The sequence below is a fragment of the Paeniglutamicibacter sp. MACA_103 genome, from assembly GCF_045798555.1.
Classification (GTDB): Bacteria; Actinomycetota; Actinomycetes; order Actinomycetales; family Micrococcaceae; genus Paeniglutamicibacter.
Genome location: NZ_JBIXLN010000009.1, coordinates 1 through 57,671 on the forward strand (window position 1 = coordinate 1; position 57,671 = coordinate 57,671).

Consider the following 57,671-nt stretch of genomic DNA (forward strand, 5'->3'; position numbering starts at 1 on the left):
GGCTGCGTTGTAGTGCTGAGAGAGCCATCGGAAGAACCCGTGCCCAGCCACGTTGTCGTACTTGATGTCCAGCCGTTTTCGCTGATCGTGGAGGGGTGCTTCGATCTTCATGTTGCTTACCGACGCATCGAGGACCGCCGTCAAGATCGAAGCGACTGCACGGTGGTAGGAGGTGGCACCCGCTTTGCCTGGAAGGATGGCCTCGAGTGGTCCGGTTAGCTCGTCGAAGTCGACTGGAGGTGTTCCTGTTCGCTCTTCAAAATCCGGATTGGTGTAGGGCGGGTAGGAGGCACTAGTTACGGCTGCTCGCAGGTTCTCCAGCGCCTGAGGTCGCTTCTGAGTTTCACGTTCAGCGTCTGGCTTGGTTTTGCCGTACTTTGCCTCGAGGTCTTTCTTGTAGATCTTTTTTCTCTTGTCCTTGAGAATGTGAACAAGGCCCGAATTCGCTTTCAGCTCTTCGTCTTCGAGGATTGGACGAAGGAAGTCCCGGTAGTAGGTACTGAAATTGGTGATCAACTGAGATCGAACAATTGATTTGGGCACCAGGAGAAGCTTGCCCTCCGGTCCACGCGGAAGCAGCACTTGCTGTTCGGCCCAGTCCAACACATCGGGATCCCACATTGGTCCCGACCATTGTAGATGCATCGCCACGCCGTGTAGATGACACATGTCCTGGGTGTAGCGGATGAGGGGATGACGGATGATGCTCGTCGTCATGTCACTCACGAAGTCACGGTCAATGCCGCGGATGAAAAGTGCTGTCTCTTCGAGATCTTGCAGCAATCCGGTTTTGGCGGCCTCGCTGTTGGCCAACGCTGCCACTATTTCCGCGCGCTTGGCCGTCCCGAGCCCTCGGCCTCGTGCAGGCCCGCGGCTTTGTCCCAGGTGCGTCTCGTTAGGCTCTGTTCCAAGGGAACGGACAAGAGCTGAGATGCGTGCAGTGTCGCCGGCCGCGATGGCTGTGAGAACTTCATGGAAGTAGGACTGGAGCAGCGCCTGGCACTCCTCAGAGAAGCCGCCTCGCTGGTTCCGGATCGCTCGAGGGTCGATGTAGACCCGAACATCGTCCGTCGTGTCTATGTCGACGAAGTCGAGAAGTCCTTGTCCTACTTCAAGCCCGAATTCTTCCGAAAAGCGCATGTATCCCCCATCTTGGCGTTTTCGCAATCATCGCAGCCGGAGAGCGATAGCACCAAATACCATGCACCAATGTGGTCCTGCAGGATTATTCCCAGCGTGGAGATTTTCACACCTCCCATGCACGCTGGAACTCAATCCAAGAGCAACATTATTGTTGGGCACATATTTATCGTCATCTCCTACCGTTATGGAGGATTCGGAGGCGACACCATATTAACATGCAACGAACCCAAAAAGTTGTCCATTAACTCCGGATCCTACAGACGCTGGTGAAAACCCAGACGCCGAGATGCCGGCCGCCAAGGAGCTCTCGGCGATGCGGGACGAATACTTTGAACAGTTGAACGAAACCCACCTCAAAACCCATTTGCAAACGGACGTGAGTGCTGGGAAACGCGGGCAGTGCCAAATAGCGTCTGATAGTACCGGTGTTCCAGCGACCAGTGTGTAAAGAGTCATGCTCTCGGGGTAAACCGGCCGGTACCTATCCTGCCAGCCAGTCCCAGACCAGCTACTGACAAGTCTCACAGTGTGTATTCTCGCGACATCGTGGACACTGAATCTCAGCACTTCGTGGACACCCGGTCTCATGTCTTCGTGTACAACTACCACAAGCCATCCGGGACCTGCCGGATGGCTTGTGGGTTGCCCGTGATCTGGTTCAAGGCTGTGTGAAGATTTCGGGCATCTGCGTTTCCCGTAGCGCGTATTCCTTCCGGTAGTTCTCAGCCTTGCGTGTATAGACGCGGCTCTCGGTAGCGAGTGTGGGTCCAAGCGGTAGCGCCTACGTGCGTAACGGAAAGCGCCTGGACTGGTCCTAGCCGATGGCCGCTGGCGGCTCCGTGGCCGGGAACCACTTCAGGCGGCGGCGACCGGAGGGGTCGACCGGGTGCTTGGCGCCAGGCTGTGCTCGGTGACTGCCGGGGACTCCCACAAACGGCGGAGGCACGGAGCACCCGGGATGCCTGCCGCTACGACCACAGCAGGCAACAGTCCGGCAATTGCTAGCCGTCAGCGCATGTGCCGACTGCGTCCCGCACGAAGCCGCACGAAGCGCCAACGCTCCCACCAGGCAGCCCGGCGGCAGCGTCCCCGGGCACGGTCCGAGGTGGCGTCCGGATTGCCCGGCAATGTTGCTGCAGCACGGGTGGCCGTGGACGAGGCAACGGAGCACGGGCTTCCCCGGAGTGCTCGGTGCAGGCCACCGGCCCATCGGAGCTCGCGAAGGTGCTATCCGATGCACCCACGGGTGCTACCGATTCGCCCCACACCCGCTATCCGAAGCTTCGATTTAACACCTTGCGTTCCCAGTGCACCGTCGCGTTCATCATGTGGATTCCCCGAATCAAGTACGAGGCGATTAACTTGCCGTTCTCGTGCATGGCCATCATCGGCAACGGGAACGACATGATCACTTCGTCGGTGTCGGGATCCGAAAGCAGGAATTCTTCATCGGTGACGGTACGGCAATACTGGCGGCCCGCCAATGTTGAGTGCACGGAAATGTGCTGGCCCTTGTAGAGGACCTTTCGTTGGTCTCTCATGTCTTCAATCAAGATCTCATTCGCTGCCAGGCCGGTGGCGGGCTACCTGGGCTTTTGGCCCGTAACATACCATCCTGAACTCCGCGGAATCCTGACCCCTCGACTCGCATGCATCTTGCGCAACGAAACGTCTGCAGGACTTGTGGTCTAAAATCTGAAACCAGACCCCCATGTTGGGTGCAATCAGTTTACGGCGTGCGTCGGCTCAACCGCCGATATTGGCACGTATGACATTAGAAATCGACCTGTTGATGATTTTGGAAACCATAGAACGTGCGCGTCGCCGCGGCCAACGATTACTTGGCGGCTGACAGATAACCCCTCAAGTATTCACGAAGCGGTCTATCGCACACGTACACGTACGTGCCGAGAATGCCTCTGGTCATGAGCACTGCGTATACGTTCGTGATGTAGCGCAAGAGATCATTATCGGAGTATGTAATCCCCAGCTTCGGGTTGTTCTCTTTCCCCTTTTTGTCGAAGTAACTTGCCCGATGGATATACAGGCGCTGTTCAACCGGATCAAATCTGAGATCTGGCCCAATAATTACGCCCGCGTAGTTGAGATCGTATCCTTGCACCGTGTGAATGGAACCAACTTCGTTGATTGATCCAGCCGTATTGATCCAGTCCTTCTGTGTCTGGTTCCAGCGAAACTCGGATCCATCGATTTCAATGTCAAACGCTGCCGCGTCATTCCGAGATTTCCACTCCCATGCATAACCCGCAACGAGACGTGCGAGTTGGGTCTCCGATTCCCGCACTGAAATCTCGTCGGCCATGATTCGGATGTCATCAAAGAACCGAAGATCGTAGTCCCCAAAACGAGTAGGCTTCGGCGGCGCAGGCGAAAGCACCGCACGAATATAATCGACATAGTCGTTCCCTCCCCTAACTCGCATCTGGGAAAACAACCGGTAGTAACGCCCACCAAGCTGAGAGTCTTCGATGAGGGATCTCAGCACGGCCTCCGGCAGATCGGCAGGACGGACGCTTTGGGCGGAATCAACTAGCAGAATCTGGTGGGTGCTTTTCTCTTGTATCCAATCAAGCTGCGTGTGTGAGAGGTGATCGGAACCGAAGAGCTTTTCGTTGATTTCTCGAAATTTTTTGTTTTGCGGTCCGGACGGCTGATTGGCTCTTTGATTAAGTCGATGTGATTCGTCAACGATGAGCAGATCGTATTTGCCCTCGATCGCTCCCAAATCAAAAGGGCTAAGAACCATTGCTGGATCAAGTAGCGGCGTCTTCTTGAAGACCTTACGGATGGAATCACGTAGCGACTGTTGAGGGACAACAAGTCCGATGCGGAACCCTTGCAGGAGCTCGCGATGTCCCTCAAGGAAGAAATCCGAAAATAGTGAATCGCTGTCGTAGTCTTCAGCTGGGTCAGAATCTTGGATATCCCGCAGTAGCTTCATCATGTAGATTGCGACAATGGTCTTGCCCGTTCCAGGGTCACCTTGAACGACGATGGTTCCCGATGATCCGCTCTCGATGTCGCTGAATAGGCCCTCAAGAATATCTTCCACCGCGGCCGCTTGATCGTGGTTAAGCGCCTTAAACGGTGAGAACTTGAATAGATCGCTATTTTCAATTTGCGGTATCGTCCGCTGGAACAGTCCTTCGGATCGAAGGTGGTCAAAAACATCCTGAAACGTCTTCCGATATTCATCGCGATCATAGTAATCCCGATCAGTGACGCCTTCATTGCGATTCAGTACTTGGTAACGGCCTTCACCGGCAAACAACCGAATCAGGAACGACTCAAGATCAAGGCAAGCAGACTTGTTAAACGTCTCGTTAACAACGACTCGCAAGGAAGTTAGATCGGCCTTTTCGGTAGAAGTCTGATGTTGGTTCATGCGGGCCGTGGCGTTGAGCGTCTCACCGACGTAAATCTTCGTCGCATTGTTAAGCGTGTAAACAACCGGCCAATTGGTGAATTTATCACCAAGGGTCTTCATCTCACGGACCGCTGTCGATGAAAAGCGGAGGTGCTCGACCTTAAAGTCGGTCATATTTAGTGCTCCGGCCCCGAGCCTTCTCGACTGGGTATTTGGTTCGAGTCTCTTGAAGCTTCTCCAAGATTATTTCGTTCGGGTCTACGCCAATTCGGTCGGCAAGCAAATATGCATAGGTTAAGACGTCCGCTAGCTCTGCCTTTACGCGTTCAACATGGGCTTCGTCGTTCCATTGAAAACACTCGAGAAGTTCGCCCGATTCTATCGAGATAGACTTTGCCAGATTTGCGGCACTATGGAACTGGCCCCAATCGCGTTCGATGACGAATTCTCGAAGTGTGGGCATGACGGATTCACTGGACATAGTTTCACCGTAGCATGTTCCAAAGTCAGCTTCTGGTCTGGGTTTATACGGTCTCAAATGCCGCTGTTACCACCGGAATCTTATCGAATCAATCGGGCGCAGTTTGCTGCGGTTCTTGGCCCACGTTGGTCTCTTCCGTGTTTGGAACCGCGTGGACAGGCACGGCGGTTCCGCTTCCGTTGCCGACGTGGATCCTCTCCCGCGGCACCCGCACATTCGGCCGCTTCGAACTGGTCGCCGTCGCCATCAAGGTCATCCTGATCCTGTTCATCATCGGCCTGGGCATCTTCTACATCAACACCCAGAACTACAACCCGTTCATGCCCAGCGGGTTCGGCCCAGTCGTGGCGGGTGCCGCAACGGTGTTCTTCGCGGTCTTCGGCTACGACGCCACGAGCACCGCGGCCGAGGAATCCACCGACGGCAAGAAGCACATGCCCAAGGCCATCATCCTCTCCCTCGTCATCGCCATGCTGCTCTACGTGGCCGCCACCCTGGTGCTCACCGGCATGCAGAACTACAAGGATCTCGACCCAACCGCCGGATTCGCCTCCGCCTTCAACGGCGTCGGGCTTCCGGCCATCGCCACCATCATCTCCGTGTTCGCGGTCCTGTCCATCCTCACCGTGATGCTCACCTTCCTGCTGGGAGTGACCCGCGTCTGGTTCTCCATGAGCCGCGACCGGCGGAATCGGCCCCACGTCAACGGCGTATTCCGAGTTCCTGAATATGTCGAGAAGCAGATGACTGCTCCACTTGGGGCTATTTCCTGACGGACGAAGGGGCCTTCCTTGCCGACGACGAACCATATGCCCGCCAGGACAACGCCGGCAATGGCAAAGACCACGAAGGCTGAGACCCTGCCGAATTTCCCAATTGACCAACCGAGCACCGGGGCGAAGATGGCGGGGCCCACCATAGCGCCGACCGATGCGACGGCACCGGGAGCAGCACGCTTCTTCTCGGGGAACCACTTGTAGATCCTGTGGAGCATAACGGGCGAACTAGGTCCTTCCTCTGCGCCGAGAAATAGCCTCTCAATCCAGAGAGAGGGTACGGCGGTCAGGAAAATAATCGGTAGCTGCGAAAGGGTCCACACCAAGCACAGCGCGAAGTGGAACCATTTGGTGGGGATTCGATCCACGAAAGGGGCGGCGCATATCTGCGCTAGAACGAAAGTCAAGAACATTGCACTGCTGACAAGACCGAATGTTTCAGGGCCAGCCAATATTAAGGTCCTGCATGATCGGCACTGCAGCAACGCCGAGGACGGCTTTATATGCCCAGTTAAGCATCGGCACAACGGAAGAGCACCCGCATTTGCCATCAAGGCAACGGTCGGTTCCGCTCCCCCGGAACCAGCTGTTATCGGCTACGGCGCGGGATCGACCTTGTCTTTCCCCGGCCGGTAGCCGGCGATTGCGGCACGGACGTCGCCTTCCTCGTGGTGCCCGCCCTTCTTCTTGCAGAACGGCAGCACCTTGAGCAGCGGGTGCAGGATGGCCATGACCACACTGCCCCAGATGATTCCGAGGACGGCCGAGCAAAGGGTGTTCACGAGCCAGGCCAGGAAGCCGCCCACTGCGGGGATCCCGGCGACAGGTGTCTCCAGTGCATGGACCAGGTCATAGGGAGCGTGCCACCCCAGATCGTGGGCTCCCTGCAGCATGATGTGGCCACCGACCCACAGCATGGCGATCGTCCCGACAAAGGTGATCGCGGCCAGCACGGCTGGCATGCCCTTGACCAGCAGCTCGCCAAAGCGCTTGGTCCCGGCGGAGTCCTTGGTGGCCAGGTGCAGGCCGATGTCGTCCATCTTCACAATGAGTCCGACGGCGCCGTACACGAGCACCGTGATCGCGAGCGCCACGACGACCAGGATGATGGCCCGCGACAGCAGGGACTCGGTGGCCACCTCGTTCATGGAGATGACCATGATCTCGCAGGACAGGATGAAGTCGGTGGTGATGGCGCCCTTGATGACCTTGGCCTCCGCCGCCGGGCCGCGTTCGACCGCCGGGGCCTTCTCGGCCTCGTGGTGGCCGCGGAGCTTGTGCCAGACCTTCTCGGCACCCTCGTAGCAGAGGTAGGTGCCGCCCAGCATGAGGATGAACGGAATGGCTCCCGGGACAAAGGCGCTGACCAACAGCAGCGCCGGTAGGATGATCAGCAGCTTGTTGCGCAGCGAGCCCCAAAAGATCCGCTTGATCATCGGCAGTTCGCGGGACGGGTCGGCCCCGGAGACGTACTGCGGGGTGACGGCGGCGTCGTCGATGACCACGCCGGCGGCCTTGGCCCCCGCCTTCGCGGCTCCGGCTGCGACGTCGTCCACCGAGGCGGCCGCGATGCGGGCGAGGGCCGCGACGTCGTCCAGCAGGGCGACGAGACCGCCGCTCACAGAGCGCCCCGGTGCTGCTCGAGGACGGAAGACGGAGCGTGGAAGCCTCTGTCAAGGCGCATAATTGGCATGCTCAAAGTATATGGTGGCGGGCAGCCAGCCACGGGCTTGCCACTACCTACTTAGAGATAATGGCACTTCTGCCATGCCGGCTAATTCTGGCCGTGTCAATTCCTCCAGGCCCTGACCCGGGCAGCATTCCGGTGGCTGGCAGGGGCTCCCATTCCGCAGAAGTTCCGGTAGGGCCCGAAGCCTTCCGGAGCCGAGACGGCGTATCGCTCGAGGCCGGGACGCTCGTGGCAAGGTGCGGTGCACTCGCTGATGCCGAGGCGAACACGCGCCATGGGCCGTCGCGATCAAGGTCGTCCTGATCCTGTTCATCATCGCCCCTGAGCATCTTCCACATCAACACCCAGAACTACAACCCGTTCATGCCCAGCGGATTCGGACCCGTCGTGGCCGGCGCCGCAACGGTGTACTTCGCGGGCTTCGGCTACGACGCCATGAGCACCGGTTTCCGAGTCCAACTCGGTGAACCGTTCCCCGAGGAATCGTGATCGGCGGGTTTCCGGTGCGTCAGGCCGATTGCCTGGGTTACGGCGTCTGCCAGTCGCCCGTTTAGTTCGTAGGCTTGCCGCTGCCGGTCGGCACCTGTTCCGTTGCCGAGGATCCTTTCCAGGGCTTCCTCGACGTAGTCCGCGTCCCCGGACTCGTTCAGGGCATCCCGGACATGGTCGTGGAGGGCGGAAATGACGTGTCGTGCGTTGTCCGGCCTGTGGGTTACGGGGTGGAGCAGCTCGCCGCCGATCCCCCACCGGCTGGCCATCCAGACCCCTTGGCGCAGGACGATGGCCGGAACCCTGTCGGGTTCCACTCCGGCCTCCCACTCTCGGGCAGCGGTCTCCACCAAGGCCCGAACCAGGGCTGCAATCAGGACGGTGTCGCGTGGATCAAGGCAGACATCGGACACCCGGATCTCCACGGTGGGGTGCCGGGCGGAGAGACGGGCGTCAAAGTCCGGATTGATGACCACCCCGGTGGCTGACAGTTCCGCCACCAGCGCGTGGTAGGCCCACGCCGACCCGAAGACCTCCATCGGACCGGCGGAGGACCATCGGTTCCAGGCCTGCGTGCGGTAGCTGGCGTAGCCGCTGTCCTGGCCGTTCCAGAACGGGGAATTCGAGCTCAACGCCATGAGCGAGGGCAGCCAGGACCGGATGCGATCCAGGACGGCCACGCCCTCCTCATCCGAACTCACGGACACGTGGACATGGAGGCCACAGGTCAGTTGCTCACGCGCCGTCAGGGCATACTTTTCCACCAGGGCGTCATAGCGTTCATTCCTGGTGGGATGGGGTGAGACCGGCTGCGGAGAGGTGGCCAGCGCGACGATCCTCGCACCCGCTTTGCGGGCGAGCGAGTCGGCGTAGGCGCGCCCTTCCAGTATCTCCGTGGCGAGACCGTCCAGGCTGCTGTGCGGGTGCGTGATGACCTCGAGCTGTTCCTGGTGCAGCTCTGCGGACAGCATCTGCCTGGACGAGGGCCCCGGCGCCCGCGAGCTTGCGTCGTGGAGGCCCATCACCTCCGCGGACAGGGGCAAAGGGACACCGCTGACGGGGTCCACGATCAGGAATTCTTCTTCAACACCAAAAGTACGCACCTGCTAAGTGTGGGGCACGAAAGCGACGGCTGAATCCACGCCTCAAGACAGCCCGTCGCAGGTCCAGTGCCTGGGCGATGAAATGCTCCATGTCCGACACAAGTAGTCCCCCGCCAAAACCGAGTACACCCGGGGGAAAAACAGGTAGAAGAAACCAAAAATCGAGTATGACCCACCCGCCCGATGGCCTTCTGCCGCACTTAGAGTCGACACTACAGATTCGGCCATGGGGGCCGCATTTTCAATGTCCTTGGGGGGACTCCATGCGCAAGCCATCACATCACTCTGTCTTCACCCGCCGGCTGGCCGCCGCCATCATCGCGCCCGGCATACTCACCAGCATGCTGCTGTTCGCTCCACAGGCAACAGCAGCCACCGGTTCCACCGGCGCGACCTCAGGGATCTGCACAGGGGTGGTGAACCAGTTGGCCCACCGCGGTACCGTGCAAGAGAACCTGCTCAAGGCGTCCGCCAAGAAGAACGCCGACATCATCACCCGGCTCCAGGGCGAGCGGACGCAGCTGCAGGCCAACGCCGACAGCCTGAAGGCCCAGATCGCCGAGGCGGAATCAGCCATTTCGGCGCTGGACGCCGCGGCGCTGGAGCTCGATGCCCAGCTTAAGACTGCCGGTGAGAACCTCACCGCGCTTCAGGCCGAGCAAGCCGACACCCACGACGCCATTCTCGCCGCGCAAGGCGAGCTCGCGGAGCTGCAGGCGCAGAAACTGGCCACCGAAAACCAGCTGGCACCGCTGCAGGAAGCAAAAACGCAGGCCACGGAGGCCGCCGCGCAGTTGCAGCAGAACGCCGAGGACGTCGAGGCCCGGATCGGTGCGAAAAAGGCCCAGATCAGCGCCGCGGAAGTCGAACGAGCAGCACTCGAGGCCGCCGCAACCGCGGCAGCGGAAGCGCTTGCCGGGAAAAACACCGAGATCGCCCAGGCGGGACGCGAGCTGACGGAACTCTCCGACACCGCAGTTGCTGCCGCAGCCTTCGTTGGCGACGCACAGAAGGCCGTCGGCGACGCCGAGGCCGAACTGCAGAACCTTGAGGGGGCAGGCACCGCCGCCCAGGCGGAAGTCGACGCCCAGCTGGCCAAGATCGAAGACGCAAAATCGACGCTGGCCGACGTTCAACGACGTGCAGCCGACGCCGCGGCTGCTGTCGATGCCAAAAACGCCGCGATCTCCGCGGCCGAGGCCGACCTGACCGCGCTGCAGGGCGCAGCGCAGGACGCCGCCGATGCACTCGCGGCCAAGAACTCGGAGATCGCCGCTGCGCAGGCGCAACTCGATACCTTACGGTCCGCTGCCGACGATGCTGCCGCAGCGGTCACGGCCAACAGCAATAAGCTCGCAACCGTGACGGCGGAAATCGCAGCACTGCAGCAGCAGGTCACCGCGAAGAACGCCGAAATCACGGCCAAGCAGGCCCAGCTTGCGACGGCGCAGAACGAGCTCGCAGCGCTGGCAGCCAGCAAGACAAAGCTGGAAGCCGAGATCACAGATCTCACCAAGCAGATCGCGGACACCAAAGGCGACAACACCGAGAAGGCTCGTCTGCAGGCACTGCGGAAGGCCAAGCAGGACGAGCTGGCCGCAGTAAACCTCCAGATCACCAGCAAGAACGCCACGATTGCCGGCTACCAGGGAGACCTGACGACCCTCCAAGACGCGGTCAACACGCTCAATTCCCAACTCCTGTCCAAGCAACAGGAGAGCAGCGCCCTGCAGCAGCAGGCGGCGCCGCTCCAGGCCTCCCTGACCGCCGCCAATAACGCCGTCTCGACAAAGCAAGCCGAGATCGCCGCCCTCAAGGACCAAGTCCCCGCCCTCCAGGCGGCCGTCACCGCAGCCAACGGTGCTGTCACTGACAAGCAGGGCGAGCTCGCGGAGCTGCAGGGCGGGCTGGGCACGCTTGAGGCCGCTGCTGCCGACGCCGCGGCTGCCGTCACGGCGCAGCAGCAGGTCCTGGCGGACCTCGAAGCAGCACTGCCGACGCTGACCGAGGGCCTGGCTGACAGCCAGGAGGCCATCGCCGCGCAGAAGCTTGTCATTGATGGGCTGAAAGACGATCTGGCCGGCGCCACCGCTGCCCACACTGCCGCGCAGTCAGCCGTCGACACAAAGGCCGCCGAACTCCAGGACCTGCAGGGCCAGTTGCCGGACCTCTCGAAGGCAGTATCCGACGCCAACGCCGCGGTGGCTGCCAAGCAAGGCGAGATCACGGCTCTCAATGGCGACATGGACAAGCTCGTGGCGGACCTCACCGGGCTCAACGGCCAGATCGCCACGAAGGAAGCCGAAATTCTCGAACTCCAGAAGAGGGTGGCTCCGCTGCTGGAGCAGCTGAACGGGCTCAACGGGGAAATCAGCGCCACCGAAAACCAGCTGAAAGACCTGCAGGCACAGCTGACCAAGCTCGACGCACAAGTTACGAACGCCCAGACGGAGCTCAACACCCTTCAGGCGAAGAAGGGTGCAAACAAGGACGCCATTGCAGCGCAAAAGAAAACCGTCATCGGTCTGCAGGATCAGCTCGGTACGGTCCAGAACCAGATCCGGGCCATCGACGGGCAGATAGCGCTTGGGGGCTGCGTCGCCTGATCGAGTGCCCGCCAGGTCCGTCTTGCCGGGCGACTCCGCCGAGTGAACGGTTCGGTGGGCAGGTAAGGGATCGGCCGCAAATGGCCGGTCCCTTCCTGCGTGCCAGGCACGGCTGACTACGACAGGTTTGGACGGCCCCGGTAGGACCGCTCTCCCGGAGTAGGACCTTCGCATCGCCGCCGCCGAAACCGAAGCGGGCGGCAGCTGTGCCACTCCCCCATGTGATCCCCGCGCTTTTGAGAATCCGCGAGCCAAAGGGAGTTCACGGTGGGATCCCTTCAGCGGCAGTAAGTTAGAGTGGCTCATTGCCAATTAATCCACCACAGGAACCAGCATCAGTGAGGCACGAAAGCTTGCGCGCATGGGAAACGACACGGACAGGGAACCTGCCCAGCAGGTCACTCCGAATCCGTCCAACACCCGGATTCAGGGACTCATGAAAGGTTTCCCGCCAGTCCGCAGCGAAGTCCCCGTTCTCCTCGGAACGCAATTGTTGTTCAACATTGGCTTCTACGCGGTGGTCCCCTTTCTGGCCCTGGTCCTCACCGAGGATTTCGGATTGGCCGGTGCGGCGGTCGGGCTCATCCTTGGAGTGCGCACCTTCGCCCAACAGGGACTATTCATCGTGGGAGGAACCCTCGCTGACCGGTTCGGCGCTCGGTCGATCATCCTTGTGGGTTGCGCCGTTCGGGCATTGGGGTTCTTCACGCTGGCAGCATCGCTCTTCACCGGTTCCCCCGTCCTCTGGCTGTTCATTGTGGGCACCCTGCTCACCGGTTTCGGCGGCGCGCTTTTTTCCCCTGGACTCAACGTTCTGGTGGCCGCGGCGGAAACCACGCGGCGGGGAGACAAACATTCGTCTCCGCAACGCCTCACGCTTTTTGCCTGGCTGAGCGTCACCGGTGAAATTGGCGCCGTCGTCGGCCCACTCGTCGGCGCGGCACTGTGGGGCTGGGGCTTTGCCACGGTCGCCGGGCTCGGAGCCGCCTTTTTCCTCGGCATTGGCGTGCTGCTCTGGCGAACACTCGGCGATCCTCCTCGCCCGGCGACATCCCACGCGGGAGCCACGGAAAGCTCCCGCCGGTCGTGGGGAAGCCTTCGGGATCGCCGCTTCATCGCGTTCGCCGGCCTTCACGCCGTGGACCTGCTGGCCTACAACCAGCTGTACCTGGCGATTCCCCTCGAACTCGGACGGGCCGAGGTCGCCACCCAATGGCTTGGTCTGGTCTTCGCGTGGGTCTCCGTCCTGACTCTCGCGTTGCAGTTGCCGATCTCGTGGCTTGCCGCACGCATGGGCGCACCAGCAGCCCTGCGCATGGGTTACGTTCTCGGTGCGCTGGGGTTTTGCGTACTCGGGGTTTCCGGCATGTTTTCACTGGATCACGAGACCGTCCCGGTCACCATCCTTGCAGCGGTGACGTTGCTCGCGATGGGACACATGACGGCTCATCCCACCGCTCTCGGACTCATCCCCAGGTTTGCCGGAGCGAAGCCGGTGGGTTCCTACTACGGCCTGCTTGCCACCTGCGGCGGCGTTGCCGTTCTCCTGGGCAACCTCCTGATCGGAGGGCTTCTGAACGAACCTTCGCCCCCAGGACCCGCCCGTCTCCTTCCGTGGCTGGTCCTCATCGTTCCGCTGCTGCTGGCTGCATTGCTTGCCCCCGGAGTTGCCCGAGGGCTGCTCGCAAGGTCCGAAAAATCCACGGCTCCCACGGTCACGGAGATCCAATCCCGGTGAGGCATCGCCGTACATGTGGCCCGGAGTCCTACGCATTCTCGTCCCGCTCCCCCATGCGTCGGTCCAACAGGGCCGGCCGCGGCAGCACCGTCGGTGTTGACCGAAAGGCATGCGTCCTGGCGTTGGTGTGAAGGTTCTTGGCCTCCGGCCTCTTGCCGATCCTTGTTGCGCAAGGCCCCAGACCGTCCACCAGCCAACGCAGGGCCATTCTCCATCAGATTGACCGGTTCCGGCCGATTTTCATTCCATCGCGAGAACCGGGGTTAGGGTATGCTTACCGAGGCTTTTTGCGATTAAGGGGCCGAATCATCACGTAATCTCAAAGGATCTTCATGAAATTGGGACGCCTCCACACCGCGACCGCGGCCGTCTTGCTCACTGCCGTATTGGCCTCATGCGGCGCCTCGAACCAGAACCCCGCCGCCGAGGCAGCGGTCGACTCCGAGGCCCGTCTGGTCGTCGCCAACTTCCGTGCCCCGGTGTCCAACTGGGCCATGGAGAGCGACGACGCCTACGTGCTGTCCATCGCGGGCTGCCTGGAGACGTTGGCCAGTTACGACCAGGTTGGCAAGAAGGTCGAGCCCATGCTCGCCGAGTCGTGGAAGCAGGCTTCCGCTACCGAGTGGGACTTCAACCTCCGCGATGGCGTGAAGTTCCAGGACGGCACCGAGTTTGATGCCCAGGCGGTCGAGAAGTCCCTGAACCACGTGCTGAAGGCAACCGCACCGGCCCGTGCGGTGAATCCCAAGACCATTGCCAAGGTCAAGGCCTTGGACGCAGACACCGTGCGCATCACGACCCCAGCAGCGGATCCGCTGTTGCCCTACCGCATGGCCAGCGTGAATGCCGGGGTGCTGTCCCCGGCCGCCTACACCGCCAAGGGAATCGACCCCTTCGGCCACTGCACCGGCCCGTTCGCCCCGGTTTCCGAAAAGGCCGGCCAGTCGCTGAGCATGGATCGGAACGCCGAGTACTGGGGCGGCGAGGTGAAGCTGGCCGGAGGCGAGATCCGCTACATCACCGATGGGACCACGCGCTCCACCCAGGTCCAGACCGGGGAATCCGACATCGCGATGTCCATCCCCGCCACCAACATCGCCACGCTGGAAGCCGATCCGTCCGTGGAACTGGCCAAGGCCGACTCTCCCCGCACCGCGACGCTCTACCTGAACAATTCGCGGGCGCCCTTCGAGGACCGTCAGCTGCGCCAGGCCGTCACCATGGCGCTTGACCTGCCGGCCATCGCCGCCAGCGTGTACGAGGGCATCGCCGAACCGGCCACCGGACCGTTTGCCCCGAGCGAGCCATGGGCCAACAGCGAATTGGGTGTCCCGTCGGTCAACCTGGACGAGGCCAAGGCCCTGGTCGAGAAGTCCGGTTATGCCCAGGACAAGCCGCTGGAAATCATCGCCATCGTCGAGCGCGCCGAGTTCGCTTCGGTCGGCGCGATCATCCAGGAGCAGCTCAAGCAGATCGGGTTGCAGGCCAACGTCGTGACCAAGGCCTACGGCGCGGTGGAACCGGACCTGCTCGAGGGCAACTACGACATGGTGCTCAGCCAGCGCAACCGGATGATCGACATTGCCGACCCCATCGGCTTCCTGCAGGCCGACTACACCTGCGCCGGCGGGTACAACCTGAGCCACTACTGCAACAAGGATTTTGACGCCCTGGTCGAACAGGCCGCCGGCGAGTCCGACGCAGACGCTCGCCACACCCTCTACCGCCAGGCCGGCGACATCCTGGCCAAGGATGCGGTCAACGTCTGGCTGGTCAACGAGCAGGCCATCGACGGCGTGGGCGCCTCGGTGCAGGGCTACGTGCAGGATCCCCTGACGCGCTACGTGTTCACCAAGGACCTGGCAAAGACCAAGTAGATTGCCTGTCCTGACGATACTGCTGCGCCGGCTCATCGGGCTCGGCGCAGCAGTCCTGCTCTCCTCCTTCGCCGTCTTCCTGGTGCCCTTCGTCGCCCCCGGGGACCCGGTGCGCAACCTGCTGCGTGCCCGGATGGACGCAGGCGTGGCGGATGAGCAGACGGTTCAGGCCTACGCCGAGCAATTCGGCCTCTACGACCCCCTGTGGGTGCAGTTCGGGCGCTGGCTGGCCCGCTTCTTCTCCGGCGACATGGGGATTTCCTATGTCAGCGGCACCCCCGTCGTCGAGACGGTGCTTCCGGCCGCCGGCGTCACGCTGCTGATCGCCGGGATCTCGATTCTCGTGGCCATGGCCGTCTCCATCGTGCTGGGAGTCGTTGCCGCGACCCGTGCCGGGCGCTGGCCCGACAAACTCATCACCTCGATCACCCATGCGCTGATCGCCATCCCCGAATACGCCATCGCGCCGCTGCTGGTTCTCCTGTTTGCCGTGAAGCTCGCGTGGCTGCCCTCCGCGGGCTTCCATTCGCCGGCATCCCTGGTGATCCCGGTCGGCGTCCTGTGCCTGCGCCCCATCAGCTTCTTCACGGTTGCCGTGCGCTCGGGAATCCTGCAGTCGCTGGGCTCCGAGCATGTGCTGGCCGCGCGGGCCCGCGGGCTGGGCCGCGCCCGCGCGCTGCTGCGCCATGTCATCCCGCACGGCCTGCTTCCGCTGTGGACCATGACCGGCGTCTGGTTCGCCGGGCTACTGGGCGGTTCGGTGATCATCGAGGTCATCTTCGCCATTCCCGGCATGGGCCGGCTGGTCTTCGATGCCATCGTCAATGCCGACATCCCGGTGGCCCAGGGCGGCGTGGTCCTCGTGGTGATCTGCGCGGTGCTGGTCACCAGCGCCGTGGACCTGGTGCAGCAGTTCAGCGACCCGAACGTACGTGTTGGAGCACGCCATGACTAAGAAATCCCTGTCCTTCGTGTGGCTCAGTCCCCCGGCACTCGTGCTCTACCTGGTGCTGGTGCTCACGGTGCTGGCACCCTGGGTCGCCCCCAGCGATCCAAATGCGCAGGATTTGGCGCAGCGTTTGCAGGGCCCGGGCTGGGGCCACCTGCTGGGCACCGATTCACTCGGCCGCGACACCCTGAGCCGGGTCCTGCACGGCGGACGCTTCTCCCTGTCCGTGGCGCTGCTGACCACCCTGTTCTCGCTGTCGCTGGGCACCGTGCTGGGATTGCTCAGCGCCCTGCGCGGCGGCTGGCTGGACGAGTTCTTCCTGCGCGCCAACGACCTGCTGCTGGCCCTGCCGGAAATCGTGGTCGCCCTGTTGGTGATCGCGATCCTGGGGCCCGGGTTCACCTCGATGGTGCTAGCGGTGGGTGTGGTGTCGTGGACCCCGACCGCCCGGCTGGTCCGCTCGCTGGCCGTCCAGGTGCTCTCCACCGGTTACGTGGAGGCCTCGCGCCACGTGGGCAGTTCGCGGTGGTTCATCCTCCGCCACCATGTACTTCCGTTTGTCGCCGGTCCGGTGCTGGCCCAAACGGCCCTGCGTTTCGGGCTGCTGCTGGTGCTCCTCGGCTCGCTGTCCTACCTGGGCATCGGTGTCCAGCCCCCGCAGTCGGACTGGGGCTCGATGCTCGCCGAGGCCCAGCCCCATGCGATCCGCTCTCCCTGGGGCCTGGTCGCCCCGGGTGCCGCAATCTTCATCGTCAGCTTCTGTGTGACCTTGCTGGGCAACCGCCTCACCCAGGCGTTCAACGGCCACGACGTGCTTGAGCCGGCCGGCCAGGGGGAAGCCCGTGGCTAGCCAACTTGAAATCAAGGACCTGTCGGTCCGGGCCGGAACGAACCTCCTGCTGGACGGAATCAGCTGTTCGGTTCGCTCCGGCGAATTGGTCGCGGTGGTCGGCCGATCCGGGTCCGGCAAGACCATGTTGACCAAGGCCATCATGGGCCTGCTTCCCTCCGGGCTGCAGGCCACGGGCCAGATCCTGCTCGACGGGCAGCGGCTGGACACCCTCGGCGAACGCCACAAGGACGCGGTGCGCGGCAGGAAGATCGGCATGCTCTTCCAGCAGCCCAAGCGGGTCATGAATCCGCGGATGACCGTCCGCGCCCACCTGCTCGAGGCCATGGGGGCCACTGGATTCCGCAAGCCAGGAAATGCCGAGAAGAACATCGAGTCCCTGCTGCAGGAAGTCGGCTTGTCCCCGGCCGCCGAGATTGCCCGGATGCGCCCGGACCAGTTGTCCGGCGGCATGGCCCAACGGGTCATGCTGGCCATCGCCCTGGCCGCGGATCCCGCATACATCCTGGCCGATGAACCCACCTCGTCCCTGGATTCCATCCTCAAGGCCGAGATCCTGGAATTGCTGCGACGCAGGCAACTCGAACGCGGGTTGGGAATCCTGCTCATCACCCACGACATCGCCAGCGTTCAGCATATTGCCGACCGGGTCATCGTGGTCAGCGACGGTGCCATCGTCGACCAGTGCCCGACCTCGGCGATGTTTTCCGCGCCCCGGCACGAGAAGACCCGCGAGCTCCTCTCGGCCACGGCTTCCGTCACCAGGGAACCGCAAGAGATCGCCACGCATTGTGTCCTGCGGGCCGACGCGGTGGGCAAGAACTACACCCGCCGCGCCAAGGGCGCTGCGGCGCTGAATCCCACGAGCATGAGCCTGCACGCCGGTGAAGTCCTCGGCGTCGTGGGCCGTTCCGGCTCGGGCAAGAGCACCTTCGCGCGGCTGCTCGCCGGCCTGGAACGGCCCACGCATGGAGAAATCACGGGACAGACGGAAGGGGCGCAATCGACCGGAGTGCAGATCATTCCGCAGGAACCCTTCGGTTCCTTCGACCCGGCCCTGGACCTGCGCACGAGCCTGATGGCAGCCGTCCACCGGCTCCCGGATTCCGAGGCCGCCCAGCTCATCGAGCGGGCCGTCGCCCGGGTGGGGCTGCCGGTCCGGCTCCTTGACCGCTTGCCGGCACAGTGCTCCGGCGGCCAGCTGCAGCGCATGGCCATTGCCCGGGCGCTATTGGTCCAGCCCGACGTGCTGATCTGCGACGAATCAACCTCCGCGCTGGATTCCGTGGCCCAGCGCCACATCCTCGATCTGCTGCTGCAACTGCGCGAGCGCATGGGCATCTCCCTGGTGGTGATATCCCACGACATGGACGTCATCCGGTATGTCAGCGACCGCGTTGCCGTGTTTTACGCGGGGAACCTCGTCGAGTTGGAGCCCTTGGCACAATTCCTTGCGGCGCCCGAACACCCACACAGCCAACAGCTGGTCCGGTCGGTGGACAAGGAAAACGGTTATTCAGGCCTCGCCCTCGACAAGACGCCAGCAGGATAGGTCGAACGTTCTGCGGTTGTGAACGGTTGCTGTCCCGGGTCCTTTCGTTGAGACCGACATGTTGTCCTGAGACCTAGTCTTCTTCACTTGGGCAGCAACAGCGCGCTTTCGGGAAGCTGCGTTCGCGCCCCATGGACCATTTCTTCACCTGGCCTTCCGGCATTCCAGGGCGGGCACCAAAGCATCCCCGGAGTCTGGCTGACACCGCCAGGGCACGGAAAAGCGGACCTTTCCTGTCGTTCCGAAGGAAGGGTCCGCTTGATTTTCCGGTGGAGGCTCTCCCCCGTTTCGCCAGGGCCTATGCGTCTTGCAGGCGCTTCTTTTCACTCTCCGCCCGGGCCTGCTTTGGGTCCAGTTGCAGGAAGCAGGCCGCAACAACAGCCAACAGCAGCAGGCCGATGGCGAACCACAGACCACCCAGCCCGCTGCCGGTGCTGGATTCCACCGCACCCATGATGGTCGGTCCGAAGAACCCGCCGGTGATGCCAATGGTGTTCATCAGGGCCAGTCCGGAGGCCAGGGTCACACCGTCCAGCCGGGTGCCGGGCACCGAGAACATGATCGGCTGGACCACGAACCAGAACAGGCCGGCCAACGCGAAGCCGACCAGGCTTAGCACGGAGCCGCCCAGCACACCGATGGTGGTTCCGGCACTCATCGCGATCAGACCAATGATCACGAAGTTCTTGCTCTTCTTCGGGGTGTTGGCACGCGGGGTGATGAATAGTGCGCCAAGGGCACCGAAAAGCCACGGGACCGCAGCCAGGGAACCCACAAGCCACGGTGCCATGTCATTGGACTTGGCGATGACGCTGGGCAGGAAGTAGGTGACGGAGTACAGGGAGACTTGGTGGGCGAGGTTGATGAAGATCGCCAGCATGACCGTGCGGTCCTTGAAGATCTGGAAGAACGAGTGCGTGCCGGAGGCCCCCAGCGACTCGGCCTGTTCTGCCGCGAGGCGGCTTTCCAGTTCGGAGGCTTGCTCGGCCGTGAGCCATTTGGCGTCGGTGGGTCGGTTCGGCAAGTGCTTCCAAACCACGAAGGCCAGCAGCACGGCTGGGATGCCTTCGATCATGAACATCCACTGCCAGCCGTGCCAGCCGCCGATACCATCCATTTCCAGTAGCAGGCCACCCAGCGGGGCGCCGGCAACGACGGCAATGCAGGCACCGATCAGGAAGTAGCCGTTGGCCTTCGCTCGTACATCGCGCCCGAACCAGTAGGTCAGGTAGAGCATCACGCCCGGAAATAGTCCCGCCTCGGCGGCGCCCAGCAGGATCCGCATCACGTAGAAGGAAATGTCATTGACCACAAACGCCATGCAGGCCGAAAGCACGCCCCAGGTAATCATGATGCGGGTGATCCAGAAGCGGGCGCCAACCTTGTGCATGATCAGGTTGCTGGGGATTTCCAATGCCGCGTAGGCCAGGAAAAAGAGCCCGGCACCGAGCCCGTAGGCTGCGGCGCTGATACCCAGGTCGATCTCCATGCGGTCCTTGGCCATGCCGATATTGGTTCGGTCCAGGAACGAGATGATGTATGCGAGTATCAACAACGGCATGAGTTTGCGGAAGTTGAGCTTGTTCATGGCTGCCACATAGGCCGGGTTGCCGGGCTTCAGCGAAGCGAGTGCTTTCATAGCTGTCCTTATGTCTGGTGCAGGGTGGCGACCATGCACACACGATTTTAGTGGGTAGGTGGGAGGGTGTGCGTTACAGCAGGATCGAGAGCGGATGTTCGATCCGCTCCTTGAACACGCCCATGAGCCGCGCGGCGACGGCGCCGTCGATGACGCGGTGGTCGGCCGACAGCGTGCACGTCATGACCGTGGCCACGGACAGCTCGCCGTCCGTCACCACGGGACGCGGTTCCGCAGCCCCGACGGCAAGGATCCCGGCCTGCGGCGGGTTCAGGATCGCGGAGAACTCCTTGGTGCCGAACATTCCGAGGTTCGAGACGGTGAAGGTTCCTCCGGCCAATTCCTCCGGTCGGATCTTGCCGGTTTGGGCGCGCAGCGCGTAGTCGGCGATCGTGGCAGAAAGTTCGGTGATCGAAGTGCTCTCAACGTGGCGTGCGATAGGCGTCAACAGCCCGGTCTCGGTCGCGATGGCCACCGAGATGTCGGCATGCCGGTGGCGAATGATCGCGTCCCCGTCCCAGGTGGCGTTCGCCTCGGGCACCTCGCTGAGGGCCAATGCCATCGCACGGACGACCAGGTCGTTGACCGTGATCTTGCGTGGTGCCCCTGCATTGATCTGCTTGCGAAGTCCCAGCAGCTCGTCCATGCGTACATCAACGGTGAGGTAGAAGTGCGGCACGGTGGTCTTGGATTCGGTCAGGCGCCGGGCAATGACCTGCCGCATACGGGTCAATTCGATGCGTTCGGTGCCCTCCGTCAGGGTATCGGGCTCCACTGCCGGCCGTTCGGGGGCCGGAAGCACCGTCTCGGGGGCGGTGCCCGCGGCGGCGGCTTCGACATCTTGGCGCAGGATGCGGCCGGACGGACCGGTTCCCACGAGCAGGCTAAGGTCCACTTCGAGCTCACGGGCCAGGCGGCGGGCCAACGGGGAGCTGAAAACCCGCCCGGCCGGTGCCCGATCCACGGGAATCGAGGGAGCCTGGGGAGCCGGGGCGGACGCAACAGGACCCGGTGCGCTGGCCGGGGCAGGCTCCGGCGCTGCGCCGGCGGCGGCCAACAACGCATCAATTGCCGCTTCGCCTTCACCTTCCGAGGCAATGACGGCGATCGGCGTGCCGACTTCGACGTTGATCCCGGGGTCGACCAGGAGGCGGGCCACTACACCGGCGGCATCGGCTTCCATTTCCACCGTGGCTTTTTCCGTCTCGACCTCGGCCAGTGGCTCGCCGATCCCTACTGTTTGGCCGACGGATTTGAGCCAGGCGGCGAGGAACGCCGAGTCGGCGTCGGCCACGATGGCCGGCATCTTCACAAGGGTTGCCATAAGAGCTGTTTCTCCAGTTCCGAGGGGGCCTAGCGGCCCAGGTTGGTGGCGGCGGTTGCCAGAGCTGCGTTGATTTCTTCGCGGCCGGTGAAGGCGGCGCGTTCCAGCACCTTGGAGATGCTCGGCGAGGACTCGGCACCTGTCACCCGCTGGACCGGGGAGTCGAGGTAGTCGAAGTAGCGGCGCTGGATCTCGTCGGAGAGCCAGTCCCCATAGGAGGTTCCCCGGGCGCCCTGTTCGACGATGAGCACGTTGTTGGTCTTCTTGATGCTCGTTCCGATGGTGTCCCAGTCGATGGATGCCCGGTCCAGCCAGCGCAGGTCGATGACCTCGGTGTCCAGCCGGGAGTCCTCGGCGGCAGCCAGCGCCGGAGCGACCATGGCCAGGTAGGTCAGCACGGTGATTTCGCTGCCTTCCCGGCGCACGGCGGCCCTGCCCAGTTCCAGCTGGTGGTCGAAGTCGGAGACCGGGGCCGTCCCAGTGGAGGAATAGAGGTCCACATGTTCGATGATGACCACCGGGTCGTTCAGGGCCAGCGCGGTGTTCATGGCCCCGACGTAGTCGAAGGGCGTTGAAGGGGCAACGATGAGCCACCCGGGCTGGGTCGCGAACACCCCGGCCGGATCCATCGAGTGCTGGGATCCGTACCCCGTGCCCATGGCCACCTTTGAGCGCAAGACCACCGGCATGGTTCCCTGGTCTCCGAACATGTGGCGGGACTTGCCGATCTGGTTGAACAGCTGATCTGCGGCAACCCACATGAAGTCGGCATACATGAACTCGATCACGGGCTTGTAACGCCCGTCCATGGCCATGCCGCCGGCAAGCCCGGTGAACGCATTCTCCGCGATGGGTGTTCCCAGCACCCGGTCCGGATGGGCGTCGAACAAACCCCGGGTGGCGCCGTTGGTGCCGCCCTTGAGCCGGTGCACGTCTTCGCCCAGGACCACGATAGATTCGTCTGCATCCATCCTCGCGCCCATGACGTCGGCGACCGCGTCGATGAAGCGGCGTTCGGCCAGCTCCCCGGTGAAGGTCTCTGCCTCGGCGGTGAGGGCGCCGGCCAATTCGCTTCCGTTGCCGCGGATTCCCACATCCACAAAGGATGGGTCGGGCCATAACTCGGGCCGGATACGTCGGCGTTCCCTTGCCGCGTCCGGGTCCCGTTCGGTCAATGCCGCCACGGCCTTGGCGCAGGCGGCGTCGATCACAGCGGTCATCGCGGAGATCGCTTCCTGGTCCATCAGTCCACGGCGCAGCAGTTCCCCGGCCACGCGCAAGATCGGGTCACGTTCACGCCACGCCTTTTCCTCCTCCTTTGACCGGTAGCCAAAGGCGCTTCCGGGGAACGGGCCGTTCTGGTGGAAGAAGCGGTAGACCTCGGCCTCGATAAGCGCCGGGCCATTGCCGGCGCGCATGTGCTCGGCGGCCTGTTTGGTGGCCAGATACACGGCCAGCGGATCCATGCCGTCCACACGCCAGGAGCGGATTCCAAAGCCCGGTCCGCGGCCGGAAAGCCGCGATTCACCGGTGACATCGGCGACGTGGGTGGAGACCGCGTAAAGATTGTTTTCAATGAAGAAAAGCAGTGGCAGTTTCCAGGCGGCGGCAAGATTCATGGTTTCCAGCGAAGAGCCGATATTCGTGGCCCCATCGCCGAAGTAGGTTGCCGTAAGGTCACTGGAGCCGGCCCCTGCGTCCGCGTGGCGCTGCGCCCAGGCGTTGCCCGCGGCCAGCGGGACTCCACCACCGACGATCGCGTTGGTTCCCAGGGCACCCGCTTCCAGCCACTGCAGGTGCATGGAACCGCCGCGGCCGCGACTGAAACCTTGCTCCAGTCCGAGGATTTCGGCCAACGTGCGCTGGAGCAGTTTCTGCAGTTCCGGAGAAACGGGCTTTTTCGGATCCATGCGGCCGCCGTCTTCGCGGGCCAGGTAGGCCATCGCCTTGGCCAGGAACTGGTGGTGTCCGCGGTGCGTGCCGTTGACCCCGTCGCCCGGGCGCATGTCGATGGCAGAGCCCACGGCCCCGCCTTCCTGGCCAATGCTCGAGTGGGCCGGTCCGTGGACCAGGCCGGCACCGGCGAGATCCAGCACCGCCTCTTCGAAGGACCTGATCACCTGCATCTGCACCAGCATGGTGCTCAGCAGCCCGGGATCGGCGGCGTCCCAGTCCGCCGCCGTGGTCGAAAGTTCAACCCAATCCACATTCGGGGTCAGTGGGCGTTCTTCTGGCATGGTGATTTCTCCGCTGGGTTTTGCCCGCCGGCACCGGCAGGTCTGATTCGTCAAGACGTGATGTCCGTCTCGGTGGTCCAATGTATCCACAGATTGGATCCAATGCAAGCCAAAAAGACATCGAACTCACATTTTTGTGTAAGAATAATTAGCGAATGGATCCAAACATTGAGTCAGGGTCCGCCATCCCATCCGCTTTTCGGCAGGAGTTAACAACCATGGCATCCCCTCCAGCAACCGCACCCGTAGCGGTGGTAACCGGCGGCGGCGCAGGCATCGGCCTGGCTTTCGCCGAACGTTGGATCGACGGTGGCGGACGCGTCGTGCTGCTCGATGTATCCCCCGTCCACCTTCGGTCCGCGGTCGACCGGCTCGGGCCGGAGCATGCGCGGGCCATCGAAGTCGATGTCACCAACGACCGGGAAGTCGTGGCCGCCTTCGGCTCAATCGCTGACACCGAAGGGTCGCTCGATGCCCTGGTGAACTCCGCCGGGCTCTCTCGCCCGGCGCCCAGCCACCAGGTCGACCCCGCATCGTTCAACCGGGTTCTGGACATCAATCTCACCGGCACCCTGCGCGCCTGCCAACAGGCATTCCCACTGCTCGCGGCCTCGCCGCACGGGGCCATAGTCAACCTTGCCTCGGTCGCCGCGCACTCGGGCATGCCCGGGCGGGCCAGCTACACCACTTCCAAGGCCGGTGTCGGCGGGCTGACCCGTACATTGGCCGTGGAATGGGCACCCCACGGCATCCGCGTCAACGCCGTGGGACCCGGCTACGTCCGCACGAACCTGACCGACACTCAAATCGAGTCGGGGCTGCTGGATTCGGCCCCCATCGAAAAGCGCACCCCGCTGGGCCGATTTGCCGAGCCACAAGAAATCGCCGAGGTCATCAACTTCCTCGCATCCCCTGCCGCCTCATACGTCACAGGTCATCTGATGATGGTCGACGGCGGCCTGACCATCGACGGGAACTGGTACGAATGAGCACCCCAACCTACGACTTCGCCAACAAGACGGTCCTGATCACCGGGGCGACCGGCGGCATCGGCCGTGAGATCTGCCGCCTGTTCGCCGATTCCGCGGCCAATCTGGTCTTGCTGGACCTGGCCCCGGGGCCACTGGCCGCGCTGGCAATGGAACTCGGCGCCCCGGAGCGCGTGGCAACACTGGCCGGAAACGCCTCCGAGCAATCGACCATCGATGAGGCCTTGTCCCTGGCAGCGGAACGTTTCGGCGCGGTGGACGTGCTGGTGCCGGTGGCTGGAATCTACCCGGAGTCCGCCGTCACCGAAACCAGCGATGAGCTGTGGCGCCAAGTCATGGACATCAATCTGGACGGGATCTTCCGGCTACTGCGGTCCGCGGCCCCAGTGATGAACGACGGCGGCTCCATCGTGAACTTCGCTTCCGTGGCAGGGCACCGCGGCAGCAAGAACCACGCGCACTACGCGGCGAGTAAGGCCGGAGTCATCGCCCTGACCCGTTCCCTCGCCCATGAACTTGGGCATCGAAACATCCGCGTCAACGCGGTTTCCCCGGGCACGATTTCCACTCCGATGGTCCAGGCCCTGGTGGCCGAACGCGGCGAATCAATGCTCGATGGGACCCCGCTGCACCGATTCGGCCGCGCCGAAGAGGTCGCCCAAGCCGCCGTGTTCCTGGCCAGCGAAGGTGCAAGTTTCATCAACGGGGAGACCCTTCACGTCAACGGCGGCCTTTTCATGGCTGGCTGATGCCGCCGGCGGGAGGCCGCAATTCAGCCCGAACGCCTCCCACGCCATATGATGAATCCGGATCAGACGAGAATGAGGTCATTTGTTGAAAAAGTCCGCTAGCCTGCGCATTGCGGCGGCACTGCGCCAGGAAATCCTGGATGGCACGCGCAAACCCGGCGAACGCATCTTGCAGGAACTGTTGGCCGAGGAATTCGGTGCCAGCCGTCTGCCGGTGCGAGAAGCCCTGCGCATGCTCGAATCGGATGGACTAGTCACCTTGGTGGCCAACACCGGCGCATGGGTCACCGCCATGGACTTGGCCGAATGCACCGAAACGTACCTGATCCGCGAACGACTCGATTCACTTTTGCTCTCACGCGCCGTTGCCAAGTACACCGAAGCGGATATTGCCCATCTTCAACGGCTTCTGCAGGCCATTGAGGACGCAACGGATGTGACTGGTTATCTGGCTGCCGACCGCGAATTCCATTTGGAAAGCTACAAACCTGCGCACATGGACAACCTCTATTCCATGGTGAAACGCATGTGGGACACCACCGAGCACTACCGCCGCGCATACTCCCAAATCATCGGCTGGGAGGGGCTGCAAATCACCCATTCGGAGCACAAGCTTCTCTTCGAGGCCTTCAAGCATCGGGACGCCGAGGACGCCGAACGCCTGATGTTCTCGCATCTCCGCCGCACCCGACTGGAACTGGCCCGCCACCCCGAAGTCTTTGAACCCCCGGCCAGCTGATACTTGTTCAAGCAGGGCGGCCGTCTGTCACGCTCCGTGGCGAACAACTCCCTGAAGCATATTCTGCATGGTTACGATAAGTGGTCCGCAACGAAAACGTATCCGAGGTAGCCTGTGGAAACCATCGCAGCACGGCATCGCCGGCTTCTTGCCTGCGCCAGCAGGTACTTGAGGACGGATCGCACCCTTGGGCGGACGTTTCATGTCCAAACACCGCGTCACCGCGGCGGGCCGAGGACATTGTTCCGGGTTCACCAGGTGTCGTACGGGTAGGGGCTGGCCGGCGGCCCGGTCGGCCTCATCAACCTCCGGAAGACACCGATTGGCTTTCCCACGTGCAGCACCGGTCCGGCGCTGCACGGCCCTGAATCCCGCTTGGACTTTCCCGCGCGCTCAGGCCTCGCCATCACCTTCGGGCGATTCGAACTGGTTGCCGCCTGATCCTGTTCAACATCGCCCGTGGGTACCTCTTGCGACAGCGAACCACCGGTTGGGTGGGTCAGGCGTTCTTTCGCTGGATGGCCGTCACCGCTGCCATGGATAGCAGCAAGCCCACCAGGGCCACGGCTAGAAGCCCGTTGAATCCCACGCTGGACTCGATCAGTGTGCCACCCAGCACCGGGCCGATGGCAAACCCCGTACCGATGACCAAGTTGACGGCGATCATGATGTTTCCGCTGCCCAAATCCGACAAGGTCGAGAGCAGATAGGGCAGGATGAACGTCCAGGCGAACTTGAAGATGACAGCGGCCATGGCAAACCGGATGAGTCCCGGGGTGCCGAACAAGAGGCCAACGCTCAAACCCATCCCCAGGTAACCGACGAGCAGGAATGACCGACGCCGCGGGGACTCGCCGAGAATGGTCGCTACCAATGCGGAGGCGATTCCCGCCACGGTTGCGAGGGAAAGCACCAGGCTGGAGGCGGACAGCCCGATGCCGGCGGCGGCGGAGATCTGCGCGATGAACGTCCATACGCCGGAGAGCGCAACGTAGAACAGCAAGACGGCGGCCAGGCCCAGGGCCAACCGGATCGCCGGGGCCTTGGCCTTGGGCTCTGCGGTGACTGTCCCGCCTTCTGCTGCCATTTCCGTTCGAGGTGTGGTCCGCAGGGCGTCGCCCTCGATGCACCGAACGGCCAGCAGGCAAAGTGCGGCCAGTACCGCCAGGGTCCAGTAGATGGCCGAGACCCCGGTGGAGGCAAACACCAGCGGGAACAGCGCCAAGATCAACGCACCCATCGCCAGCTGGGCGACCACAAAGACCCCGAAGGCCCGGCTCGGGTTCGAAGCCTTGCCGCTGAGTGCCAAGAGGATGACCATGATCGACCCGGAGGCGAGCGAAGTGACGAACCGGGCAGCCATCAGGGTCGCAAAGCTATCCATGAGGCCCGAAGCAATATTCCCCGCGATGACCAAACTCGTAAACAAATACGTGGCCGTGCGCAGGTTCATCCTCCGCATCCACAGGTATGCCGGCAATGATGCCAGGCTGAAGGATGCAAGTTCCAAGGAGAACAGGGAGCCAAGCTCCATGGGTGTCACGCCGTAGCGCTCGACCAGCTTGCCGGCGATGACCGGGGCTATGAGCAGAACCGTGTTGAGTACGGCCGAAAAGACGCCGATGTAGATGTAGATGCCTCGGTCGGCCTTCGCTTGCAGGCCAACACTTGCGAGTGATGTTGCCATGATCTTGTCCTATTTTCGTGAGGGGCGTTTGGGGTCGATATCGAGGTTCACTTCAAAACCAGGGAATTGGCCTCGGCATCATCGGGGGCCAAGGTGGCGTGGTCGTAGACTTTTCGTCCTTCAAAGAACGTCTGCTTGACCTGGGTCCGGTGGATCTCCCCCGGGGCGATGGCGAAGAGGTCCTGGTCCACCACGATGAAGTCGGCGGACAACCCGGGACGGATCATCCCCGTTGTATCGGCCAGTCCCATGGCCGCTGCCGGGTTGCGGGTGAAGGCCGCGATTGCGTCCGCAACGCTGATTCTTTGGGTTTCATTCAGCACGCCCTCGATGCTCGGGTCCGGGTGGCGCCTGGTGACAAGGGTTTCAAGTCCGACCCACGGATCCGGGGTTGGAAGTGCGCACGGCCAATCCGAACCGGCGGCCAGAATGGCGCCGGCCTCAATCAAGTCCTTGGTGGGCCAGCTGCTGTTGACGGTGTCTTCCGGGATCTGCTTGGCGACGCTGTTCTGGATCACCGAGGGATACCAGATGTAGGGAGAGGCATCCGCCACCACCTGCAACTCCGCGAACCGGCCAATATCCTCGGGCGCGATGAACTCCACATGGGCGATCTGGAAAATCGGGCCGAAACCGTGCCGGCGGCGAACCTCTGCCACGGCATCCAGCGCCAGGCGTACCGCGGCATCACCCGTGGCGTGCAACTTGCCGCCGTAACCGCGCCGATAGCAGAGTTCGAGAGTCTCCACCAGGTCGTCCAGGTTCCACAAGGGGGAACCGACGAAGTCGGAATCGTCGTGGCCGTGGTGGCAGATGTACGGTCGCAGCATGGCGGAGGTACGGGTCATGGGGATGCCGTCGAGAACAAACTTCACGAAGTCCGGGCGCACATGGGTGCTGCGGTGGGCATCGGCAATGTCGAAAAGCTCCTCCCCCACCACTCCGGCTTCAATGAAGTCGCGTGCGGGCATGGAACCGACCACCCAGGCCGTGACCTTGTCCTCGCCTTCCAGCGCCTTGAGCGCTTTCCATGAATACGCCATGGTTGCGGCGTCCTGCACCGAGGTGATGCCATATGAATTAAGCGTGCGCAGCGCGGTCTGCAGCGAGACCTTGTTGCGTGCCTCGGGATCTGCCACGGCCTCATCTGCCGCCGCTTCCGCAACAGCCGACGCAAGTTCCTGAAGTACGCCGGTCAGGGTCCCGGATTCATCCCGCACATAGGTTCCGCCCTCGGGATCCGGCGTCTGCGGACCAACGCCCATCAATTCAAGTGCCCGCGAATTGACCCATCGGTTGTGCATGGAGTCATCCCGGAGCAGCACCGGCCGGCCTCCCGCTGCGGCATCGAGTTCCGCCAGGTCGGCGGTGTTGCCGACCTCGTCCATGATGGTGGCGCCGACGATTCCGCCGGTGATCCACTGGTCCGCGCCTAACTTTGCGCCCCAGGTTCGGACCTTTTCAAAGATGGCTTCCTTTGAATCCGTGGGAAGAATCGGCAGGTCCCATGCGGCCTGTCCTCCCCCGAGCCCCAGGTGCGAGTGCCCGTCGCTGAATCCCGGCAGGACAAGTTCACCATCGAGCTCGAGGATTTCCGTGTGGCGACCCGCTAGTGCCTGGACCTCGTGCGCGGTGCCGACGGCGATGATTCTTCCGTCCGCAATGGCGAAGGCCTCGGCCCACTCGCGCGTGGGGTCGCTGGTATAGATCTTGCCGCCGGTGACGATCAAATCGGCGTACGGGAATTCTGTCATGGTAACTCCTCGTTGTGTCTTGTTTGCTGATTCATCCATGCCGTGAGGCATTGCTTGATTCGGGCCGGAGGGACAGCTGGATGCCCGGTTTGGCAACGTTCACGACCAAAGGTCCAGCGGTGTTGTTCAGGCGGGGAACGACGAGCGGCCGGCGTACCCGAAATCGGACAGCAGGTTCACGCCGTTGATGGCACGCGAGTGCGCAGAGGCCAGGTAGCCCACGGTCCAGGCGATGTCCGCTCCGCTCTGAACGGGGTAGCCGGCGTCGTCAAAGGAATCCATACCCAGTCCCCTCCGTGCCATGGGCGTGTCAACGATCGACGGGCAAACGCTGTTGACCCGGATTCCGTGGGCGTCAAAGAGCTCAACGGCCAGTGCCCGCGTCAGCTGCACCAGGGCTCCCTTGGATGCGTTGTACGCCAGCATGCCGGGCACCGAAACGAAGCCCGAATCGGACCCCACGATCACGACGCTGGCCGAGGCGGACAGCTTCAGGTGCGGCAAGGCGTGTTTGACGGCCAGGAACGTCCCAACCACGTTGACGTCGAGCACTTCGCGGAACGATGCCGCCGTGATTTCCTCGCACGCGGTGCCCATTTCTCCGTCGGTTCCGGCCGAGGCGACGACGAGGTCGATGCCGCCGAGTTGTTCGGCGAGCGCCTCGAACGCCGCGTGAACCTCGCCTTCATCACTCACGTCCGCTCGTGCCACGGCCAGCTGGTGCGGCGATGTCGGCGCCAATTCCTTCGCGGCATGCTCCAGTTTCGCCAGGTCGCGCCCGATGATGCCGACGCTGGCCGAATTGTCGAGGAAGTACCTTGCCACGGCCAGTCCGATGCCGGAGGAACCGCCGGTGATCACCACCCGCTGCGGCATGCCCAAGTGGTCAGGTGCGTTCATGGTCTCCAGGTTTCCTCTCGGTCCGTCCAGGGCGCCGTCCCGGTCTGAACGGCGTGAAGCGAATCTACAGATGTGACGCAGGCCATGTGAATAGCGTTCCGAATAGTAGAATCGGATTCTGGAAACCAGAACGCTATTCCGCCCCGGGCCTTGCACTGCGAGTATTGGTTCCAGATTCCAAGTCCAGTCCGAGAGGACACCGTTGAAAGGACCCCCATGTCCAAGCTGTCCCGCGAAGAGGCGCTTTCACTGGCCCGGCGTGCCCTGCCGTCCTTCGCCATCGCAGGCGATGCGGAAATCGCGTTTGTGAAGCACCGGGAGAACGTCGTATTCCGTGTTGCGGATCCCCGAGGGTGCTATGCGCTGCGGATCCATCGCCACGGGCACCGCACCGATGAGCAGGTGCGGACGGAGAATGCGTATGTGGTTGCCCTGCATGAAACGGGCTTCCCCGTCCCTGAAATCATTCGTTCCCGGGACGGGGACCTGTTTGCCGTCGTACGGGACGACCAGGGCACGGCTCATCAAGTCGATGTCCAGTGGTGGGTCCAGGACTCGACTCCGCTGGGCAATGCCGACCATGCACTGGTTGGCCAGGACAATCCCGACGTCGGGATCTTTGAACAACTCGGGGATCTCTGCGGACGCTTCCACCGGGTCTCCCGACAGATCGGTCGAATCCACGGCTATTCGCGTGACCCCTGGGATGCCGACGCGCTGGTGGGTCCGTCCCCGCTCTGGGGGGATCCACGCGGGCTGGCCGGTTCCGCCGCGGACCGCGCCCTGATCGAATCGGCCATGGACTCGATTCGCCGGGTGCTGGCAAACCTCGGTACCGGCTCCGAGGTCTATGGAGTGATCCATTCCGACTTCAGCCCGGAGAATGTCCTCACCGTACGGGGCGACCTCACGCTGATCGACTTCGACGACTTCGGTGAGGGCTGGTGGCTCTTTGACATCGCGACGGTGCTCTTTTGGTACCACCGTCATCCGCGGGCCCAGGAATACAAGGGCGCCCTTCTGGCTGCCTACGAAAGGCACATGGAAATCCCCGAGACCGCACGGGCGGCACTCGATGCGCTCGTTCTCGCCCGGGGGCTCACCTACCTCGGCTGGGCATCCGACCGGCCCGAGGTCGAGACCAGTGCGTTCCTGCGCGCCGAAGCACTCCCTGCCGTTCTGGAGCTTTGCCGCAAGTTCCTCGACGCGTCCACCCATACGAAGGAGACTCCCATGACCGACCGCGACAGCGAGCTGCTCGCTCGACGTGCGAAGACCATCGGCCCCTACTCGCCGCTCTTCTACGACCGGCCCCGACACTTTGTTGCCGGCGAAAGGGTTTGGTTGACGGATGCCGACGGACAGCGGTACCTCGACGCCTACAACAACGTCCCGCAGGTGGGACACGCGAATCCGCGGGTTGCCGACGCGGTTTCCCGACAGCTCAGCACCTACAACGTCCACACCCGCTACCTCAGTGAGCCGGTCATCGACTACGCCGAGGAATTGCTGGCCACCTTTGACGAACCGCTGGACCGGGTGTACTTCACCAATAGCGGTTCGGAGGCCAACGAACTCGCACTGCGCATTGCCCGGCACCGGACGGGCCGCAGCGGCGTGATCGTCACCGACCACAGCTACCACGGCAATACGATCTCCCTTGCCGCACTCACCACCGGGCTACCGGTCTCCGAACCCTTCGGAGAACACGTGCGGGTCATCTCCATCCCGGATCTCGACTCGGAGCAGGCCGCGGATCCGGACCAACTGCTTGGGCGGGCCTTCGCCCAGGTCGACGCCGCCATTGCCTCACTCCAGGAAGACGGACACGGACTTGCGGCCCTGCTGATCGAACCTGCCTTCTCCACGGAGGGGCTGCCCCGCCTGCCGGAGCCTTACCTTGCCGGGCTCACCGAACGCATCCACGCCGCCGGTGGCCTGGTCATCTCCGATGAGGTCCAGGTCGGCCTCGGACGCCTGGGCGATGTCTGGTGGGGACACCAGGCAACCGGAATCAACCCTGATCTGGTTACCTTGGGCAAGCCCCTGGGCAATGGCTACCCCATGGGCGGGGTCATCACCAGCGAGGAAGTGCTGGATGATTTCAGCAGCGCCAACCTGTACTTCAACACGTTCGCGGGAACTCCAGCGGCAGCGGCTTCCGGCCGAGCCGTGCTGGGCGAGATCAAGGATCGAGACCTGGTGTCCCGCACCGGGGACCTTGGCCGCCATGTGGAAGCGCGCCTCGGCGCAATCGCAGCGAAGCACAAGAACGTTGGGGCAGCCAAGGGACGTGGCTTGTTCTTCGGGCTGGCCCTCGTCGATGAGCGGGGCCAAGCCAATGCCCCGTTGGCCAAGAACATTGTCGAGGCGCTGCTGCGCGAGAACATCCTGATCAGCCGAATTGGCCCGCACGACAACGTGCTCAAGATCCGTCCGCCATTGGTCATTGAAAAGAACGAGCTCGATTCTGTCATCGATGCCCTCGAAGCTGCGCTGCATGCCGAGGCTCCGGAAGGGGTGGAACGAGTATGAGCGTGGCAACGGATTCTTCGTCGACCAGTGAAGTGCCGGCGAGCGATGGGCTCGATTCCGCATCGGACGAGCCGGCAATCCCGCTCAGAGCGCGCCAGCAAATGCGGACCCGTCGAGACCTGGTCCGGGCGGTCATTGGGATCATCAGTGTCGGTGGGCTCGACGCGGCAACCATCGAGCGCATCACCAAACGTGCAGGAACCTCGCGCGCCACCTTGTACGCGCACTTCCCTGCGGGCAGAACGGCACTCATCGCCGAAACCTACCAAGTGGTGGGTCACGACCTGATCATCGATGCCGAACGGGACGCCGCGCAGCAGACGGAATGGATCGAGCAGCTCTGTGCCTACCCGCGGGCCATGCTGAAGCTGGCCACCACGAGGGAACTGGGCCTGTTCTACAACGTTTCGGGTCCACAACTGGTTGGCATGCAACGAAGAGGCGTTGGCTCGCAGCGCACCTTGAATGCGCTCGTCGAAGGGCTGGGCCGCGCCCAGGAGGCCGGCGACATTGCACCCCACATTGATGTGGAGGCGATTGCCGCGTTGCTTGTCGGTGCGATTCGCGAGGCCGGAATCGATGCTTCTCGCGATCCTTCGACGGCCGAGCGCCGGCTCACCGCGTTCCGACAACTCCTGGAAGCCATCGCCCGCCGCTGACGTTGCCGTCGGCCGGACATCGACCATCGGACCGGCTGAATCGGCAGCGCCTTCGGTGGTTGCGCAGCCCCAAACGATGTCCTGCCTGCCGGCGGCGTCGAGTGCTGGCTGAACGTCAAGAATGCATGCCTCCGTGTGAAGGGCCCGGCACCAGCATTCACCTCTTGCGCCGCACGAGTGCAAAGGCTGCAGGGCGACACCGTCGCCCCTGCAGCCTTTGCGGCTCCCGATCATGACACTACCTGGTGCCTTCCGAACGATCCGCCTCCGATCTGGGTCTTCATAAATGGCGTCTGGGCTCGCATACTGGGTTGACGAGGCCGCCTCGGTGACGGGGCGGAATGCTGGACACGTCAACCCAGGAGTCCTTCATGAACGCCAAAGACAAATCGCAATCAATCATGCGGCGGAAGCCGATCGAAGAAATCGACGAGGAGAACAAACACAGCGGCCTGCACAGATCCCTCGGGCTCTGGCAACTGACCGCGATCGGCGTCGGCGGCATCATCGGCGTCGGCATCTTCTCCCTCGCCGGCCTGGTGGCCCACGGCAGCGCCACCGAACCCGGCGTCGGCCCCGCCGTCCTGATCTCCTTCCTCATCGCCGGACTGGCCTCCGCCGCCGCGGCACTCTCCTACGCCGAATTCGCCGGCATGATCCCCCGCGCCGGCTCCGCCTACACCTACGGCTACGTGGCCCTCGGAGAAATCATCGGCTGGTTCATCGGCTGGGACCTGCTCCTGGAATACATCGCCATCGTCGCGGTCGTGGCCATCGGCATCTCCGGATACTTCTCCGCCTTCCTCGCCGGCATCGGCATCAACATGCCCGACTGGGCCGCCTCCACCGCCGACGAAGGCAGGGGCGGTGTCGTCAACATCCCCGCCATCGCCGTCTGCATCCTGGTGACGTGGATCCTCTCCCGCGGCACCCGCACCTTCGGACGCTTCGAACTGGTGGCCGTCGCCATCAAGGTCGTGTTGATCCTGTTCATCATCGGGCTGGGCATCTTCTACATCAACACCCAGAACTACGACCCGTTCATGCCCTCCGGATTCGGCCCCGTGGTGGCCGGCGCCGCAACCGTTTTCTTCGCGGTCTTCGGCTACGACGCCATGAGCACCGCGGCCGAGGAATCCACCGACGGCAAGAAGCACATGCCCAAGGCGATCATCTTCTCCCTGGTCATCGCCATGCTGCTCTACGTCGCTGCCACCCTGGTGCTCACCGGCATGCAGAACTACCGGGACATCGACCCCACCGCCGGCTTCGCCTCCGCATTCAACGGCGTCGGGCTTCCGGTCATCGCCACGATCATCTCCGTGTTCGCGGTCCTGTCCATCCTCACCGTGATGCTGACCTTCCTGCTCGGCGTCACCCGCGTCTGGTTCTCCATGAGCCGCGACGGGCTCCTGCCGGGCTGGTTCTCCAAGACCGACCGCCACGGCACCCCGCAGCGCGTCACCTGGATCGCCGGCATCGCCTCCGCCTTCCTGGCCGGCGTCTTCCCCATCAAGGCCGTCGCGGACCTGACCAACATCGGCATCCTGGCAGCCTTCGTGGTGGTCTGCTTCTCCGTCATCGTCTTCCGCTACAAGAAGCCCGACGCCCACCGGACCTTCCGGCTCCCCTTCATGCCGGTCGTCCCGGCGTTCGGTGTGCTGGCCTCCGGGTTCCTGATGCTGCAGCTCCACTGGGAGACGTGGCTAAGGTTCACGGTCTGGCTGGTGGTCGGCCTGGCCATCTACTTCTTCTACGGCCGCAAGCACTCGCTGATGAATCCGGACAGCCCGCGGCACGACGAGCGCGTGGAGGTGCCTCACGGGGACACCTAAGACCTCATTCGTGCCAATTTCGCGCCCCGCGTCGGGGCACTATATTGCTCATTGCATCAGAGCGCCTAGCGGTTCTGAGCGTGCTGGCGAGAGGAATTATGCAGCTGAAGTCACCCGTTAGCCGACGGTGGATTCGGCGACTCCCAGTACCTTTCGAATTGGTCGGCAACCAAAGGCCAGATTGTCCGTCGCCCATCTTCAACGGAGCCAAGCTTACCGGCCAGGGGTGGAAAGACGACGAAATCGTGGGGGATAATTCTGCCCGCTCTGTCTTGCCGACCCAAAGGATCGGGGAAACGAAGTGCCACCTTCGCGCCCAAGCGGCGGCAGACTTCCTGCACGTCCCCGACACCCGAGAAGGCAGCTTCGTATGCCAGGAGTGGATCCTCAATCCCCCCGTCTTTGAGAAACCGGAAACCCCAAGTCCGCCCACGAGTGGCCCAGATGAGGCTCATTTAAGGCTCTTGAGAAAGATTTGATCAGCTTCGCCTTTGTCCAAGTCCATCCGAAAACCGGTCAACGTGGCTGTCATGTAGTCGCTTTTGGCTATCGCTTCGGCGTTGGCCTCCCTGAGCTTGTCCCCGGCCAATTGGGCCGCAGCATCCAAGACTTCCTTCGAGAGAATGAACCCAGCAAGCTTCAGTAGAGCGCCTACTGGGCCAGGCGGATTCAACTGTCTTCCGATCAGCGCGGCGGCCAAAGCTCCTGCACCCCTCAGCAGATTCTCAGCCACTTGGCCAGGGATAATCTTTGCCTTTGCCCACCTGACGTGCCGCTCGAATGGCAATATGGCGGCCAGCGGCAGGATCAACTCCAACCCAACACGCTTAGTCACCTCAATCTCGTCCGCGCCGAACTTCGCTGAGGAAAGCAGCACAAAGTCCTCACCAACTGACAGCGCCGCGCTACCTTCCACTAGCCCAGCTAGCACCTCACGCAATTCATTTATGTCATCGCCGGCCTTCTCAATAAGCAGGTCCCTGAAGTTAAACACGTCAAGGTCGGGCAGCAGATCGGACTTTGACAGGGCCATAATCCAGATACGCGGAAACTCGACGAGAGGTTTGCCTTCGTCCAACAGCTCATCCTTTAGCGACAGAAGTCCATTGCGGAAATTGGACAGCAACGACTTCAGGTACCGGTCCTCCTCTCCGGCGTTATCCAGCAGTCGCTGGCTGTCCACTAGGAGAAGAGCAACATCAGAACCCAGCAAAGACTTGAACGCGTCAACCCTGCGCTGTGCTTCCTCTGGACCGCTCACATCCTCCTCAAACCACTCCCCCGGATAGTCGTGCCAAACTAGGCGCAAGGCGTCGAAAGGTGCGGCCTTCATAGCTTTGGCATCAGAGCCGTCCTTCAGCTTGACTGAGAAAGAGTAGGACGTGGCGGAGAAACGGGTGGGCGCGGGCAGCCGTGCTGAGTTTCTCATACCGAGGTAATTCCGATGCAGGCGATTGCCCTGGCCAGTTTCATCCGCCACGACACGAATCAGACTGTCCTTTAGGTACTGAGGCTCCTGCTTGGATCCGTAGAACGAGGAAATCATGACGGTCTTGCCACTGCCGCTCTCACCGAAAACGGCGATGTGCTGCTCCAGTGCTCTCTTCAATTGCATATTGGAAGCTTACGCGAGTCGACATTCTGCAACCCTTCCACCGCGCCAATCGCAGCGACCGTCATGTCACTGTCCGATTCCTCTCGAGAACCAAGCTACCTCCGATTCCAGTACCCGCCTGGCTTGTCCTTTGCGCGTCAGCCTTGGCTACACATCAGTAACCTCAGCCCTCTGCAGGAAGTGCCGTGTCGACGGCATTCCCTGCCGAGATCTGGCGCTTGACCTGATCAAGCTCTTCTTTGAGCAGGTCAACGGTGGCACGGTAATTTTGGAAGTCCCTCGCTCGGCGCCTGGCCATGGAGATGCTTATGATGGCGGCCACAATAGCAAGCAGCAATGACACCAGCAGGGCCCAGCCTGACGCGGCCAGGAACTCCATCGCTACGGGGAGTACGTTCTTGAATGCCAGAAAATCGTTCCCCACGCCGACCATTCCGTTGAGGGTGGAGTCCAGGGGGCCCAAATACTGTCCCACGATCGGCGTCTCGGCAAACGACGGAGCGCTCAGCGGTAGTTCTCCCCCTGCGGACCAGCGCGAATCACGGAAATGATTCAGGATATGTATCCCGGCAACCGCATTGAGGGCCGCGAAGAGTAGGACGGCCCCAAGCACAGTCCAATGAAGACTGCGCGGACGGAAGCAGCCGAGAAGCACGAAGCCGATGGGCACAGCCCAAGAAAAGATGCGGAATTGGTCGACGCTCACGCTGCCCAGTAGTTCCAAGGTATCCCCAGCCCCTGACAATGGAAATTAAAGCTTGTTACGTTTCCAAGCGAGCCTAACCCAATCACCCCGGGAGTGCCGCGAGGGTTACAGGCGAAAAGCTCCAGCTAGAATCCGCAAGTCGAAAATCCGCGAATTCCAACGTTCGCGGCGGCGATCTGACCAGTGGGCCCTGGCGGGGGTAGGCAGCTGTCGTGTGCCCGCCTAGGGTGGGAAGTGGACGAAAGGAGCACATCATGAAGAAAATCCTCATGGTTCTGACTAGCGTTTCCGAGATCGGCGATACGGGAGAGACGACCGGCTACAACGTGGCCGAGGCTGCACATCCTTGGAAGGTCTTCAAGGATTCCGGGCATTTCGTCGACTTCGCGTCCATCCAGGGCGGCCAGCCTCCGCGCGACAAGGTGGACCCGGAAGATCCCATCCAAGTTGCCTTCACCCAGGACGAGACCACGCGCGCCGGCCTTTACAACACAGCCCGCGTCGCCGTCGTCGATCCCGGCCAATACGACGCCGTGTACCTCGTGGGAGGCCACGGCACCATGTGGGACTTCCCGGACAACGAAGGCCTACAGAACCTGGTGGCCAGTGTCTATGACGCCGGCGGCGTGGTGGGCGCGGTATGCCACGGACCTGCAGGCCTGGTGAACGTGGAACTGGCGAACGGGTTCCGCCTCGTCGAGGGCCGGAGGGTGGCGGCCTTCACCAACGACGAGGAGGTTGCCGTCGGGAAGGACAAGGTCATTCCATTCTTCCTGGCGGACCGTCTGGAAGAACAGGGCGCCACCCACGTGCCCGCGAAGGACTTCACGGAAAACGTCGTGGTGGACGAACGCCTGGTGACTGGCCAGAACCCCGCCTCCGCCGCCCGCGTGGCCAAGGAAATGGAGAAGCTCCTGGCCGAGGTCATCCACCAGGAAAAGGCCGAGGAGCACGATGAGGCCGAGGCCCTGCGCGCCGAGAAGGACGCCGAAAAGGCGGCAAAGAAGGCAGCAGAAGCACACACCGAGCACTGATATCGACATCACGCTGGAACTGGTGGCCGCTCCGTCGACGGGGTGGCCGCCAATCGTCGTTCCCGGCACGCTTGCGTATCGGGTTACCGGGAGTGTCGGCCGCTGTTTTCAGGTTTCGTCGTCGTTGTCGTTCCGAGGTTGAACCAGTGCGTCTCGAGAATAGCTGCGCCGAGGCGTGGGAATCGACCGGCATTCCCGGCTCCCAACGTCGTTGGGGATACCCGTACGCCGATCGGCCAACGGACACCTGAACGGCTTCGATGCCCCAACCTCATGTCTGCGGTTTCAGTCTTGCGTGACGTTCAGCGAGAACTCAATGAAACCGGAATCCTCCACGGCGACGAACCCCAAGTTCGGTGCCTCGACTCCGAATTCCGCCCAGGTCATGGGGATTTGGCCGACCAGCTGAGCTGAACCATCGACGAATGCACCCTGCACCGTGGCGTCGACAGGCACGGTCTTGCCGTTCAGCGTGAGGTCGCCCTTGATCGAGAAAGTCTGGGTGTCACCCTCGAGTGTCGCAGCCACGTCAACGGGGTCGGTGAGCGTGAAGCTCGCCTCGGGGAATTGCGACGTGTCAATGGCCGAGGTGCGGAAGTACTGATCGCGTCGATCCGAGTCCGTGGTGATGGTGTCCACCTTCAGCGTGAGATCCGCTGCCGTGAGCTCATCGTCCTCGACGGTCAACGAACCACTGACGTCTTCGGTGCGGCCGGTGACGGTCACGTCGGCACCGTTGAGGACCTCGTCCAGACGGTAGCCTGCGAAGGATCCGGAACCGATGGTCCACGTTCCTGCGCGGTCCGTGGAAGCCGATGCTTCCCCGGCCTCCCCCGCATCGCTCGACGCCTCACCGCTTGGCGTTGCCGACAGCGTCGGCACATCCTCGGCTTGGGCGGAGACGTTGGCGGCATAGATTCGGCTGCCCATGAACACACCTGCAACGATCATTGCCACCGCAATGGCGATGAACCAGATCAGTCGTTTGTTCTTAGGGCGGGCCGGTGCCTGCTGGTCGGTCATGGGGTCTCCCGATCGATCGCGCCGTCCTTCGGCGAACTTTTACTTGACCCTTAAATTATTGCATCGCGGGCAGCGCCTCATGCCGAATCGAGCGGTTGCCCGCAGACTTCACCACGAACGCACAGGCCACGAACAGAGAAGATTTAGCCCCGTCGACGGAATGGCATCCGGCGGCGGCGCTCTTCCTTGCTTAGGTCGTTACCGAGATAATCGAAGTTTTTGGAATCGTCGCCGTTTTATTCTTTGCGGTCACCGTTCGGGCGGTCGAGCACATGCACTGTTATCTCCGGCAGCTCATACGGTTGATGACCATTGTTGTTCTTGTCATTCTCAGGCGTGGCATCAAACCCATTTCCCGTGCAGGACAGGCTACCGGGTCGAAATCGGTCGATCGTCGATTTGGATTGTCCCTGACGGACACAGATATTCGGCCTCCCTCACGGAATTCCATTCGGACTCGGACGGGTGCTGGTCCAGGAGTTCCACGAAACCACCGCTCTCCTCGCGATTCCGAAAAACCGCGGGAGCGACAAGACCACAGTTGCCCGAGGCGACGCACGTTGCGTGGTGTGTTGTGACTTTCATTTTTTGGGTTCCTCCCTCGGGGCGGCCTGATCACATTGCAGGAATGCAGCAATCGCTACGATGTTACCCGCGGTATCGCCGTACCAGCGGGCATCCGTATGGATCCCGATTCTTCAAGCCGACCTGGTTCAGATAGGAGATTACGGTGCAGAATGCATCAGACAACGATTTCTCGGTGTAGGCGATCTCGTATCGGGAACAGTACTCGCGGACGAACTCTCGCAAAGCCCGAAGGTTGGGGCGAGGAGCCACCGGGAAGAGATGATGTTCGATCTGGTACTGGAGGCCGCCCATCAGCAAGCGCACCATCGGCCCGTTTCGAATGTTTCGCGACATGTTCACCTGCCGACGCAAGAAATCTATGTGTACGCCGGCGGGGACGGTGGGCATTCCGATGTGGTTGAGCGCGAACGCACCGCCGAGCAAGAGCCCGAAGATACTGACCTGGAGCCCGACAAAACCGAAAGCGAGGCCAGCCGGCAACACGGAAAACAAGAGCGTGAGATAGGCGGTGTGTCGTGTGGCGATCAGTGCGATCTCGGTGAGGCGGAACGAAACCCGGGGCTTGGTGAAGAGCATCCTCAACGACGCGTAGTGCAGGTTCAGTCCTTCGAAGAGCAGCAGGGGAATGAACCACGTCCCCTGGTGTTTGGCGAATTTGGCGCGGAGACCGCTCCGCTGGTCGCTCTCATCTGGAGTGAAGGCCAGAATCCAGGACTTGACATCCGGATCCATACCGTCCTGGTTCGGGTGCGCATGATGACTGTTGTGCTTGGCCATCCACCAGCCGTAACTCACGCCGACGAATAACCCGGAAAGTATGCGCGCCGTCCACTCATTCCAGACACGGGACGCGAAAATCTGCCGATGTGCGGCTTCGTGCGACAGAAAAGCGAGTTGCGTCATCACGAAGCCGACCAAGGGCGCGATGATCAGCTGATACCAAGCCTCTGCCAGCAGGACGACTGCCGCCGACAACGCCGTCAGGGCCAATACCCAACCGATGATCATGGCCCAATAGAATCCGTAGCAGCGGCGCATCAGCCCTGCATCGTGCACCTCTTGACTCAGTTGTCGGTAGGTTTCCACATATTGGTTAGCGACCATGGCGCATCCGCGTGTGCCAATTGCCTTGAGTCCGGTCGAGGAGCGCCTCGTGCACGGCTGAACTGAAGATCATGAAGCAACTCTAAGCACGTTTCGATTTCGTCAACAAGAGGCCGTCTGCTCTTGGACCAATCTGCACCGACGAGGTAAACACTGAAGTCGGACGGCCTATCGATAGTCGGGCACGCCCCCGCTCAGCCGCGCAACATCTGCTTGAACCTGAGCATAAAAAAATTCCCCGGTTCCCTTTGACGGGAACCGGGGAATCTCAATCAAACCTAGCGACGCAGGCCGAGACGCTCGATCAGCGCACGGTAACGCTCGATGTCGGCGCCCTTGAGGTATGCCAGCATACGACGACGACGACCAACCAGGGCCATCAGGCCGCGGCGGGTGTGGTGGTCATGCTTGTGCATCTTCAGGTGCTCCGTCAGATCCAGGATGCGGCGCGACATCACGGCGATCTGGACCTCCGGCGAACCGGTGTCGCCTTCGCTGGTGGCGTAGGCCTTCATGATTTCCTGCTTGATAGCGGCGTCTAATGCCACAATAACTCCTAGAGTTGTACCGCGTTTCAAAAACACCGTTGCCGGCAGGTGCACTCGCAACCGCGGACTGCAGCGGGCACCGCAGATAAGTCTAGCAAACGGATGCCCACCCGCGGCACCCTTGGGACCCATGCCACATGCACCCGGCTTCCTGCGCTTGCGCAAGAACCTAGCTGCGCAGCCGGGCCCGCCAGGCGTGGGTGAGGTACGGCAGCGCGAACGGCTCTCCCGGCACGTGGCCCAGGTGGTCGTAGAGGTACCAGGCCAGGTTGTGCTCGACCCGTGCCCGGGTGGCCGCTCCTGCGCGCAGGTAGTAGCTGCGGGACTTGGCCAGCTCGATGACCTGTTCCCCGCTCAGCATTTGTTCCCAGGTCCAGGCCCCGGACTCGGGCGCGTGGAACTCCGGGCCCAGCGGCGGGACGAAGTCCGGGCGGTGCACGTCGCCTGCATGCATGATCCGCGCCAGCCGGTGAACCCAGGAGACCGAGACATCGAGCTGGTTCCAGACCAGGGACAACTGACCGCAGGGGCGCAGCACCCGTGCCGCCTCGGAGCTGGCGGCCTTCGGGTCGACCCAGTGCCAGGCCTGGGCGTAGGTGATGACGTCCGTGCTCGATTCATCCAGCCCGGTGTCTTCCCCGGTCCCCGCAGTGGCGGCGACCTCGGGCAGCCGGGTGCGAAGCACCTCGAGCATGTCGTCGGAGGGTTCCACGGCGCCGACCTTCAGGCCGCGGCCCAGCAGCTGCGCGGTGAAGATCCCGGTGCCGGCCCCCACGTCCACTGCATCGCGGGCGGTCGCGGGCACCATGAAGTCCAGTGCCGCATCCGGGTAGTTCGGGCGCACCGCGTCGTAGTGCGCTCCCCCGGCCTTGAACGCCCGTGCCAGCTCCCGGCGCCGATTGGCGTCCATCGTGAAGGCGCGGGCGGGCAACCCGGGAACCGGGCGCGGGGTTGCCCCGGTTGGCCCGGGGCCCGAATCAGGCATCAAGCAGGACGGTACGGGTGCGTGCGACGTCCTCGCGCATCTGTTCGATCAGGGCCTCGATGCCCCGGTAGGCAACCATGGGGCGCAGGTGCTCCACGAATTCCACGGCGACCTGCTGGCCGTACAGGTCGAAGTCCTCCACGCCCTCGGCCGGGCGGTCGATCACATGCGCCTCCACCTGGCGGCTGACGCCCTCGAAAGTCGGGTTCGAGCCCACGGAAATGGCTGCCGGCCAGCGCACCTGCGCCTCGTCGACCAGCCAGCCGGCGTACACGCCGTCCGCGGGGATGATGCCGGAGGCCGAGGGGTCAAGGTTTGCGGTGGGGAACCCCAGTTCGCGGCCGCGGGCGGCCCCGTGCACGACCTCGCCGCGCATCCGGTGCGGGCGGCCCAGGATCTGGGCGGCGGTGGCGACCTCGCCGCGGTTCAGCGCCTCGCGAACCCAGGTCGAGGACCAGCGGCGGTGCTCCCCCACGTCCTCGACGCCGACGACGTCGAATGCGTATTGCTTGCCGAGTTCGACCATGGTGTTGAAGTCGCCGGAGTTCTCGCGCCCGAAGCGCACGTCGTGGCCCACCACGACGGTGCAGGCGTTCAGCGCGCCCACGATGACCTTGGCGACGAATTCCTCGGCGGTGGCGCGGGCGAAGTCCAGGGTGTAGCGGATCATGAGCAGGCCGTCGATGCCCTCCTCGGCGAGGGTCTCGATGCGGTCCTCGAGTCCCATGATCAGTTCGGGTGCGTCATCGGGGCGGTGCACCTGGGAGGGGTGCGGATCGAAGCTGATGGCAACGGCCCTGGCGTGGCGTTCCTTGGCGGTGGCCACCACGGCTGAGAGCACTTCGCGATGCCCGCGGTGGACGCCGTCGAAGTTGCCGATGGTGACTACCGACGGGCCGATGCCGGGCGGTACGGCTTCGAGGCCTTTCCAATAGTGCACGTTGCTCCTTCGCTGGTCATCCGGGCGGCCGCTTTGAGACCGGCCATAACCATTATGAACGACAAATACGCCAAGTGCCGATTCCTGCGTCCCCCATGCTCCCCTTGACGTGGCGTGCACCATAGGATGGGCGCAGGGCCGCAAATCCTCCGGCCCCGTCAACCACAAGGAGCTCCAGATGGCCGACCTGAATGAACTGCTTGACCTGATCCCCCTTGACCAGCTGGGCGCGAAGCTCGGCGTCGATGCCCAGACCGCCCGCGCCACCGCCGCAACCGCGCTTCCGTCGCTGCTCGCTGGCCTGCAAAACAACGCCGGCTCCCCCGAAGGCGAGGATGCCCTGGCCTCGGCCATCAAGCAGCACGACGCGGCGTTCCTGGACGGCGGGGTCGACATCGACGCGGTGGACACCGCGGACGGGCAGAAGATCGTGCAGCACTCCCTGGGCGAGAACCAGTCGGCGCTCACCGCGCAGCTCAGCGGTGCGGCACCCGGCGGCGTGGACCTGGGCGCGCTGGTGCAGAAGGCGCTGCCGATCCTGGCCCCGATTGTCATGTCGTACCTGGCCAAGAAGCTTTCCACCTCGCAGGGCGGGCTGGGAGGCCTGTTGGGCGGTTTGCTGGGCGGCCAGGCCGGGACGGCAGGGCAGCAGCCCGGCGGCCTGGACCTCGGCGGGATCCTGGGCGGGCTGTTCGGCGGAGACGGCACCCAACAGCAGCAGCCTCAGCAGGGCCAGGCTCCCGGGGGCCTGGACCTCGGAGGAATCCTCGGCGGGCTCTTCGGCAAGAAGTAACCCTCGGCCACAAACACAGGAGCCGGATTTCCCGCACCCCGCCGCATGGGCAGGGCAGGGGAAATCCGGCTCGTTTGCGTGCTCTTGGATCTAGGCCGTGGGCTCCGTCGGCTGCGCTTGGCCGTCATTCATGCGGTGGCGTCCCAGCCACCACAGGCCGATCAGCGGCAGCACCAGCGGCACGTAGCCGTAGCCGGAGCCGAAGTGCGACCACACGGCCGGGTGGGCAAAGAGGCTCGGCAGGGCGAAGCTCAGCGTCCCGACCACCAGCACGCCGACGAGCTCGAAGAGCACCGCGTACCAGGAGAGCCTCCAGCTGCCGGGGCGCTTGGATGCCATGGCGAGGGTTGCCACGATGTACACCAGGCCGGCCAGGGCGCTGAGCAGGTAGGCCAACGGGGCCTCGGAGAAGTCCATCAGGATCTGGTAGACGGCACGGACCGTGGCCGAGAGTGCCAGCACCCCGTAGACGGCAATGATGATGCGGCCCAGCCCGGAGCTGCGCCCGCCGTTGGACGGCGCGGCCTTGCTCCCGCCGCGCGTGGCGGCATCCGCGATGCGCGAACGCTTCGCCGTGTTCTTTCCCTGCTCGCTCATGCCGGCAGTGCTCCGTCCCAAATTTGTTCCATCCTGTACAGCATGACAAAAACGATAGCCCCGGAGACCGCCAACACCGCATTCGCATAGCGCGACTTGTCGGTGACCGCCCAGATGAAGGCCAGCACCGGGATCAGCAGCGCAGTAAGCAGGTAGCCCCAGAACTCCCATGGTTCCCCGCTGATCGCTTGTCCGCCGGCCTGGCGGATTGCCGCGGCGATCCCGTAAACCACCAGGAACACCTCCAGCAGCGCCACCGACACCAGGGCAAAATCATCCGGGTAGGTGCGGATGATGGTGGCCACCACGCCCAGCAGCACGGCCACGGCACACAGGATGGTCCCGGCAATAAAGAATCCGTCAACGATCACGGCGGAAGTTACCCCTTAGAAGTCATTCGTTCTCTCGGCCACGGTCACCGGTTTCTCCCGGAACGCCATTGCCTAGGAAGCGGTGGCAAACACCAATTCGGGCTTGGCGTTCTCGCCCTTGTTCTTCAGAAGCGCCACCAGGGTCCCGTCCGGGGCGAAGGCCGCGGTCATCTCCTCGGTGTCGTTCAGGCCGATCCTCCGGCCGTAGGAAAGCTCGGAACGCTCGTGCTCGCTCAGGTCGCGTCGGGTGAACAGCGCGTCGGCGGCCTTATCCAGCGGCAGGTACTCGAAGTCCTTGGCCAGCTGTTCCAAGGTGCGTGCGCGCTCCAGCGTGTAGGGCCCGACCTCGGTGCGGCGCAGCGCGGTCAGGTGCCCGCCCACCGCCAGGTCCTCGCCCAGGTCGCGGGCCAGGGCCCGGATGTAGGTGCCAGAGGAGCATTCGACGGTCACGTCGATGTCCAGGACCTTGCCGCCGCGTTCGCGGCGGATGTCGTGGACCTCGAAGCGGTGGATGGTGACCGGGCGGGCCGCAAGCTTCACGTCTTCCCCGGCGCGCACGCGGGCGTAGGCGCGTTCGCCATTGACCTTGATGGCGCTGACAGAGGAGGGCACCTGCTCGATCGGGCCGGTGAGCTTGGCAATGGAGGCGTGGATGGCCTCTTCGGTGAGCGCAGCGGCGATCCGGGTCTGCACGATCTCACCCTCGGCGTCGTCGGTGATGGTCGACTCCCCCAGGCGGATGGTGGCGGTGTAGGTCTTGTTGGCGCCCACGATGTAGGTCAGCAGGCGGGTGGCCTTGTTGATGCCAAGCACCAGCACGCCGGTGGCCATCGGGTCCAAGGTGCCCGCGTGTCCGACCTTGCGGGTACCTGCAAGCCGGCGCGTGCGGCCAACCACATCATGGCTCGTCCAACCCTGCGGTTTGTCGACAATGACCAGGCCTGAGCCAATGGGTTCCGTGGGGTTCTGCGCGGCTGTTTTCACGCCCTCCAGTATAGGCCGGTTCCCTGGGGGCAATTTCCCGACGCCGGTTTGCCTTGGACCAATGTGGCCAAGCTATCCACGATTCCCGGGCCCCGGCCCACGCCCCCACGTCAGACAAGTCACCTGCGCGGCCATCGAAGGAGCTCGGCAGCGAGGCATCCCGGGCCGAGGCCATCGAGAAGCAGGACAACGTGCGGCATTGACTTCACGATGCCCTCGGCCTAGCGTTCTGGGTGTCTGGCCACGGCCGGATCACATGTGTCGGGCAAGGGGCAGCTGGGGGCGCCAACACCCTCGTCCCGTTTTCACGGCATCCACTCGTCATTTCTTCATCGGCGTCACTCGCCAGCCTTTCGTGTTGCTCCGCAATGCCACAGCTCGACCGCGGCCATCCTGCCGCGACCTGGGGGCCATGTCGCGCGATGAAACGAGCCGGTTCAATAGTTCACGCACCGCGACCATGCGGTGCGTCCAGTTCTTTTGAAAAGGACCTCCAGCATGAAGTTTCGCGCATTTGCGGCGGTAGCCGCTGCCTCGGCCATGACGGTGACGCTCAGCGTCGCCCCGGCCCAGGCCCACAACACCCACCAACAGCCGGCACCGGCCATCACCAACGTCAAGACGCTCGCCGAAGGGCTCGGCGGCCCGCTGAAGGTCGCTTTCGGACCGGAGGGCAGGATCCTGGTTGCCGAGGCATTCGCCGGCAAGATCACCTCCGTCTCCCCCACCGGCGCGAAGACCACCTTGGTCAATGCCCCGGGCAAGGAAATCGCCGGGGTCTCCCACGCCCGCGGCACCACGTACTACTTCGAGAATGCCGGGGCCACCGGCGAGGAACCGCCCTCCGGGCTCACCCCCGCCCTGCTGAAGTCCATCGACAAGCAGGGCAAGACCCGCACCATCACCGACTTGGCCAAGTTCGAAAGGAAGCACGACCCCGACGGCCAGACCGTGTACGGGGTCCGGGATGCCTCGGCCAGTTGCCTGGCCCAGGCACCGGAGCTGCGCTCCATGGGCGAGCTCTATTCGCACCCGTATTCCAGCCTCCCGGGGCGCAACGGCGTGTATGTCGGAGACGCGGGGGCCAACGCCATCCTGCACGTGAACAACCAAGGCAAGGTCTCGCTGGTGAAGAAGGTTCCGGCCGAACCCGTCACCATCACCGAGGCGGTCCAGGAGGCCGCCGCTGAAATGGACATCACCGTGCCCGACTGCATGCTCGGCCACACGTACTGGGCCCAGCCCGTTCCCACCGACATCACCATCAAGGGCAACTGGCTGTACTACACCGTGCTGCCCGGGGTTCCGGGTGAGTCCCTGTCCAAGGGCAAGGTCTACAAGATGAACCTCCACACCAAGAAGACCCAAACGGTCGCCACCGGGCTTAGCGGCCCCACGGGCATCGCCCTGGACAAGAGGGGCAACGTCTACGTGGCCGAGCTCTTCGGCAGCGGCGTTGCCAAGATCGTCAATGGACATGGGGTGACCGTGTTGCCCGCGATGATGGCCAGCGATGTCGCCATCCGCAACAACAAACTGGTCGCGAGCACCGAGGCTCTGACGCCCTCGGGCAAGTTGGTGACCGCCTCCATCAAGTAGTCGCACGCTCCAAGCGTTCCTGGCGAAACAAGAAACCCCGGGCGGGGATCCTGCAAAAGCAGGCTCCCGTCCGGGGTTTCCTAGTGCCCGACGCGCGGGCGGAAGCGAAGCACGACTTAGGAGGCGTCTTCCTCTTCCTCGTCGTGCTTGTACGGATCTGCATCGCCGGCGAAGGACTTGCCGGCCGCCAGTGCGGCAACCTCGGCGTCCTTGGCCTTGGCGACGCGCAGCAGCGCCTCGAGGTTCGACGCGTTCACCGGGATCTCGTCGGCAACGAATTCCAGGGTGGGGGTCAGGCGGACAGTCACGTTCCGTCCGACCTCCTTGCGCAGGACGCCCTTGGACTTCTCCAGGGCGGCAGCAGCGTCGGCCTTCGCCGTTTCGTCGCCGAAGACCGTGTAGTAGATCGTTGCGTGCTGCAGGTCGTTGGTCACGCGCGCGTCGGTGACCGTGATGGCCTCCACGCGCGGGTCCTTGACGGCCTTGCCCAGGGCCTGGGCCACGACGACCTTGATGCGTTGGGCCAGTTTTGCGGCGCGAGCTGAGTCAGCCACGTTCACTCCTTTTCCCGGCACCCGCGAGGGGTGCCGTTTAATGCGCTTCGACGGCGGGGAGCCACAACCTGTGCGGTTGCGGCCCCCCACCGTCGATTAGCAGCGCTTGATAATGATTAAGCGCGCGGCTTTTCGCGCATTTCGTAGGTCTCGATCGTGTCGCCGTCCTTGACGTCGTTGAACGAGCCCAGGCCGATACCACATTCGAAGCCCTCGCGGACCTCGGTGGCGTCGTCCTTGAACCGCTTGAGCGAATCCACGGTGAGGCCCTCGCCGATGACCTTGCCATCGCGCAGGACGCGTGCCTTGGAGTTGCGTCGGATGGTTCCGGAGCGAACGATCGAGCCGGCGATGTTGCCGAACTTCGAGGAACGGAAGACCTCGCGGACCTCCGCGGTGCCCAGCTGGGCTTCCTCGTACTCGGGCTTCAGCATGCCCTTGAGTGCCAGTTCGATGTCATCGATGGCGCCGTAGATGACCGAGTAGAAGCGCATGTCGACGCCCTCCTTGTCGGCCAGGTCCGCAACGCGCTCAGCAGGCTTGACGTTGAAGCCGATGATGATGGCGTTGTCAACGGTTGCCAGGTTGACGTCGTTCTGGGTGATCGCGCCGACGCCGCGGTGGATGACGCGCAGCTGCACGCCCTCGCCCACGTCGATCTTGAGCAGCGAATCTTCCAGGGCTTCCACGGCACCGGAAACGTCACCCTTGAGGATGAGGTTGAGGGTGTCGATCTTGCCATCGGCAACAGCCTGGTCGAAGTCTTCCAGGGTGATGCGCTTGCGACGCTTGGCCAGGGCCGCGTTGCGGTCCGCTGCTTCGCGCTTCTCGGCGATCTGGCGGGCGGTGCGCTCGTCGTCGGTCACCAGGAAGGTGTCGCCTGCACGCGGAACCGAGGACAGGCCGAGGACCTGGACCGGGCGCGAGGGCAGTGCAACGTCGAGGTTCTCGCCGTTCTCGTCGAACATGGCACGCACACGGCCGTGTGCGGTACCGGCGACGATGGTGTCGCCGACGGCCAGGGTACCGGACTGGACCAGCACGGTTGCCACGGCGCCGCGACCCTTGTCGAGGTTCGCTTCGATGGCGATGCCGCGGGCATCCTTGTCCGGGTTGGCACGCATGTCCAACGCGGCGTCTGCGGTCAGCAGCACTGCATCGAGCAGTTCGTCGATACCCATCTTCTGCAGGGCGGAGACGTGGATGAACATGGTGTCGCCACCGTATTCCTCCGGAACCAGGCCGTATTCGGCCAGCTGGCCCTTGACCTTGTCAGGGTTCGCCGCGTCCTTGTCGACCTTGTTCACTGCGACAACGATCGGAACGCCGGCGGCCTTGGCGTGGTTCAACGCCTCAACCGTCTGCGGCATGACGCCGTCATCCGCTGCAACAACCAATACCGCGATGTCGGTGACCTTGGCACCACGTGCACGCATGGCGGTGAACGCCTCGTGGCCCGGGGTGTCAATGAAGGTGATCGCGCGATCGATGTCTTCGTGGATGTGGTGGATCTGGTACGCACCGATGTGCTGGGTGATGCCGCCGGCTTCGCCCTCGATGACGTTGGACTTGCGGATCGCGTCGAGCAGGCGGGTCTTACCGTGGTCAACGTGACCCATGATGGTGACCACCGGCGGACGTGCCTCAAGCATGTCTTCGGTTTCGGCATCAAGCTCTGCGTCAAAGTCGATCGAGAACGAGGCGAGCAATTCGCGCTCTTCGTCCTCGGGGGACACGACGGTGACAACGTAGCCGAGCTCTGCACCCAAGACGTCAAAGGTCGCCTCATCCAGGGACTGGGTGGCGGTAGCCATTTCGCCCAGGTGGAAGAGCACGGTGACCAATGCGGCCGGGTTGGCGTTGATCTTGTCGGCGAAGTCGGTGATCGAGGCACCACGACGCAGGCGGATCTCGGTCGAGCCGTTGCCGCGGGGCACGCTCACGCCGCCCAGCGACGGAGCACTCATCTGCTCAAGTTCCTGGCGCTTGGCGCGCTTGGACTTTCGCTGCTTGCCGCGGCCTGCGCCGCCCTTGCCGAAGGCGCCCTGGGTTCCACCGCGACCGCGGTTGGGACCGCCGCCGCCCTTGTAACCGCCGCCGCCACCGGCTGCGCCGGGAGCTGCGCCCGGGGCGCCGCCCGGACGTGCCGGACCGCCGCGGCCGCCTGCTCCGCCCGGACGTGCACCGGCCGGAGCCGGACGTTCGGTGCGGTTGGGCATCATGCCGGGAGTAGCGCGAGCGCCTCCCGGGGTGCGCGGGCCTGCACCGGGTGCACCGGCCGGACGCGGTGCGCCCGGACGTGCTCCACCGGCACCTGCCGGGCGGGGACCGCCGGCACCTGCTGCGGGACGAGGTCCGCCGGCGCCTGCCGGGGGACGCGGGCCACCCGGGCGGGGACCGCCCGGACGGGGGCCACCGGCGCCGGGGCCGGAAGCGCGCATGCCCTGCTGGGATGCGAACGGGTTGTTGCCCGGACGCGGTCCGCCGGGCTTGGCACCCGGACGGGGTGCTGCGGAACGCTCGGGGCGGTCCGTACGCTCGGTGCGCTCGGGGCGTGCGTTCTCACCGGCGGGGCGCATGCCCTGCTGGGAGGAGAACGGGTTGTTGCCCGGACGCGGTGCACCGGGCTTGGCGCCCGGACGCGGTGCGGCCGAAGCCGAGGCGGCGGGTGCTGCCGGAGCCGCGGGTGCAGCCGGGGCTGCCGGTGCTTCGGCGGCGGGTGCTGCCGGGGCAGGCGTGGTGCCGGCCGGCTTCGGGGCCGTGGCGCCCGGGGTTGCCGGGGCGGCCGGAGCCTTGGCTGCCGGTGCTGCCTTGGGTGCTGCCGGGGCAGCGTCGGGGAACGCGGAGCGCAGCTTGCGCACTACCGGTGCCTCGATGGTTGAGGATGCGGAACGGACGAATTCGCCCATTTCCTGCAGTTTGGCAACTGCATCCTTTGAAGTGATTCCGAGCTCTTTGGCGAGCTCGTGTACGCGGACCTTAGCCACATTTCTCCTGTCTGAAGGTCCGCGCCACTTGTCAAAAAGTTTTTGGCACGAACCAACGTTTGCTGTCTAGCCCAGCATCCAAAACGGATGCCACAGGCGCTGCGACGCATAAGCGATTTGTCATCGTTAGGCGCTCATCGCTTGGAACTCATCGGGTTTCCATCAGATTTCTGACCCGCTTTCAGGTTGGACGTTTGTAAAGGCCGGTTTCCCAGGTTGGGTCCTGTCCTTGGCCCGCAGCTCCGACACAAGTGCGGAAACATCCACGTTGGTCCGAAAGGACCGCGCGAATGCCCCGCGTTGCACGGCGCGTTGGGCACATTCCGGGTTCGGGTGCAGCCAAGCACCCCGCCCGGGAAAGCTCCGGGTGGGATCGGGCACGGGAACGAATTTTCCGTCCCTTTCCCTCAACACCCAGCGCTTCAGCTGGTTCTGGTCCGCCACCACTCGGCAACCAATACACGTGCGCTGCGGCTGATGCTGCATTGACACGTTGGTTCTTCTCCCGAAATTGATTTGCCACCATGCGTAGTGGACCACAGACAAGTCTAGCGCGTTTCGTCAATCCGTGGAGCGTGCCCTGGGACACTCGAATCGCTCACACTTCACGGGGATGCCGGGCCGGGATCCGGACGGCAAAGGGCCGCCGGCCCACGGCCGGTCGGCACCAAAAAGGTGCCAACCGGTCGCGGGGCGCGACGGCCCTGAAGCGGGGTGTGGCTACTTGGCGTCGACCGCATCCGAGATGATGTCGATGCGCCAGCCGGTGAGCTTGGCGGCCAGGCGGGCGTTCTGCCCTTCCTTGCCGATCGCCAGCGAGAGCTGGTAGTCCGGAACCACGACGCGGGCCGAGCGGGTGGCCGGATCGGTGATGGTCACCGAGACGACCTTCGACGGGGACAGTGCCGAGGCAATGAACTTCGCCGGGTCCTCGTTGAAGTCGACGATGTCGATCTTCTCGTCGTTCAGCTCGGTCATGACGGCACGCACGCGCGAACCCATTTCACCGATGCAGGCACCCTTGGCGTTGACGCCCGGGATGTTGCCCTGCACGGCGATCTTGGTGCGGTGCCCGGCTTCGCGGGCCAGGGCGACGATCTCCACGGCGCCGTCGGCGATCTCCGGGACCTCGAGCTCGAAGAGGCGGCGAACCAGGTTCGGGTGCGAACGCGAGAGGGTGACGGCCGGGCCCTTGGGGCCGCGGTTGACGTCCACCACGTAGCAGCGGATGCGGTTGCCGTGGGGGTACTTCTCGCCCGGCACCTGTTCCGGCGGCGGCAGCAAGGCCTCCACGGTGCCCAGGTTCACCTGGACCATGATCGGGTTGTTGCCCTGCTGGATCTGCCCGGAGACGATCTCGCCGATCTTGTTCTTGAACTCGCCCACGACGTTGTCGTCCTCGGCGTCGCGCAGGCGCTGCAGGATGATCTGGCGTGCGGTCGAGGCGGCGATGCGGCCGAAGCCAGTGGGGGTGTCGTCGAACTCGCCCACCACGGTGCCGTCTTCCTCGGTCTCGGTGGCGAAGATCGTCACGTGGCCGTTGCGGCGGTCGACCTCGGCGCGTGCCTGCGGCATCGCACCCGGGGACTTCTGGTAGGCAATGAGCAGGGCCTGCTCAATGGTGGGGATCAGCACCTCGAGAGGGATTTCCCGCTCTTTTTCGAGCATGCGCAGCGCGCTCATATCAATGTCCAACTCAGGCCTCCACGTTTTCGTCGTCTTCGTCGTCAAGTTCTAGTTCAGTGAGGTCCGCGCTCTCGGCACGGGCAAACTCCACCTCGACGTTGCCGCGGCGGATCGATCCAAATTCAAGGGTGCGCGGTTCGCCGACCTTGGGCTTCATGCCCTTCTTCACGGCGATTTCCGGGATGATGGTGATTCCCTCGTCGGTGACCTCCGTGAGGCGGCCGAGCAGGTTGTCCTCGCCGATCACGTTGACCTTCACCATGCGCCCGACATTGCGGCGCCAGTGGCGCGGCAGGGTCAGCGGACGGGAGGTGCCCGGGGAGGAAACCTCAAGTTCGTACGGGTCCGAGGTGTCGTGCGGGTCCTTGTCCAGGGCCTCGGAAATGGAGCGGGAGACCTCGGCCACCTGGTCGAGCAGGATGCCCTCGGTGCCCTCGGTAGCGTCGACCACCACGTGCACGATGCGCTGGTCCCCGGCACGGCGGACCTCGACTTCTTCAAGCACCAGCTGGTGGGAGGCGACGGTGGGCTCCAGTAGTTCGGTGAGGCGGGCCGCCTCGAGCTGGATGTCTGCCGGCTTGCCGGTCATGAAAGTCCTCCCACATTATTCGATGTTGTGAATCCTAGGGTAGCGACTTTTGGGGCCATCCGTCTGCCCGGTTCCCCGCGGGCTTCCCCCTTGCCGGGTCCATGGGATGATCAAGGTGATGGATCAGCACCCCCAGGACCCCAGTGATCGTGTTTCCCGCCGACCCCGCCGCAGCGCCGCCCGGCTCCCCCTGCTGGCTTTGGCGGCGGTGTTTGCCGTGGCCGCCTCAACGCTCGGCACCGGGGTGTACCTGAACCGCGAATCCCCTACATGGCAACGAATATTGGGCACCGAACCGGTAGTCGAGGCGGCCCCGGACCCGGCCGCGGAACTGCCCGTCCTGCTCGCCGCGCTCGATGCAATGAGCAGCTCTCCGACCACTTCCGGAGCGTCCAAGTTGGCTGCCGCTTTGCAGGGCACCCGCACCATGCTGGCCGAGCATGTCGAATTACTCACACCCGGATTGCCGGCGGCATCGACGGCGTCCGGGGCCTCCGCATCCGGGACCGGAAGCGAGCCTTCGGCCGCCGACTCTTCCGCGGCCCCGCCGTTGACCGCGGCCGAATTTTCGCGGCTCCTGGCCCAGACCGGCAACGCCCTGCTAACCCAGTCCCTGGGGGCGGACGGGCAGGAAGCCCGCAGGCTTTCCGGCTCCGGCCTGGAACTGCTCGTCCAGGCCCGCACGGTGCTCGCCTCCTCCGGGGCGACGCAGGCGGCGCTCGACGCCCTGCCCGTGCCGGGCGGCACCGCGGAACCGGAAGCGGCGGCCGCGGCGGCAACTCCCACGGATTCGGAATCCACCACGGATTCGGACTCCAGCACCGACTCCGCTCCGGCAATCGGTGGAGCCACCACCGACGCGGCGGTGCGGGCCAAGATGCCCGCGTTCGCGGTTTCCTCCTGCCCCTCCTCCGCACCCACGGGAACCGAGGCACCCGACTCCGGCCGGCTGCTGGGCCAGGTCGCCGACGCCGCCTACCGGATGGGCTACGCCTATGACGTCGCCGGGGCACGGACCAGCGCCGGGCTGCGCACCGCCGCCTGGAACAGGTCCGCATTGCTGGTGGACTTCGCCCAGGCGGTGGAAAAGCAGTTCGGTGCGGAACTCAACTGCGAACCCCTGCGGCAGCCCGCCTACCAGCTGCCGGCCGACGCCATCCAAAACCCGATGGATGCGGCACGCAGCGGAGAGGCGCAATTGGCGCTGCTGTTGCGGGACGCCGCCGCGACCCAGGCCGGGGACTCCCGGGCCTACCTGTTGAAGGCCGCCTGGGCCCAGGCGCTCCACGCCCGCCAGGTCACCGGCGTCGCGCCGGACTTCACCCAAGTCGAGGGCGCAGCAGCCGCGGCCGAATCCGCTTTGCCTTCCGACGGGTAGCGTCCAAAAGGACACCGTTTTCCCCAAAGCAGGTCCGCTGCCGGCTCGGGGCGACCTGGTTCACATCTGTTTCGCCTCGGGTTTGAAAGGGCGCTGCTGGTAGATGCCCGTGATTGCAGAATGTAATTCGCGACCATCCGTGGCAGCGGCAGGACCGGGGGCTGAAGAGTCCACCGAAGCACCTAAGCACAGGTCTGTCACCGCGAGCCACAAACTGTCTCTGCCACGGGCTACGATCTGCGTAGGGGCTGCCGGGGAGGTTGGGGGCGGTTCCGATTCGCAATCGTCATTAGGGGGAACCATGTCTGTTCGTTTCAATCCGCCACCGCTTTGGCTACAACACCTTCCAGCCGGTTTCCGGCCCGCACCGTCGTGGGTTCCGGACTCTGCTTGGGGTGCCCCACCAGCCGGTTGGCCCATGTGGGTTCACGATGAGAATGGTCTCCCTGCGACGCCGCCGGAAGAGTATTCAGCCAACCCGTACCTGTACATGTCCGTGATGCCCGCATTCAGCGCAGCCGGAGTTCCTGTCTCACCTTCGACCGGATCGCCAGGGGCCACCCCGCCAGTCTCCGGCTTTTCGGTCCCCGTCAGCCAGGAACCCAAGAAGCCCATGGGCCGGGGCAAGAAAATTGGCATCGGCATCGCCGGTCTTATCGTGCTCCTGATCATCGTTGGCTCCTGTGGTGGCAGCGACGAGCAACCGTCCTCCGCCCCGACAACCACGGAATCGGTGGTCGCGTCTCCCAGTGAGACAGCAGCAGCGGCACCCGTAGTGTCCTCCGCTGACGCCTCAGCCAGCGCCAAGGCGGAAGCTGAGGCGGAGGCCAGTGCCAAGGCCGAAGCAGATGCCAGCGAAAAGGCCAAGGCTGCGGCTGAAGCCAGCGCCAAGGCCGAAGCAGAAGCCGAGGCGGAAGCCAGCGCCAAGGCCGAAGCAGAGGCCGAAGCGAAGGCAAAGGCAGAGGCCGGGACACTCAGTCAGCAAAACGCGCTGGGGGCTGCCGAGAGCTACCTCGAGTACACGGCCTTTTCACGCACTGGGCTGATCTCCCAATTGGAGTTCGAGGACTACTCAACCAAGGACGCAACGTGGGCGGTGGACCGTGTGACGGTCGACTGGAATGAACAGGCTGCAAAGTCCGCCGAAAACTACCTCGATTACACGTCTTTCTCGCGAAAGGGCCTGATTGACCAGCTGGTATTTGAAGGCTTCACAAAGAAGCAGGCGGAGTACGGCGTAAGTAAGACCGGTCTCTAGCTCTCTGGCCTGCTCCATGTTTCAACGCCAAATGCCACAGTCCACAATCCCGGAACTGGCAGGGGTTGCATTATCCCTGACGGCAATGGGCACGTGCCGCCCTTGCCCGATGGATCGCTGTTGCATCGAGCGAGAGTATTTGCAATCTCTCGGATTGCATCGCTGCGCCGGGCTCTAACAACAGGCTCCGCGTTGACCTGGTCCAGAGGATTTCTGGTTTACCGGGAAAGTCGCGATTACCTGATGCCTGTCATGCTGGAACCGGCATGACAGGCATCACCTAGCAGCCCGGTTCGGGGCGTCAAACGATACCGGCGTTGGATATGCGGCCGGGAGAAGCACTTCGTAGCCGAGGCCCATGAGCAGCGCGCCGACACACAGTGGGGGCGCAGGCCAGCTTGGCATTTGGCTTATTCGTCCCTCCGGTGCCCGCACCGTGCACCGTGGCCGTCCCCAAACGAAACCGCCATGTGAGGCGTGTCACGGCAGGCTGGCGGCTAACGGGCCCATACGTTGGCAGTGTCCCACTCGCACAGCCATCAAGGAGAACCCTGTGTCACGCAGATTCATTCATGCCTCGGCCTGCGCCGCGGCACTCACGCTGGTCGCCGGAGCCATCACCGCGGCCCCGGCCGTCGCGGAG

General features: G+C 63.5%; 46 protein-coding genes and 4 pseudogenes (1 of these 50 running past the window's edge). 20 read left to right on the plus strand and 30 right to left on the minus strand.

Translation table 11 applies throughout. The features are described from left to right. From ACIPVK_RS05945 to ACIPVK_RS05960, 4 genes are all read right to left on the minus strand, one after another. A partial coding sequence (locus tag ACIPVK_RS05945; protein ID WP_407611044.1) for a hypothetical protein occupies window positions 1–1,140 on the minus strand: 1,140 nt, incomplete at its 3' end. A 1,274-nt stretch (window positions 1,141–2,414) separates the two neighbouring features. After that, complete coding sequence (locus ACIPVK_RS05950; protein WP_407611045.1) at window positions 2,415–2,696, minus strand: hypothetical protein; 282 nt, start codon at window positions 2,694–2,696, stop codon at window positions 2,415–2,417. A 284-nt stretch (window positions 2,697–2,980) separates the two neighbouring features. Then, on the minus strand, window positions 2,981–4,705 hold the full coding sequence (locus ACIPVK_RS05955; RefSeq protein WP_407611046.1) for a DNA/RNA helicase domain-containing protein: 1,725 nt from the start codon (window positions 4,703–4,705) through the stop codon (window positions 2,981–2,983). Further along, window positions 4,692–5,012 carry a nucleotide pyrophosphohydrolase gene (locus ACIPVK_RS05960; protein ID WP_407611047.1) on the minus strand — a complete coding sequence of 107 codons (321 nt, stop codon included), beginning with the start codon at window positions 5,010–5,012 and terminating at the stop codon, window positions 4,692–4,694. The genes ACIPVK_RS05955 and ACIPVK_RS05960 overlap by 14 nt, the downstream gene beginning before the upstream one ends. Window positions 5,013–5,026: 14 nt before the next feature. Here ACIPVK_RS05960 and ACIPVK_RS05965 point away from each other — a divergent pair. Further along, a pseudogene (locus ACIPVK_RS05965) lies at window positions 5,027–5,695 on the plus strand (APC family permease); the annotation flags it as partial. Window positions 5,696–5,748: 53 nt separating this feature from the next. On the opposite strand, the pseudogene ACIPVK_RS05970 reads toward ACIPVK_RS05965, so the two are convergent. The 3 genes and pseudogenes from ACIPVK_RS05970 to ACIPVK_RS05980 form a co-directional block, all read right to left on the minus strand. Next, window positions 5,749–6,339, minus strand: a pseudogene (locus tag ACIPVK_RS05970) (MFS transporter); the annotation flags it as partial. 45 nt (window positions 6,340–6,384) lie between these two features. After that, window positions 6,385–7,410: a DUF808 domain-containing protein gene (locus ACIPVK_RS05975; RefSeq protein ID WP_407611048.1), complete on the minus strand. Its 1,026-nt coding sequence runs from the start codon at window positions 7,408–7,410 to the stop codon at window positions 6,385–6,387. A gap of 167 nt (window positions 7,411–7,577) precedes the next feature. After that, a pseudogene (locus ACIPVK_RS05980) lies at window positions 7,578–7,757 on the minus strand (hypothetical protein); the annotation flags it as partial. On the opposite strand from ACIPVK_RS05980, the pseudogene ACIPVK_RS05985 reads away from it, so the two are divergent. Continuing rightward, window positions 7,757–7,922, plus strand: a pseudogene (locus tag ACIPVK_RS05985) (amino acid permease); the annotation flags it as partial. The pseudogenes ACIPVK_RS05980 and ACIPVK_RS05985 sit on opposite strands and share 1 nt — an antisense overlap. Here ACIPVK_RS05985 and ACIPVK_RS05990 read toward each other — a convergent pair. Next, complete coding sequence (locus ACIPVK_RS05990) at window positions 7,904–9,070, minus strand: glutamate--cysteine ligase (protein ID WP_407611049.1); 1,167 nt, start codon at window positions 9,068–9,070, stop codon at window positions 7,904–7,906. The pseudogene ACIPVK_RS05985 and the gene ACIPVK_RS05990 overlap by 19 nt on opposite strands. 263 nt (window positions 9,071–9,333) lie before the next feature. Here ACIPVK_RS05990 and ACIPVK_RS05995 point away from each other — a divergent pair, with 263 nt between their 5' ends. The 6 genes from ACIPVK_RS05995 to ACIPVK_RS06020 all read left to right on the plus strand — a co-directional run bounded on the left by ACIPVK_RS05995 (window position 9,334) and on the right by ACIPVK_RS06020 (window position 18,642). Beyond that, window positions 9,334–11,676: a chromosome segregation ATPase gene (locus ACIPVK_RS05995; protein WP_407611050.1), complete on the plus strand. Its 2,343-nt coding sequence runs from the start codon at window positions 9,334–9,336 to the stop codon at window positions 11,674–11,676. A 490-nt stretch (window positions 11,677–12,166) separates the two neighbouring features. After that, window positions 12,167–13,414, plus strand: a complete 1,248-nt coding sequence (locus ACIPVK_RS06000; protein WP_407611051.1) for an MFS transporter — start codon at window positions 12,167–12,169, stop codon at window positions 13,412–13,414. 332 nt (window positions 13,415–13,746) lie between these two features. Continuing rightward, window positions 13,747–15,291 carry an ABC transporter substrate-binding protein gene (locus tag ACIPVK_RS06005; protein ID WP_407611052.1) on the plus strand — a complete coding sequence of 515 codons (1,545 nt, stop codon included), beginning with the start codon at window positions 13,747–13,749 and terminating at the stop codon, window positions 15,289–15,291. A gap of 1 nt (window position 15,292) precedes the next feature. After that, a complete protein-coding gene (locus ACIPVK_RS06010; protein WP_407611053.1) occupies window positions 15,293–16,246 on the plus strand; it encodes an ABC transporter permease in 954 nt (317 codons plus the stop codon). Then, entirely contained in the window at window positions 16,239–17,090 is an 852-nt protein-coding gene (locus ACIPVK_RS06015) for an ABC transporter permease (RefSeq protein WP_407611054.1), read from the plus strand. The genes ACIPVK_RS06010 and ACIPVK_RS06015 overlap by 8 nt, the downstream gene beginning before the upstream one ends. Then, entirely contained in the window at window positions 17,083–18,642 is a 1,560-nt protein-coding gene (locus tag ACIPVK_RS06020) for an ABC transporter ATP-binding protein (protein WP_407611055.1), read from the plus strand. Before ACIPVK_RS06015 ends, ACIPVK_RS06020 begins: the two co-directional genes overlap by 8 nt. Window positions 18,643–18,940: 298 nt before the next feature. On the opposite strand, the gene ACIPVK_RS06025 is transcribed toward ACIPVK_RS06020, so the two are convergent. The 3 genes from ACIPVK_RS06025 to ACIPVK_RS06035 form a co-directional block, all read right to left on the minus strand. Beyond that, the gene (locus ACIPVK_RS06025) at window positions 18,941–20,281 is read right to left on the minus strand and encodes an MFS transporter (protein ID WP_407611056.1); all 1,341 of its coding nucleotides are present in this window, start codon (window positions 20,279–20,281) and stop codon (window positions 18,941–18,943) included. Between the two features lie 73 nt (window positions 20,282–20,354). After that, window positions 20,355–21,605: a dihydrolipoamide acetyltransferase family protein gene (locus ACIPVK_RS06030; protein WP_407611057.1), complete on the minus strand. Its 1,251-nt coding sequence runs from the start codon at window positions 21,603–21,605 to the stop codon at window positions 20,355–20,357. Between the two features lie 29 nt (window positions 21,606–21,634). After that, a complete protein-coding gene (locus tag ACIPVK_RS06035; protein WP_407611058.1) occupies window positions 21,635–23,842 on the minus strand; it encodes a thiamine pyrophosphate-dependent enzyme in 2,208 nt (735 codons plus the stop codon). A 218-nt stretch (window positions 23,843–24,060) separates the two neighbouring features. Between ACIPVK_RS06035 and ACIPVK_RS06040 the strand changes: the two genes are divergently transcribed. From ACIPVK_RS06040 to ACIPVK_RS06050, 3 genes are all read left to right on the plus strand, one after another. Then, the gene (locus ACIPVK_RS06040) at window positions 24,061–24,831 is read left to right on the plus strand and encodes an SDR family NAD(P)-dependent oxidoreductase (protein WP_407611059.1); all 771 of its coding nucleotides are present in this window, start codon (window positions 24,061–24,063) and stop codon (window positions 24,829–24,831) included. Continuing rightward, window positions 24,828–25,580: an SDR family NAD(P)-dependent oxidoreductase gene (locus tag ACIPVK_RS06045; protein WP_407611060.1), complete on the plus strand. Its 753-nt coding sequence runs from the start codon at window positions 24,828–24,830 to the stop codon at window positions 25,578–25,580. Before ACIPVK_RS06040 ends, ACIPVK_RS06045 begins: the two co-directional genes overlap by 4 nt. 85 nt (window positions 25,581–25,665) lie before the next feature. After that, a complete protein-coding gene (locus ACIPVK_RS06050; RefSeq protein WP_407611061.1) occupies window positions 25,666–26,319 on the plus strand; it encodes a GntR family transcriptional regulator in 654 nt (217 codons plus the stop codon). Window positions 26,320–26,818: 499 nt separating this feature from the next. On the opposite strand, the gene ACIPVK_RS06055 is transcribed toward ACIPVK_RS06050, so the two are convergent. The 3 genes from ACIPVK_RS06055 to ACIPVK_RS06065 form a co-directional block, all read right to left on the minus strand. Further along, window positions 26,819–28,006 carry an MFS transporter gene (locus ACIPVK_RS06055; protein WP_407611062.1) on the minus strand — a complete coding sequence of 396 codons (1,188 nt, stop codon included), beginning with the start codon at window positions 28,004–28,006 and terminating at the stop codon, window positions 26,819–26,821. Window positions 28,007–28,053: 47 nt separating this feature from the next. Continuing rightward, entirely contained in the window at window positions 28,054–29,760 is a 1,707-nt protein-coding gene (locus ACIPVK_RS06060) for an amidohydrolase (RefSeq protein ID WP_407611063.1), read from the minus strand. 126 nt (window positions 29,761–29,886) lie between these two features. Beyond that, window positions 29,887–30,660: an SDR family NAD(P)-dependent oxidoreductase gene (locus tag ACIPVK_RS06065; RefSeq protein WP_407611064.1), complete on the minus strand. Its 774-nt coding sequence runs from the start codon at window positions 30,658–30,660 to the stop codon at window positions 29,887–29,889. A gap of 216 nt (window positions 30,661–30,876) precedes the next feature. Here ACIPVK_RS06065 and ACIPVK_RS06070 point away from each other — a divergent pair, with 216 nt between their 5' ends. The 3 genes from ACIPVK_RS06070 (at window position 30,877) to ACIPVK_RS06080 (ending at window position 35,689) form a co-directional block, all read left to right on the plus strand. Then, on the plus strand, window positions 30,877–33,195 hold the full coding sequence (locus tag ACIPVK_RS06070; RefSeq protein WP_407611065.1) for an aminotransferase class III-fold pyridoxal phosphate-dependent enzyme: 2,319 nt from the start codon (window positions 30,877–30,879) through the stop codon (window positions 33,193–33,195). Next, window positions 33,192–33,854 carry a TetR/AcrR family transcriptional regulator gene (locus tag ACIPVK_RS06075; RefSeq protein WP_407611066.1) on the plus strand — a complete coding sequence of 221 codons (663 nt, stop codon included), beginning with the start codon at window positions 33,192–33,194 and terminating at the stop codon, window positions 33,852–33,854. Before ACIPVK_RS06070 ends, ACIPVK_RS06075 begins: the two co-directional genes overlap by 4 nt. Before the next feature lie 371 nt (window positions 33,855–34,225). Next, window positions 34,226–35,689: an amino acid permease gene (locus ACIPVK_RS06080; RefSeq protein WP_407611067.1), complete on the plus strand. Its 1,464-nt coding sequence runs from the start codon at window positions 34,226–34,228 to the stop codon at window positions 35,687–35,689. Window positions 35,690–36,140: 451 nt separating this feature from the next. On the opposite strand, the gene ACIPVK_RS06085 is transcribed toward ACIPVK_RS06080, so the two are convergent. Together ACIPVK_RS06085 and ACIPVK_RS06090 are read right to left on the minus strand one after the other, a co-directional pair. Next, a complete protein-coding gene (locus tag ACIPVK_RS06085) occupies window positions 36,141–37,304 on the minus strand; it encodes an ATP/GTP-binding protein (protein WP_407611068.1) in 1,164 nt (387 codons plus the stop codon). 163 nt (window positions 37,305–37,467) lie between these two features. Next, window positions 37,468–38,010 carry a hypothetical protein gene (locus tag ACIPVK_RS06090; protein WP_407611069.1) on the minus strand — a complete coding sequence of 181 codons (543 nt, stop codon included), beginning with the start codon at window positions 38,008–38,010 and terminating at the stop codon, window positions 37,468–37,470. Between the two features lie 254 nt (window positions 38,011–38,264). On the opposite strand from ACIPVK_RS06090, the gene ACIPVK_RS06095 reads away from it, so the two are divergent. Further along, entirely contained in the window at window positions 38,265–39,044 is a 780-nt protein-coding gene (locus ACIPVK_RS06095) for a type 1 glutamine amidotransferase domain-containing protein (RefSeq protein ID WP_407611070.1), read from the plus strand. A 285-nt stretch (window positions 39,045–39,329) separates the two neighbouring features. On the opposite strand, the gene ACIPVK_RS06100 is transcribed toward ACIPVK_RS06095, so the two are convergent. The 6 genes from ACIPVK_RS06100 to ACIPVK_RS06125 form a co-directional block, all read right to left on the minus strand. Further along, window positions 39,330–40,067, minus strand: coding sequence for a YceI family protein (locus ACIPVK_RS06100; protein ID WP_407611071.1), 738 nt, complete (start codon window positions 40,065–40,067; stop codon window positions 39,330–39,332). A gap of 369 nt (window positions 40,068–40,436) precedes the next feature. Further along, window positions 40,437–40,652, minus strand: coding sequence for a ferredoxin (locus ACIPVK_RS06105; protein WP_407611072.1), 216 nt, complete (start codon window positions 40,650–40,652; stop codon window positions 40,437–40,439). Window positions 40,653–40,715: 63 nt separating this feature from the next. Continuing rightward, on the minus strand, window positions 40,716–41,759 hold the full coding sequence (locus ACIPVK_RS06110; protein ID WP_407611073.1) for a fatty acid desaturase family protein: 1,044 nt from the start codon (window positions 41,757–41,759) through the stop codon (window positions 40,716–40,718). 278 nt (window positions 41,760–42,037) lie between these two features. Beyond that, on the minus strand, window positions 42,038–42,307 hold the full coding sequence (gene rpsO / locus ACIPVK_RS06115; protein ID WP_264268046.1) for a 30S ribosomal protein S15: 270 nt from the start codon (window positions 42,305–42,307) through the stop codon (window positions 42,038–42,040). Window positions 42,308–42,476: 169 nt separating this feature from the next. After that, a complete protein-coding gene (locus tag ACIPVK_RS06120) occupies window positions 42,477–43,292 on the minus strand; it encodes a class I SAM-dependent methyltransferase (protein WP_407611074.1) in 816 nt (271 codons plus the stop codon). Next, window positions 43,285–44,232 carry a bifunctional riboflavin kinase/FAD synthetase gene (locus tag ACIPVK_RS06125; RefSeq protein ID WP_407611075.1) on the minus strand — a complete coding sequence of 316 codons (948 nt, stop codon included), beginning with the start codon at window positions 44,230–44,232 and terminating at the stop codon, window positions 43,285–43,287. The genes ACIPVK_RS06120 and ACIPVK_RS06125 overlap by 8 nt, the downstream gene beginning before the upstream one ends. Window positions 44,233–44,410: 178 nt before the next feature. On the opposite strand from ACIPVK_RS06125, the gene ACIPVK_RS06130 reads away from it, so the two are divergent. Next, window positions 44,411–45,025: a DUF937 domain-containing protein gene (locus ACIPVK_RS06130; protein WP_407611076.1), complete on the plus strand. Its 615-nt coding sequence runs from the start codon at window positions 44,411–44,413 to the stop codon at window positions 45,023–45,025. 90 nt (window positions 45,026–45,115) lie between these two features. Here the strand turns inward: ACIPVK_RS06130 and ACIPVK_RS06135 are convergent, their stop codons facing one another. The 3 genes from ACIPVK_RS06135 to truB all read right to left on the minus strand — a co-directional run bounded on the left by ACIPVK_RS06135 (window position 45,116) and on the right by truB (window position 46,977). After that, complete coding sequence (locus ACIPVK_RS06135; RefSeq protein WP_407611077.1) at window positions 45,116–45,622, minus strand: hypothetical protein; 507 nt, start codon at window positions 45,620–45,622, stop codon at window positions 45,116–45,118. Next, on the minus strand, window positions 45,619–45,993 hold the full coding sequence (locus ACIPVK_RS06140) for a hypothetical protein (protein ID WP_407611078.1): 375 nt from the start codon (window positions 45,991–45,993) through the stop codon (window positions 45,619–45,621). The genes ACIPVK_RS06135 and ACIPVK_RS06140 overlap by 4 nt, the downstream gene beginning before the upstream one ends. 72 nt (window positions 45,994–46,065) lie before the next feature. Next, window positions 46,066–46,977, minus strand: coding sequence for a tRNA pseudouridine(55) synthase TruB (truB, locus tag ACIPVK_RS06145; protein WP_407611079.1), 912 nt, complete (start codon window positions 46,975–46,977; stop codon window positions 46,066–46,068). Window positions 46,978–47,475: 498 nt separating this feature from the next. Here truB and ACIPVK_RS06150 point away from each other — a divergent pair, with 498 nt between their 5' ends. Beyond that, on the plus strand, window positions 47,476–48,576 hold the full coding sequence (locus ACIPVK_RS06150; protein WP_407611080.1) for a ScyD/ScyE family protein: 1,101 nt from the start codon (window positions 47,476–47,478) through the stop codon (window positions 48,574–48,576). 116 nt (window positions 48,577–48,692) lie between these two features. Here the strand turns inward: ACIPVK_RS06150 and rbfA are convergent, their stop codons facing one another. The 5 genes from rbfA to rimP all read right to left on the minus strand — a co-directional run bounded on the left by rbfA (window position 48,693) and on the right by rimP (window position 54,392). Next, on the minus strand, window positions 48,693–49,130 hold the full coding sequence (rbfA, locus tag ACIPVK_RS06155; protein ID WP_407611081.1) for a 30S ribosome-binding factor RbfA: 438 nt from the start codon (window positions 49,128–49,130) through the stop codon (window positions 48,693–48,695). Window positions 49,131–49,246: 116 nt separating this feature from the next. Further along, window positions 49,247–52,117 carry a translation initiation factor IF-2 gene (gene infB, locus ACIPVK_RS06160; protein ID WP_407611082.1) on the minus strand — a complete coding sequence of 957 codons (2,871 nt, stop codon included), beginning with the start codon at window positions 52,115–52,117 and terminating at the stop codon, window positions 49,247–49,249. 162 nt (window positions 52,118–52,279) lie between these two features. After that, window positions 52,280–52,603 (minus strand): YlxR family protein, encoded by a 324-nt coding sequence (locus ACIPVK_RS06165; protein WP_407611137.1) that lies wholly within the window; start codon window positions 52,601–52,603, stop codon window positions 52,280–52,282. Window positions 52,604–52,837: 234 nt separating this feature from the next. Then, entirely contained in the window at window positions 52,838–53,812 is a 975-nt protein-coding gene (gene nusA, locus ACIPVK_RS06170; protein ID WP_407611083.1) for a transcription termination factor NusA, read from the minus strand. A gap of 1 nt (window position 53,813) precedes the next feature. Next, window positions 53,814–54,392 carry a ribosome maturation factor RimP gene (gene rimP / locus ACIPVK_RS06175; protein WP_407611084.1) on the minus strand — a complete coding sequence of 193 codons (579 nt, stop codon included), beginning with the start codon at window positions 54,390–54,392 and terminating at the stop codon, window positions 53,814–53,816. A 118-nt stretch (window positions 54,393–54,510) separates the two neighbouring features. Here rimP and ACIPVK_RS06180 point away from each other — a divergent pair, with 118 nt between their 5' ends. The 3 genes from ACIPVK_RS06180 to ggt form a co-directional block, all read left to right on the plus strand. Further along, window positions 54,511–55,770, plus strand: coding sequence for a hypothetical protein (locus ACIPVK_RS06180; protein WP_407611085.1), 1,260 nt, complete (start codon window positions 54,511–54,513; stop codon window positions 55,768–55,770). A 613-nt stretch (window positions 55,771–56,383) separates the two neighbouring features. After that, window positions 56,384–57,028: an Ltp family lipoprotein gene (locus tag ACIPVK_RS06185; protein ID WP_407611086.1), complete on the plus strand. Its 645-nt coding sequence runs from the start codon at window positions 56,384–56,386 to the stop codon at window positions 57,026–57,028. A 553-nt stretch (window positions 57,029–57,581) separates the two neighbouring features. Further along, window positions 57,582–57,671: the 5' end (the start) of a gamma-glutamyltransferase gene (ggt, locus tag ACIPVK_RS06190; protein WP_407611087.1), read on the plus strand. The gene runs 1,734 nt beyond the window's last position; only the first 90 of its 1,824 coding nucleotides appear in the window; it begins with the start codon at window positions 57,582–57,584; the stop codon falls past the right edge of the window.

Excerpts from the sequence above, each read along its gene's own strand:
- ACIPVK_RS05960 (WP_407611047.1), bottom strand. The coding sequence starts at position 5,012 with ATGTCCAGTGAATCCGTCATGCCCACACTTCGAGAATTCGTCATCGAA.
- ACIPVK_RS06070 (WP_407611065.1), top strand. The coding sequence starts at position 30,877 with ATGTCCAAGCTGTCCCGCGAAGAGGCGCTTTCACTGGCCCGGCGTGCC.
- ACIPVK_RS06075 (WP_407611066.1), top strand. The coding sequence starts at position 33,192 with ATGAGCGTGGCAACGGATTCTTCGTCGACCAGTGAAGTGCCGGCGAGC.
- ACIPVK_RS06030 (WP_407611057.1), bottom strand. The coding sequence starts at position 21,605 with ATGGCAACCCTTGTGAAGATGCCGGCCATCGTGGCCGACGCCGACTCG.
- ACIPVK_RS06150 (WP_407611080.1), top strand. The coding sequence starts at position 47,476 with ATGAAGTTTCGCGCATTTGCGGCGGTAGCCGCTGCCTCGGCCATGACG.
- ACIPVK_RS06135 (WP_407611077.1), bottom strand. The coding sequence starts at position 45,622 with ATGAGCGAGCAGGGAAAGAACACGGCGAAGCGTTCGCGCATCGCGGAT.
- ACIPVK_RS06130 (WP_407611076.1), top strand. The coding sequence starts at position 44,411 with ATGGCCGACCTGAATGAACTGCTTGACCTGATCCCCCTTGACCAGCTG.
- ACIPVK_RS06165 (WP_407611137.1), bottom strand. The coding sequence starts at position 52,603 with ATGCAGCATCAGCCGCAGCGCACGTGTATTGGTTGCCGAGTGGTGGCG.
- ACIPVK_RS06180 (WP_407611085.1), top strand. The coding sequence starts at position 54,511 with ATGGATCAGCACCCCCAGGACCCCAGTGATCGTGTTTCCCGCCGACCC.
- ACIPVK_RS06185 (WP_407611086.1), top strand. The coding sequence starts at position 56,384 with ATGGGCCGGGGCAAGAAAATTGGCATCGGCATCGCCGGTCTTATCGTG.
- ACIPVK_RS06060 (WP_407611063.1), bottom strand. The coding sequence starts at position 29,760 with ATGACAGAATTCCCGTACGCCGATTTGATCGTCACCGGCGGCAAGATC.
- ACIPVK_RS06005 (WP_407611052.1), top strand. The coding sequence starts at position 13,747 with ATGAAATTGGGACGCCTCCACACCGCGACCGCGGCCGTCTTGCTCACT.
- ACIPVK_RS06045 (WP_407611060.1), top strand. The coding sequence starts at position 24,828 with ATGAGCACCCCAACCTACGACTTCGCCAACAAGACGGTCCTGATCACC.
- ACIPVK_RS06110 (WP_407611073.1), bottom strand. The coding sequence starts at position 41,759 with ATGGTCGCTAACCAATATGTGGAAACCTACCGACAACTGAGTCAAGAG.
- ACIPVK_RS06065 (WP_407611064.1), bottom strand. The coding sequence starts at position 30,660 with ATGAACGCACCTGACCACTTGGGCATGCCGCAGCGGGTGGTGATCACC.
- ACIPVK_RS05955 (WP_407611046.1), bottom strand. The coding sequence starts at position 4,705 with ATGACCGACTTTAAGGTCGAGCACCTCCGCTTTTCATCGACAGCGGTC.
- ACIPVK_RS06100 (WP_407611071.1), bottom strand. The coding sequence starts at position 40,067 with ATGACCGACCAGCAGGCACCGGCCCGCCCTAAGAACAAACGACTGATC.
- ACIPVK_RS06105 (WP_407611072.1), bottom strand. The coding sequence starts at position 40,652 with ATGAAAGTCACAACACACCACGCAACGTGCGTCGCCTCGGGCAACTGT.
- ACIPVK_RS06055 (WP_407611062.1), bottom strand. The coding sequence starts at position 28,006 with ATGGCAACATCACTCGCAAGTGTTGGCCTGCAAGCGAAGGCCGACCGA.
- ACIPVK_RS06025 (WP_407611056.1), bottom strand. The coding sequence starts at position 20,281 with ATGAAAGCACTCGCTTCGCTGAAGCCCGGCAACCCGGCCTATGTGGCA.
- ACIPVK_RS06015 (WP_407611054.1), top strand. The coding sequence starts at position 16,239 with ATGACTAAGAAATCCCTGTCCTTCGTGTGGCTCAGTCCCCCGGCACTC.
- rimP (WP_407611084.1), bottom strand. The coding sequence starts at position 54,392 with ATGACCGGCAAGCCGGCAGACATCCAGCTCGAGGCGGCCCGCCTCACC.
- ACIPVK_RS06080 (WP_407611067.1), top strand. The coding sequence starts at position 34,226 with ATGAACGCCAAAGACAAATCGCAATCAATCATGCGGCGGAAGCCGATC.
- ACIPVK_RS06120 (WP_407611074.1), bottom strand. The coding sequence starts at position 43,292 with ATGCCTGATTCGGGCCCCGGGCCAACCGGGGCAACCCCGCGCCCGGTT.
- ACIPVK_RS06035 (WP_407611058.1), bottom strand. The coding sequence starts at position 23,842 with ATGCCAGAAGAACGCCCACTGACCCCGAATGTGGATTGGGTTGAACTT.
- ACIPVK_RS06040 (WP_407611059.1), top strand. The coding sequence starts at position 24,061 with ATGGCATCCCCTCCAGCAACCGCACCCGTAGCGGTGGTAACCGGCGGC.
- ACIPVK_RS06085 (WP_407611068.1), bottom strand. The coding sequence starts at position 37,304 with ATGCAATTGAAGAGAGCACTGGAGCAGCACATCGCCGTTTTCGGTGAG.
- ACIPVK_RS05995 (WP_407611050.1), top strand. The coding sequence starts at position 9,334 with ATGCGCAAGCCATCACATCACTCTGTCTTCACCCGCCGGCTGGCCGCC.
- ACIPVK_RS06095 (WP_407611070.1), top strand. The coding sequence starts at position 38,265 with ATGAAGAAAATCCTCATGGTTCTGACTAGCGTTTCCGAGATCGGCGAT.